42 protein-coding genes and 1 pseudogene are annotated in these 51801 nt (G+C 60.8%); 9 read left to right on the top strand and 34 right to left on the bottom strand.

Annotation, left to right across the window (positions count from 1 at the left end):
* Nucleotides 1–67 precede the first annotated feature (67 nt).
* From EJA71_RS04745 to EJA71_RS04640, 22 genes are all read right to left on the bottom strand, one after another.
* Complete coding sequence (locus EJA71_RS04745; protein WP_158954747.1) at nucleotides 68–505, bottom strand: excinuclease; 438 nt, start codon at nucleotides 503–505, stop codon at nucleotides 68–70.
* Between the two features lie 157 nt (nucleotides 506–662).
* Nucleotides 663–1106 (bottom strand): excinuclease, encoded by a 444-nt coding sequence (locus EJA71_RS04740; protein ID WP_158954745.1) that lies wholly within the window; start codon nucleotides 1104–1106, stop codon nucleotides 663–665.
* 20 nt (nucleotides 1107–1126) lie between these two features.
* Nucleotides 1127–2362, bottom strand: a complete 1236-nt coding sequence (locus EJA71_RS04735; RefSeq protein WP_158954743.1) for a beta-ketoacyl-ACP synthase — start codon at nucleotides 2360–2362, stop codon at nucleotides 1127–1129.
* Nucleotides 2362–3090 carry a 3-oxoacyl-ACP reductase FabG gene (gene fabG / locus EJA71_RS04730; protein ID WP_158954741.1) on the bottom strand — a complete coding sequence of 243 codons (729 nt, stop codon included), beginning with the start codon at nucleotides 3088–3090 and terminating at the stop codon, nucleotides 2362–2364. The genes EJA71_RS04735 and fabG overlap by 1 nt, the downstream gene beginning before the upstream one ends.
* Nucleotides 3083–3547, bottom strand: a complete 465-nt coding sequence (locus EJA71_RS04725) for a hotdog family protein (RefSeq protein ID WP_158954739.1) — start codon at nucleotides 3545–3547, stop codon at nucleotides 3083–3085. The genes fabG and EJA71_RS04725 overlap by 8 nt, the downstream gene beginning before the upstream one ends.
* Complete coding sequence (locus tag EJA71_RS04720; protein WP_158954737.1) at nucleotides 3544–4740, bottom strand: beta-ketoacyl-[acyl-carrier-protein] synthase family protein; 1197 nt, start codon at nucleotides 4738–4740, stop codon at nucleotides 3544–3546. Before EJA71_RS04720 ends, EJA71_RS04725 begins: the two co-directional genes overlap by 4 nt.
* A complete protein-coding gene (locus EJA71_RS04715; RefSeq protein WP_371925621.1) occupies nucleotides 4737–5195 on the bottom strand; it encodes a hypothetical protein in 459 nt (152 codons plus the stop codon). The genes EJA71_RS04720 and EJA71_RS04715 overlap by 4 nt, the downstream gene beginning before the upstream one ends.
* A gap of 137 nt (nucleotides 5196–5332) precedes the next feature.
* Entirely contained in the window at nucleotides 5333–6058 is a 726-nt protein-coding gene (locus EJA71_RS04710) for a class I SAM-dependent methyltransferase (protein ID WP_158954733.1), read from the bottom strand.
* Nucleotides 6055–7302 (bottom strand): NAD(P)/FAD-dependent oxidoreductase, encoded by a 1248-nt coding sequence (locus EJA71_RS04705; RefSeq protein ID WP_158954731.1) that lies wholly within the window; start codon nucleotides 7300–7302, stop codon nucleotides 6055–6057. The genes EJA71_RS04710 and EJA71_RS04705 overlap by 4 nt, the downstream gene beginning before the upstream one ends.
* Complete coding sequence (locus tag EJA71_RS04700; RefSeq protein WP_158954729.1) at nucleotides 7289–8452, bottom strand: sodium:proton antiporter; 1164 nt, start codon at nucleotides 8450–8452, stop codon at nucleotides 7289–7291. The genes EJA71_RS04705 and EJA71_RS04700 overlap by 14 nt, the downstream gene beginning before the upstream one ends.
* On the bottom strand, nucleotides 8449–10788 hold the full coding sequence (locus EJA71_RS04695; protein WP_158954727.1) for an MMPL family transporter: 2340 nt from the start codon (nucleotides 10786–10788) through the stop codon (nucleotides 8449–8451). Before EJA71_RS04695 ends, EJA71_RS04700 begins: the two co-directional genes overlap by 4 nt.
* Nucleotides 10772–11374, bottom strand: a complete 603-nt coding sequence (locus tag EJA71_RS04690; RefSeq protein WP_158954725.1) for an outer membrane lipoprotein carrier protein LolA — start codon at nucleotides 11372–11374, stop codon at nucleotides 10772–10774. Before EJA71_RS04690 ends, EJA71_RS04695 begins: the two co-directional genes overlap by 17 nt.
* Nucleotides 11371–11796 (bottom strand): thioesterase family protein, encoded by a 426-nt coding sequence (locus EJA71_RS04685; protein WP_108224348.1) that lies wholly within the window; start codon nucleotides 11794–11796, stop codon nucleotides 11371–11373. Before EJA71_RS04685 ends, EJA71_RS04690 begins: the two co-directional genes overlap by 4 nt.
* Nucleotides 11789–13333 (bottom strand): histidine ammonia-lyase, encoded by a 1545-nt coding sequence (gene hutH, locus EJA71_RS04680; protein ID WP_158954723.1) that lies wholly within the window; start codon nucleotides 13331–13333, stop codon nucleotides 11789–11791. The genes EJA71_RS04685 and hutH overlap by 8 nt, the downstream gene beginning before the upstream one ends.
* On the bottom strand, nucleotides 13314–14261 hold the full coding sequence (locus EJA71_RS04675) for a glycosyl transferase (protein ID WP_158954721.1): 948 nt from the start codon (nucleotides 14259–14261) through the stop codon (nucleotides 13314–13316). The genes hutH and EJA71_RS04675 overlap by 20 nt, the downstream gene beginning before the upstream one ends.
* Nucleotides 14258–14992, bottom strand: coding sequence for a glycosyltransferase family 2 protein (locus EJA71_RS04670; protein WP_158954718.1), 735 nt, complete (start codon nucleotides 14990–14992; stop codon nucleotides 14258–14260). The genes EJA71_RS04675 and EJA71_RS04670 overlap by 4 nt, the downstream gene beginning before the upstream one ends.
* Nucleotides 14985–16664 (bottom strand): acyl-CoA synthetase family protein, encoded by a 1680-nt coding sequence (locus EJA71_RS04665; protein WP_158954716.1) that lies wholly within the window; start codon nucleotides 16662–16664, stop codon nucleotides 14985–14987. Before EJA71_RS04665 ends, EJA71_RS04670 begins: the two co-directional genes overlap by 8 nt.
* Nucleotides 16661–17206, bottom strand: a complete 546-nt coding sequence (locus EJA71_RS04660; RefSeq protein WP_158954714.1) for a hypothetical protein — start codon at nucleotides 17204–17206, stop codon at nucleotides 16661–16663. Before EJA71_RS04660 ends, EJA71_RS04665 begins: the two co-directional genes overlap by 4 nt.
* Nucleotides 17203–17457, bottom strand: a complete 255-nt coding sequence (locus EJA71_RS04655) for an acyl carrier protein (protein ID WP_064388843.1) — start codon at nucleotides 17455–17457, stop codon at nucleotides 17203–17205. The genes EJA71_RS04660 and EJA71_RS04655 overlap by 4 nt, the downstream gene beginning before the upstream one ends.
* A gap of 9 nt (nucleotides 17458–17466) precedes the next feature.
* Nucleotides 17467–17742 (bottom strand): phosphopantetheine-binding protein, encoded by a 276-nt coding sequence (locus EJA71_RS04650; protein WP_158954711.1) that lies wholly within the window; start codon nucleotides 17740–17742, stop codon nucleotides 17467–17469.
* Nucleotides 17720–18532 (bottom strand): 1-acyl-sn-glycerol-3-phosphate acyltransferase, encoded by an 813-nt coding sequence (locus tag EJA71_RS04645; RefSeq protein WP_158954709.1) that lies wholly within the window; start codon nucleotides 18530–18532, stop codon nucleotides 17720–17722. The genes EJA71_RS04650 and EJA71_RS04645 overlap by 23 nt, the downstream gene beginning before the upstream one ends.
* Nucleotides 18508–19233 (bottom strand): beta-ketoacyl synthase chain length factor, encoded by a 726-nt coding sequence (locus tag EJA71_RS04640; RefSeq protein WP_158954707.1) that lies wholly within the window; start codon nucleotides 19231–19233, stop codon nucleotides 18508–18510. Before EJA71_RS04640 ends, EJA71_RS04645 begins: the two co-directional genes overlap by 25 nt.
* 356 nt (nucleotides 19234–19589) lie before the next feature.
* On the opposite strand from EJA71_RS04640, the gene EJA71_RS04635 reads away from it, so the two are divergent.
* On the top strand, nucleotides 19590–20360 hold the full coding sequence (locus EJA71_RS04635) for a ParA family protein (RefSeq protein WP_158954705.1): 771 nt from the start codon (nucleotides 19590–19592) through the stop codon (nucleotides 20358–20360).
* Between the two features lie 128 nt (nucleotides 20361–20488).
* On the opposite strand, the gene trxC is transcribed toward EJA71_RS04635, so the two are convergent.
* The 6 genes and pseudogenes from trxC to EJA71_RS27725 form a co-directional block, all read right to left on the bottom strand.
* Nucleotides 20489–20923, bottom strand: coding sequence for a thioredoxin TrxC (gene trxC / locus EJA71_RS04630; protein WP_158954703.1), 435 nt, complete (start codon nucleotides 20921–20923; stop codon nucleotides 20489–20491).
* An 80-nt stretch (nucleotides 20924–21003) separates the two neighbouring features.
* Nucleotides 21004–22467 (bottom strand): protein adenylyltransferase SelO, encoded by a 1464-nt coding sequence (selO, locus tag EJA71_RS04625; protein ID WP_158954701.1) that lies wholly within the window; start codon nucleotides 22465–22467, stop codon nucleotides 21004–21006.
* Between the two features lie 48 nt (nucleotides 22468–22515).
* Nucleotides 22516–25869 (bottom strand): mechanosensitive channel MscK, encoded by a 3354-nt coding sequence (gene mscK, locus EJA71_RS04620; RefSeq protein ID WP_158954699.1) that lies wholly within the window; start codon nucleotides 25867–25869, stop codon nucleotides 22516–22518.
* 34 nt (nucleotides 25870–25903) lie between these two features.
* Entirely contained in the window at nucleotides 25904–27646 is a 1743-nt protein-coding gene (locus EJA71_RS04615; protein WP_158954697.1) for a potassium/proton antiporter, read from the bottom strand.
* Nucleotides 27647–27897: 251 nt separating this feature from the next.
* Nucleotides 27898–28761, bottom strand: a complete 864-nt coding sequence (locus EJA71_RS27730) for a methyl-accepting chemotaxis protein (RefSeq protein WP_371925622.1) — start codon at nucleotides 28759–28761, stop codon at nucleotides 27898–27900.
* Nucleotides 28753–29508, bottom strand: a pseudogene (locus EJA71_RS27725) (MCP four helix bundle domain-containing protein); the annotation flags it as partial. The pseudogene EJA71_RS27725 and the gene EJA71_RS27730, both read right to left, overlap by 9 nt.
* A gap of 292 nt (nucleotides 29509–29800) precedes the next feature.
* On the opposite strand from EJA71_RS27725, the gene EJA71_RS04605 reads away from it, so the two are divergent.
* From EJA71_RS04605 to EJA71_RS04595, 3 genes are all read left to right on the top strand, one after another.
* Nucleotides 29801–30031: a hypothetical protein gene (locus EJA71_RS04605; protein WP_008077586.1), complete on the top strand. Its 231-nt coding sequence runs from the start codon at nucleotides 29801–29803 to the stop codon at nucleotides 30029–30031.
* Nucleotides 30028–30330 carry a cell division protein ZapA gene (locus EJA71_RS04600; protein ID WP_158954693.1) on the top strand — a complete coding sequence of 101 codons (303 nt, stop codon included), beginning with the start codon at nucleotides 30028–30030 and terminating at the stop codon, nucleotides 30328–30330. The genes EJA71_RS04605 and EJA71_RS04600 overlap by 4 nt, the downstream gene beginning before the upstream one ends.
* A gap of 99 nt (nucleotides 30331–30429) precedes the next feature.
* On the top strand, nucleotides 30430–32367 hold the full coding sequence (locus EJA71_RS04595) for a methyl-accepting chemotaxis protein (protein WP_158954691.1): 1938 nt from the start codon (nucleotides 30430–30432) through the stop codon (nucleotides 32365–32367).
* 142 nt (nucleotides 32368–32509) lie between these two features.
* Here EJA71_RS04595 and EJA71_RS04590 read toward each other — a convergent pair whose 3' ends face one another.
* Both EJA71_RS04590 and putA read right to left on the bottom strand, forming a co-directional pair.
* Nucleotides 32510–34312 (bottom strand): acyl-CoA dehydrogenase, encoded by a 1803-nt coding sequence (locus tag EJA71_RS04590; protein ID WP_158954689.1) that lies wholly within the window; start codon nucleotides 34310–34312, stop codon nucleotides 32510–32512.
* A 259-nt stretch (nucleotides 34313–34571) separates the two neighbouring features.
* Nucleotides 34572–38525, bottom strand: a complete 3954-nt coding sequence (putA, locus tag EJA71_RS04585) for a trifunctional transcriptional regulator/proline dehydrogenase/L-glutamate gamma-semialdehyde dehydrogenase (RefSeq protein ID WP_158954687.1) — start codon at nucleotides 38523–38525, stop codon at nucleotides 34572–34574.
* Between the two features lie 458 nt (nucleotides 38526–38983).
* Here putA and putP point away from each other — a divergent pair, with 458 nt between their 5' ends.
* The 5 genes from putP (at nucleotide 38984) to EJA71_RS04560 (ending at nucleotide 45199) form a co-directional block, all read left to right on the top strand.
* Nucleotides 38984–40468, top strand: coding sequence for a sodium/proline symporter PutP (putP, locus tag EJA71_RS04580; protein WP_158954685.1), 1485 nt, complete (start codon nucleotides 38984–38986; stop codon nucleotides 40466–40468).
* 351 nt (nucleotides 40469–40819) lie between these two features.
* Nucleotides 40820–42835: a type VI secretion system tip protein VgrG gene (locus tag EJA71_RS04575; protein ID WP_158954683.1), complete on the top strand. Its 2016-nt coding sequence runs from the start codon at nucleotides 40820–40822 to the stop codon at nucleotides 42833–42835.
* A complete protein-coding gene (locus tag EJA71_RS04570; protein ID WP_158954681.1) occupies nucleotides 42825–43529 on the top strand; it encodes a DUF4123 domain-containing protein in 705 nt (234 codons plus the stop codon). Before EJA71_RS04575 ends, EJA71_RS04570 begins: the two co-directional genes overlap by 11 nt.
* Nucleotides 43530–43864: 335 nt before the next feature.
* Entirely contained in the window at nucleotides 43865–44185 is a 321-nt protein-coding gene (locus EJA71_RS04565; protein ID WP_158954679.1) for a hypothetical protein, read from the top strand.
* Nucleotides 44186–44359: 174 nt separating this feature from the next.
* Nucleotides 44360–45199 (top strand): 23S rRNA (adenine(2030)-N(6))-methyltransferase RlmJ, encoded by an 840-nt coding sequence (locus tag EJA71_RS04560; protein ID WP_158954677.1) that lies wholly within the window; start codon nucleotides 44360–44362, stop codon nucleotides 45197–45199.
* Between the two features lie 164 nt (nucleotides 45200–45363).
* Here the strand turns inward: EJA71_RS04560 and msrA are convergent, their stop codons facing one another.
* From msrA to EJA71_RS04540, 4 genes are all read right to left on the bottom strand, one after another.
* Complete coding sequence (gene msrA, locus EJA71_RS04555; RefSeq protein ID WP_158954675.1) at nucleotides 45364–46029, bottom strand: peptide-methionine (S)-S-oxide reductase MsrA; 666 nt, start codon at nucleotides 46027–46029, stop codon at nucleotides 45364–45366.
* Nucleotides 46030–46213: 184 nt separating this feature from the next.
* A complete protein-coding gene (locus EJA71_RS04550; RefSeq protein ID WP_158954673.1) occupies nucleotides 46214–48910 on the bottom strand; it encodes a bifunctional diguanylate cyclase/phosphodiesterase in 2697 nt (898 codons plus the stop codon).
* Nucleotides 48911–49150: 240 nt separating this feature from the next.
* On the bottom strand, nucleotides 49151–50548 hold the full coding sequence (locus tag EJA71_RS04545) for an alkaline phosphatase D family protein (RefSeq protein ID WP_158954671.1): 1398 nt from the start codon (nucleotides 50546–50548) through the stop codon (nucleotides 49151–49153).
* Nucleotides 50549–50828: 280 nt separating this feature from the next.
* Nucleotides 50829–51801, bottom strand: a 973-nt coding sequence (locus EJA71_RS04540; RefSeq protein ID WP_178113652.1) for a 2-oxo acid dehydrogenase subunit E2, incomplete at its 5' end; no start/stop codon positions are given.

Below are 51801 nucleotides of genomic sequence, written 5' to 3'. Positions count from 1 at the left end.
CCTTCGGCAGTTCCTACATTGATCCCTGTAGGAGCTGCCGAAGGCTGCGATCTTTTGATCTTGGCCGTTATGGCAACCGCACCAGATCCCCCTTCAACGCCACCCGCGTGACAAAAATCCCCGCCCGACACTCATACGTATTCAAATCCTTGCGCACATGCTGGTCGTAAAAACTGACGAGATTGACCACCGCATTCGCCCCGACCCGCTTGGCATCGGCCTGCAACTTGATCAGATTCGATTGCAGCACCCATTCGCAGGAGTCGTGATCGCTCTTGTTGAAACCATTGGTGCTCAGGTCACTGACCACACCACGGCGCAACAACTGCTGAGTCCCCTGCGGCCCGTTGCCGACCAGATAAAACTTCACACTGCCATCCAGCCGACCTGCGCGGATGGCATCCGACAGCACGGTTTCGAACGGCATATACATGAGATTAGTGGCATGGCTGGCGCTCGGAAGAAGAGCAAAAAACATGGCGGCAATCAGGGCTTTCACTTGCATGGTCATCTCCTTGACGGTGAAAGAGAACCGCGAGTGGTCGAGCGACAAGCTCGCAGTTCTGCCAGGCGGTTGATGGCCGGCTTCAGCGAGTGTAGATGCTGCTTGATCAGCGCAAATGAAAAGGGCGCCAAAAGGCGCCCTTTGTCGTATCTGACGGTTACTGAACCTTCGCCAGATCACCCTTCAACGCAACACCGGCCATGATCGCGCCGGCGTGGCATTCGTAGGTCTGCGCATCCTTGCGCTCGTTGCTCTTGTAGAAGCTGACGATGTTGGTCACGGCATTGGCGCCGGCGCTTTTCGCGGCCTGGTGCAGGCTGATGATGGCCGACTGGGCGACCCATTCGCAGGCCTCTGTGTCGGACTTGTTGAAGGCGTTGGTCTTCTTGTTGGTCACGGCGCCGGGGCTGACCACGGTGACCTTGCCGGCCGGGGTGTTGCCGGCCAGGTAGAACTTCACGCTGCCGTCGATTTTGCCGGAGCGGGTGGCTTCGGCGACGGCTTTGTCGAGGGGCAGGTAGACCGCCGTGTCACGGGCTTGGCTGACCGCTGGCAGGGCGCAGAGCAGCAGGGTGGCGACAGCGAGTTTTTTGCAGTGCATGGAGGTCTCCTTGACCTGGATTAATTCGGTTGCGGCCAGCGGCGGAAGATCAACGAGGTGTTGACGCCACCGAAAGCAAAATTGTTGTTCATCACGTAGTCGTGGTGCATCTGGCGGAATTCGCCGCGCAGGTAATCGAGTTTGCCGCAGTGCGGGTCGACCTCGTCGAGGTTGAACGTGTGCACGTATTGGTCGCGATTCATCATCTCGATGCTGAACCACGACTCCAGCGCCCCGCAGGCGCCCAGCGTGTGGCCGAGAAAGCTCTTCTGCGAACTGATCGGCATGCGTTCACCGAACAGGCTGCTGGTCGCCAGTGTTTCGGCAATATCGCCCTGTTCTGTAGCGGTGCCGTGGCCGTTGACATAGCCGATGGCATCCGGTGTCAGTCCGGCGTCTTCCAGCGCGAGTTCCATGGCGCGGCGCATGGTCACCTGCTCCGGGCGGGTGGTGTGCTGGCCGTCGGCGTTGCTGCCGAAACCGACGAGCTCGGCGTGGATGTGCGCGCCGCGCGCGAGGGCATGTTCCAGCTCCTCAAGGACCAGCATGCCGCCGCCTTCACCAATGACCAGACCGTCGCGGCCCTTGTCGTAAGGGCGTGGGCTGGTTTGCGGCGCATCGTTTTTCAGGCTGGTGGCGTACAGCGCGTCGAAGACCATGGCTTCGGTCGGGCAGAGTTCTTCGGCGCCGCCGGCGAGCATCAGCGGCAGGCGACCGAACTTGATCGCCTCGTAGGCATAACCGATGCCCTGACTGCCGCTGGTGCAGGCGCTGGACGTCGGGATCAACCGCCCGGTGAGGCCGAAGAAGATGCTGATATTAGCGGCAGTGGTGTGCGGCATCATGCGCACGTAGGAGTTGGCGTTCAGCCCCTCGGCCACCGAATTGAGCAGCATGTTGCCGAACGCCTTGATCTCGTCGGTGCTGCCGGTGGACGAGCCGCAGGCCACGCCCATGCGGCCATCCTTGATCGCCGGGTCGCCGAGCAGACCGGCGTCAGCGAGAGCCTGTTCCGCCGCACCCACGGCAAGACGCGAGACCCGGCCCATGCTGCGCAGTTGTTTGCGCGTCCAGTGCGCCGGCACGACGAAATCATCGATAGGGCCAGCCAGACGCGTGTTGAGTTCGCTGAAGCGATCCCACTCATCCATCCGGCGAATGCCGCTGCGGTTGGCCGCGAAGTTGCCGGCGATGGTCTGCCAGTCGCTGCCCAGCGAGGTGATGCCGGCCATGCCGGTGACGACGACGCGCTTCATCAGCACAAGCCTCCGTTGACCGCCAGAACCTGGCGGGTGATGTACGAGGCTTCCGCCGACATCAGGAAATTCACCGCACCGGCCACCTCTTCAGGGGTGCCCATGCGTTGCGCGGGGATCATTTTCATCAGTTCTTCCACCGGCACGTTTTCGTCGAGCATCGCCGTGTCGATCAGGCCCGGCGCGACGCAGTTCACGGTGATTTTGCGCTTGCCCAGTTCAATCGCCAATGCCTTCGCGGCGCCGATCACGCCGGCTTTCGAGGCGCTGTAGTTGACCTGACCACGGTTGCCGATCAGCCCTGACACCGAAGTGATGCAAACAATGCGACCAGCGGCGCGGCGGCGGATCATCGGCATCATCACCGGGTGCAGGACGTTGTAGAAACCATCGAGGTTGGTGCGCAACACCACGTCCCAATCGTCGTCGCTCAGGGCGGGGAATGCGCCGTCACGAGTCAGCCCGGCATTCAACACCACGCCGTAATAGGCACCGTGGGTTTCGACGTCGGCTTCGAGAATGGCTTTGCAGGTTTCGCGCTCGGCGACATCGAATTGCAGAATCCGCGCCTTGCGGCCCAGTGCTTCGATTTCGGTCTGCACGGCTCGTGCTTCGGCCATGCCATTGCGGCAATGCAGGACGATATCGTGCCCGGCCTGCGCCAGCCGCAGAGCAATTGCGCGGCCAATGCCACGGCTGGAGCCGGTGACCAATACGAATTCAGTCATCGTTCGACTCCTGTGTCTGTTGCAGATATTGAGTGGCTTCGGGCGGGCGGAACACGTTCAGTCGCGCGCTGGCGTGAATGCCCTCGCCGTTGATATGGCATTCGAACACGCCCATGCCGTTGTCGTCTTCCAGTGAACGCAGGCCATGAATGGTCAGGTTGCTACCGGCGGGGAAGGCGTCGACATTGCACTCGAACTTGCGTGTGCCGAGCAGAAAACCCAGCGCGACGGGATTGCCTTGCTGCCGCGCATGACAACCGGCGAACGCGGCGACGCTTTGCGCCATCAGCTCGATACCGATCAAGGCGGGCAGGCTGCCGTCGGGCAGGTTGAACAGGCCATCAGGCTTGACCGTCAGGCGAGTGAAAATCTGCTCCTCGTCAAAACTGAGGATGCTGTCGATCAGAATCATGTCGCCCGCATGGGGCAGCAGTTCGGCGAGCGGCCAGGTCGTCATGGGGCGTCTCCGATAATCAGGCTGACGTTGTTGCCGCCGAAGGCAAACGAGTTGCTCATCAGGTAGCGGGGTGCAATGGACGTCAGGCGTGCGTGCGTGGTCACCCATTTCAGAGGCGGCAGCGCCGGGTCGGCCTGACCGTCCCAGACGTGCGGCGGCAAAGCATGAGCGGGGTTGTCGGCGCTGAGGCTCAGCCAGCAGAACGCGGCTTCCAGCGCGCCGGCAGCGCCGAGGGTGTGGCCGGTCATCGGTTTGGTCGACGAACACGCCACGCCTGCGGGGAACAACGCTGCGACCGCGAGGCTTTCCATGGCGTCGTTGTGTTGGGTGGCGGTGCCGTGCAGGTTCAGATAGTCGATTTGTGCAGCGTGCAACTGGGCACGGCTCAAGGCTTTCTGCATCGCTTGCAAGGCGCCGCGACCGCTCGGTTCAGGCGCGGAAATATGGTGCGCGTCGGAGCTGGCCCCGGCGCCGAGCAAAGCGATGGCCGGGCCGTCGCCCGGTTGTTTGCTCATCACGAACAGCACCGCTGCTTCGCCGATATTGATGCCGTTGCGATTGGCCGAAAACGGATTGCAGCGCTCGTCCGACACCGCTTCCAACGACGAAAAACCGTTCAGGGTCAGCTTGCACAGACTGTCGACACCACCGCACAGCACCGCATCGCACAGGCCCAGATCCAACAGGCGTTGAGCGCTCATCAAGGCCCGGGCGCTCGAGGTGCAAGCGGTGGAAATCACATAGGCCGGGCCGCTGAGTTGCAGCCAGTCGGCGAGAAAATTGGCCGGGGCGCCGAGTTCTTGTTGGCGGTAATCGTATTCAGTCGGGAATTGCTGTTCACGAATGTAGTGCGCCAGACCACGACTGGCTTCGTCGATGCCCGAGGTGCTGGTGCCGAGCACCACTCCGATGCGCTCGCGACCGTAAGTCTGGATCGCTTGATCGATGTCATCGCGAATTTGCAGCGCCGCTTCCAGCAACAGCTGATTGTTGCGGCTGCTTTGCTCGGCAAGCACTGGCGGGATTGGCGCCAGTTCACCGTGTACGCCGGCCACGGGCAACTCACGCTGCGGGATCCAGCCCGACTCGCGGCGCATGCCCGAGCAGTCGCCGGCGAACAGCTTGCGGGCCACTTCAGACTTGTCGCGGCCCAGCGCACAGATCACGCCGAGGGCATTCAGGTAAGCGGTCATGGCGTCGATTCACCGAGCGGAGAAACGCGATAGTGCGGGCCTTGGGGCAGATTCACTTCGAAGCTCAACGGTTGTGCATATCGGATGTCCCAGCGCGCCTCAAGGGAGCGTTGTCCGGCCTGTTGTTGCGCGCTGGGGTAGTTGCGCAGCAGTTCGCCGGACGGGGTCAGGGCGAACAACAGCGCGGCGAACAGTTCCCGGGCTTCCGGGTTCGGCGGCAGCAGACCATCGGCCTGCCAATGCCCATCGATCAATTGCTGACGCGCCTGGGGAATGCCCAGCGGGTCCATCATCGACCAACGGATGCCCGGGCCTTCGCGCTGGATCACCAGCAGCCAGTCCTGACGTTGCCCGGCCTGGTCGCGCTCAATGTGCAGTTGCAGCGGCAGGGGCAATGTCGGGTTGGCCACTGGCAACGGCGCTTGGCTGGCGCAGGCGCTTACCAAAAGCATCATGCTGACCACAAAAAGACGCCACACCGCAGACACTGTAGGAGTGAGCCTGCTCGCGATAGCGGTCGCACATTCAAAATTCAGGTTGGCTGACCCACCGCTATCGCGAGCAGGCTCACTCCTACAAGGATTTGTGTACATCAGGAAACCTCTGCCAACGGCTTGCGTGCCACAACATTGACCAACGTCTCCTCACGCTGCCCAAACGGCTTCGGCTTGCGTAACCCAAACCGCTCCAGCAAACCAAAATCCTGCGACCGGCTCCACCACAGATACGGGTACGAAACGTTCTGCTCGGCAAACTCGAAACCCTGCCCGCGAATCATCTCAAGATACTGCGCGGCACTCTTCTGCACGTGCATCGGATGGCGGAACAGCCAGCGAATCACCCAGGTATCAATGTAGGCCTCGGTGGATTCGGCGAACAGTAGATAGCCGCCCGGTTTCAGCACGCGATAGAACTCGGCCAGGGCTTTTTCCTGCTCGACCAGATGATGAAAGGTCTGATGACAGAACAGCAGGTCGACGCTGGCGTCCGGCACATTGAGCGTCGCGCAATCGCTGCCGATCAGTTCAACATCGAGACCCAGACGCGCCGCTTCTTCGCCGCTCAATTCAAGGCTGTGCGGGTCGGCGTCAACGCCGATCAACCGCTGTGGTGCGAAAGTCTGGCGCAGATGGGCGAACGACTTGCCTTGGCCGCAACCGGCATCGAGCAACACCGGGTTCTGTGGCAGCGACTCATTGAACAGCCCACGCAGATCGTTGATCGCCACGCGCAATACGTGATGCTGCCAGGTGTGGCTGCGCAGGAACCAGAAACCGAAGCGGGTTTCCTCGACGTAGCTGTCGCTCAAGTAATTCATGTGGCGTCCTTTGCACAGAGTTCGGAGATCATTTTCAAACGGCGCCGCGCTTCGCTGACGAACGGATTGCGTTCATCCCAGGCATAACCGGCGAGGATCGAGCAGATCATTCGACGAATATCGGCCTGGCTGTCTTCGTAGAAAATCACGTCCTGAAAAGTGCCGGCATACCAGCCCTCGACGTAGCAGCGGAAGGTGTCGACGCCGCGCTTCAGCGGCTCGGCGAATTCGCTTTGCCAGTCGACCGTTTCGCCCTGCAACTGCCGGTGCAGCACGGCAGCGGCCATGCTCGCCGAGCGCATGGCGATGGTTACGCCGGAAGAGAACACCGGGTCGAGAAATTCCGCTGCGTTGCCGAGCAAGGCGAAGCCCGGTCCGTGCAAGGTTTTCACGTTGGCCGCGTAGCCGCCGAGGGTGCGCGCCGGCGTATCCCACACGGCATTGTTCAGCACGCCGGCGAGGCTTGGCGTCTCGGTGATGAAGCTGCGCAGGCAGGCGTCGAGGTCGGCATCGCGACCGACGAAGTGTTCGGCGGCAGCGACCACGCCGACCGAGCAACGACCGTTGCTGAACGGGATCGTCCAGAACCAGACATCGCGATGCTGCGGGTGGGTGGTGACGAGGATTTTTTCGCGGTCGAACCCCGGGTTGTCGATGTGATCTTCGACGTGGGTGAACACCGCTTGGCGCACCGGGAAATTCGACGGTGCCTCCAGATCAAGCAAGCGCGACAGCACGCGGCCGTAGCCGCTGGCATCAAGGACGAAATCCGCTTCGACGCGGTATTCGCTGCCGTCCTCGCGACGCACATCCAGCTGTGGTTTTGCCCGGTCGAAATCGACGCTGACGATGGCATCGCCATAGCGAATCTCCACGCCCTGCAGCGCCGCTTGATCGGCCAGCAGTTTGTCGAAATCGGCGCGCTGCACCTGGAACGTGGTCGGCTTGCCATCGGTAAAGGTGTCGCTGAAGTCGAACGCGCTGTAGCGCTCGCCCCAGGCGAAAGCTGCACCAGTCTTGCGCTGGAATCCAGCGGCGTTGACGGCGTCGAGCATGCCGGCTTCTTCGACAAAATCCAGGCAATGGCTCAACAGACTTTCCCCGATGGAAAAGCGTGGAAAGTGCTGGCGTTCGATCACCAGCACATCGAGGCCCTTGCGCTTGAGCAACGCAGCAGCGATTGCGCCGGAGGGGCCTGCGCCGATGATCACGACCTGACGGGATTCCATTTCAACGATTGGCACGCGAGCTCCGGGGCAAAGGGTTTTTCAGATTCATGGGCGCGCTGTACAGGCCGATCAGGGCCGGTAGCAGCGTCGCGATCAGGCCCATCAGCATCAGCGCGAAATACAGCGCCGGAGTGATGAGCTGTTGTTGCAGCAGCAAATTGAGAAAGACGATTTCGCTCAGGCCACGGATGTTCAGCAGCACGCTTTCACGCCAGCGGCTGGCGCCTTCAAAGGAGGCGCCGGCCCAACCGAGGCCGAGCCAGTTGCCGAGCAGTTTACTGGCAATCGGCAACAGCAGCAGCGCCGCCCATTGCACCGCGCCGAGGCTGGCCAGAGCACTGTGCACATCGATCTGCACGATGCCGAACGTGAGGATCAGCGGGATCGCGACCCACGTCTGCAGACGGCTCATCCAGCGTGCCGGCAACGGCAGCACCAACGGCACTTTCAACGCGGCCATGCACAGCAGATAGCCGATGCCGAAGATCAGCGCATTGAGTCTGTAATGCTCGGCCATCACCAACAGTGCGAAGAAGCCGAGGCTGTAGGTCAGCGGGCGGCGCACGCGCAACAGGTGCAGCAACAACGGCACACACGCAAGCCCCAGCGGCAGCAACAGGCTGCTCAGGTGCAGACTGCCTTGGGCGAGGCCGAACAGTGTCCAGCAGCTCAGGTCGATGAGGATCGCGGTTTGCACCAGACGCCGGGTGGCGGCGGGCGGGTAATCAATGTGGCGCAGATACAGGTACAGCACCGGGATCGCGGTAATCGCAAAGACCAGGCCGATCGCCAAAGAGCTGAGCCACGATTGCGCAGGCAACAGCCAGGAAGCCGCCGCCAGACCGCAGACGAAGGGCACGATGAAACTCGGTAGGGCGATTTTCACACTCTGGCGATCCAGTTTCAGATCGATCACATCACTGAGGATATGCCCGAGCAGCAGGGCGAAACTCAGGCTGTAGAGGTTTTTCAGCCAGTCTGGAGCGATCAGTTGAGCGCCGCTGAGCTGCCAGCCCGGCTCGATCCAGAAATACATCAACAGCGGCAAGCCGAAGCTCGCGAGCAATAGCTGGCTGACAATCGGAATGAGACCGAAATGCCGACCGACGCGGGTGGCCGCGGCGAACAACGCCAGGGCCAATAGCCAAAATCCAACGACCATCATGCTGCAGGCTCCGCAACACTGGCGCTGTGTACGTGGCGCCCGGCCCACGGTGCGAGGATGAAGCTGAACGCCAGACCGAGGCTCACCGACAAACCGAAATTGCTGACGGCCGGCGTGCTCGACACCGCCAGCAGACCGAACGACAACCACGTCGTCACGGCGGCCAGCAACGTGCCGAGCAGGCTCACCGCTGCACCGCCGACTTGCTCGCGCATGAGGATCGCGTAATCAACGCTGATCGCTGTTACCAACAGCAGCCCGAACAGGCTGAACAGGGTCAGCGGCTGACCGAGCCAGCCGAGGCTGGCCAGGCTGCACAGCGCTGCCAGCAAAGGCAGAGCGACGATGCGCAAGGCGCCGCCGAGGCCAAACGGCAGGATCAGCACCAGCACGATCAACACGCAAGAAGCGAGCTTCAGTTCGGCAGCGCTGACCTGTGTAGCGGCGAACACTTGATTCAACTCACCGAGACGATCGACCAGCATCACCCCCGGCAAATCCAGCACCTGAATCCGCAACAGGGCAGGGTTGTTCAAGCCTTGCAGACTGGTTATCGCCGCTACACCGTCCTCGGTCGGGCCGAGCCAAAGCATGCGATACGGTTCGCCGAGCGGGCCGGCGAGCGCAGTGTCGATGTCTTCGGCCGGCACGGTCTGCAACTGTTGCAACTCGGTTTGCAGCGCGGCGAGCGGCACGCCAAGGTCCAGCAGCGGCTGCCAGTATTGCGGCAACTTGTTCAGCGCCGCGCGCACCTCTTCTTGCCGGCTCGGCGGGCTGACCAGTTGATCGAGGGCCAGATAGCCTTGCAGCTTGTCGAGATTGACCAGTTGTTCCAGGCGCTCGCTCAGCGCGGCCTGGCGTTCCAGCAACTGCTGCTGATCGGCACCGCGTACGAGGAAAAATTGACTGGTGGGCTGATAGCCGGTGATCCGCGCGATGGTTTGCGCTTCATCGGTCAGCTGTTGCGGCGCACCGACCCACTGACGGATGTCGTTCTTGCTTTGCAGTTGCACCAGTCCGCCGACGCAGAAGGCGATCAGCAGCGCCAGAAGAACCGGAGTGCGTACGTATTCAAGAAGTTTTTCGCGCAGATTGATCAGGCGCTCGGCCAGATGCAGCGGCCATTGTGCAGGACGCAGTTCGACATTTTTCAGCAGTGCCGGCAGCAGGCACACCGCTGACAGATAAGCGCCGAGCAACCCGGCGGCAGAGAACACCGCGATTTGCGTCAGCGCCGGGAACGGCGTCCACGCCAGCGCCAGATAGCCGATGGCGCTGGTGATCAGGCTCAGGGTCAGGCCGGGCAAGGTCAGACGCAAGGCCGGCCAGCTGCGCCACGGCTTCAGGCTCCAGCTCTTCGACAGATAGTGCAGCGGGTAATCCACCGCCACGCCGATCAGGCTGGAACCGAGCACCAGGGTCATCACATGCATGTGGCCAAACAGCGCCACGCAGGCCACCGCGCCGAACAGCATGCCGACCAGCACCGGCACGAACGCCAGCAGCACGCGCCAGCGACGAAACGCCAACAGCAGCAACAACAGAATGCCGACAGTGGCACCGCCGCCGACCCAGGTCATCTCGCGTGTCGCTTGTTGCTGACCATTGGCCGCGTACAGCAGGCCACTGGCGGCAAGCAATTGCACGTCGGCTTTCGCTGCTTGTTCGCGGCTTTGCTTGAGCAGATCGGCCACTTGCAGCGGCAGGTTCATGTCGAAGGCATTGCCGGTGGTGCGCGCACGCAGCATGACCCAACTCTTGCCGTCAGCATCGGCAACCAGTGCGCCGCTGCCAATGTCGAGTTGCACCGAACCGTGTTGTGGCTGGCTGTTCTGGATGCGTGCGGTCAGGCCCAGCCAATCGTCCTGATTCGGCACCAGACTGAATCCGGTGAACGGGTCGAACAGCGCCTGCACCCGCTGATGGATGAACACATCGGGGTGTTCGGTGAGCAGTTGCTGATCGTCCGCCGACAACATCGCCAGACGCCCCAGCAGCAGTTGCCTGCGCAGGGCCGGCAGATCCGCTTGCAGGTTCCACTGCACTTTTTCGAACAGACCGCTGGCCTGCCATTGCTCGCCCAGGGTCTGCGCCATGGCCACCGCTTGCTGGCGATCGGCGTGGCCGACCAGCACCAGCATTTCGCGATTGAGCGGTTCCTGCATGCGCTGTTCGGCACGCAGTTCGAGAGCGTCCGGATTGGTGCCGGGCACCAGTTCCATCAGATTCGCCGACAGCGGCGCGCCATCGCGCCACTGCCAACCCGCCAGCGCAACGACGGCCAGCAGCAGGGTCAGAAACAGCCAGGGCAGCCTGCGTTCACTCGGCAAAGTCATGTTGCTCCGCGTCGCTCAACGGTTGCCCGGCGGTGCTGTCCTGCATGCGCAGCACGGTGCTGTCGCCCTGGGTTTCCAGCAGTTCGATGGTTTGCACCAGCGTGCCGCCGTCGATGTTGATCTGGTTAAACACTTGCTTGAGCAACACCGAGCGCGGTGTCAGCGTGAGTTTCCACTGCTGCGCGTCGCCGCTCAGGGCCAGTTCGAAATCCCGTTGCAGGCCGCTGCTGTCACCTTGCAGCACGGCGAGGAACAAGCGGTTCTGCTCGGCCCCGGCGCTCTTGTTTGGCAGCAGTTGCCAGCCATCGCCGTCACGGCGGGCGATGCCTTTGGCGCTGATGCGGTAGTCCTGTTGCAGCGGAGTTTTCAACAGCCACAGCAGGCCGTGATTTTTCGCCAGGACGAAACGGCCCTTGCTGATCAGCGGTTGTGGCAGGGCGCGCAGGTGTTTTTCCTGGATGAACTGGCCGTGGATCACCTCCGGTTTCGCCAGTTGCTCGCTGAGCTGTTGCAGGTCAAAGGCATTGGCCAGTGTCGACATCGCCAGCAGCGCCAGCGCGCTCAGGCCTTTAGCAAAAACATTCATCGCAGCATCCTTTCCACGGCATCGGTGAAGACTTTCGGCGAAGCGAGTTGCATCTCGCGGCTGCTCACTTCGACGGCGACCTGCACCGAGCTGGCGCGGGTCAACCGCTCGCCGGTCTGCAGGTCAGTGATCAGGTAGTTGATCTTCAGACGGTTTTCCCACTCGACCAGACTGGCGCGCACATTCAGGCGCTGACCAAACACCGCGCCGCGTACGTAACGCAGTTGCAGGTCGATGATCGGCCAGGCGAACCCGGACTCGACCATGTGCGTGTAGTTGTGGCCGATCTTATCGAGCAGCGCGCACCGCGCCACTTCGAGGTATTTGACGTAATGGCCGTGCCAGACCACGTGCATGGTGTCGACGTCAAAAAACGGCACGAGGATTTCGGTGTCGGCGTGAAGTACTCCGGCGCTACGCATGCAGCCTCCAGTGTTGCGCGGCGATGCGTTGCAGGCACAGGCGCAATTCGCCTTCCAGCGCGCGGTCTTCGATGACCGGCGGGAAGTCTTTGGCCAACTCTTCGTGCATCGCTGCCAGCGACGGTGGCAACGGCCGTGCATCTTCGGCCTGGGCGCGCAGCCACACGCCTTGATTGGCGGCGAGCAGGGTGGCGGCGGCGACCTGTTCGGTCAGTTCCAGCACACGGATCGCATCGCGGGCGGCGATGGTGCCCATGCTGACTTTGTCCTGGTTATGGCACTCGGTAGAGCGCGAAAACACGCTGGCCGGCATGGTGTTTTTCAGCGCTTCGGCGGTCCAGGCACTGGTGCCGATCTGCACGGCTTTGAAGCCGTGGTTGATCATCGCGCGATCCGCTGGCGCGCCGGACAAGTTGCTCGGCAGACCGTGGTTGTAGCGCTCGTCGACCAGCAAAGCGAGCTGGCGATCCAACAGGTCGGCGACGTTGGCCACCAGATTTTTCAGGCTGTCCATGGCGAACGCGATGTGGCCGCCGTAGAAGTGCCCGCCGTGCAAAACGCGCTCGGCTTCGGCGTCGATGATCGGGTTGTCGTTGGCGCTGTTCAGTTCGGTTTCGATGAACGAACGCAGCCAGTTCAAACTGTCGGCCAACACGCCGAGTACGTGTGGGGCGCAGCGCAGCGAGTAACGATCCTGCAAGCGGTGCAGCGGTGCGGTTGGCGCATCGATCGCCATATCCTTGCGCAGCCACGCAGCGACCTGCATTTGCCCCGGATGCGGTTTGGCGGCGAACAGGCGTTCGTCGAAATGCTCGGGATTGCCCTGCAACGCGACGACATTGAGCGCGGTGATGCGCGTGGCCAGTTGCAGCAGGTAATCGGCGCGAGCGAAAGCGAGGCATGCCAAGCCAGTCATCACGGCCGTGCCGTTCATCAGCGCCAGCGCTTCTTTCGGGCGCAACACCAACGGAGTCCAGCCGAGTTCGCGGTGCACATCGGCAGCCTGGCGACGTTCGCCACGGAACATCACTTCCCGTTCGCCAGACAAGGTCGCAGCGACGTAGGACAACGGCGTCAGATCGCCGCTGGCGCCGACCGAACCTTCTTCAGGAATCAGCGGCAGAATGTCGTATTCGAGGAACGCGTGCAGCCGCTCAAGCAGTTCGACGCGGACCCCGGAGACGCCGTGGCACAACGACTGCAAACGCGCCGCCAGCACTGCACGGGTCGCTTGCGCGTCGAGCAGTTTGCCGAGGCCGCAACCGTGGAAGGTGTAGAGATGACGCGGCAACGCTTCGACGTGATGCAGCGGCACTGCGACCACGCAGGAATCGCCGTAACCGGTGGTCACGCCGTAGATCACGCCTTCCTTGTCCAGCAGCGAATCAAGGAACCGCGCGCCCTTGGCGATGCGCTCGCGGTAGTCGGCGTCGCTCTGCAACTGCACGGGCGCCTGACGGTTGGCCAGGGCCAGCACGTCTTCGATGCGCAAAGGGCGTTCGCCGAAGGTTACCGGCTCATGAGTTGGCGTCGTCATCGGTCTTCCAGAAAGGGTAAAAGTTGAACCATTGTTGCGGCGCTTCGAGGCAATAGTGACTCAGGCGCTGCGCATAGCGGGTGGCCCACTGATGAATGACCTGCTCGCGCTCGCTGCGCTTCCACACCACGGCGTCGGCGAAGGGTTCGAGGGTCAGGCGATAGTGGCCGTCCGGTTGTTTCAGGCACATCAGCAGATTGACCGGGCATTTCAGCAGGCCGGCCAGCAGCCACGGGCCCTGCGGGAACGGCGCCGGGTGGCCGAGGAAGTCGACGGTCACGCTACGTCCGCCGTGCAGTGGCACGCGGTCGCCGGCAATCGCCAGCCACTCACCGCGTTCCAGGCGTTCGTGCAGTTGCAGCATGATTACCGGGTCGAGTTCGCTGACCTGGATCAGGCGCAGATTGGTCGCCCCGGCTTCACCGAGCAGGCGGTTGAATTGCTCGGCGTGCTTGGTGTGCACCAGCACGTTCATGGTGACCTTTTCGCCGATCTCCGCCAGTGCGCGGCACACTTCGAGATTGCCCAGGTGCGCGCCGACCAGCAGTTGTCCGCGTGTGCCGCGCAATTGATTGCGCAGCAGCGCCGGGTCGATGATTTCGATCTGTTCGATGTTCAGCTTGCCGTTCCACACGTCGAGTTTGTCGAGCATCGAGTCGGCGAAGGCCATGAACTGGCCGAACACCCGCCAATGCGTCGGGCGCAAATCCTCGCGCTGATTCCAGTCGGCCAAGCGCTGCTGGTATTGCCAGGCACTGCGCCGTGCGGTGCGACCGAACAGGAAAAAGTACAGCACGATGCCGTACAGCAACGGGCTGAGCAGGCGCCGGCCCAACACCTTGGCGGCGAACGCGGTGAATTTCATCAGCAGGAAACTGCCGCGCTCTTCGCGGTCAGCCCAGTGCTTCTTGTCGACTTCGTCAGTCATGCGCGCCACCGTCGCCAGAGGATCAGTGGAAAGCGCAGCAACATGCCGAAGAACAGCCGCGTGTGCATGCTCGAAATCAGCGCGTTGTCGTGGAACAGGCGGAAGTGCGACACGCCGTCCAGCGGGTAGTGCACGCTGGTTTGCAGCCAGCGCATCGGCTGATTGCGCCACGACAGGCGCACGAGAATGTCCGAGTCGAAATCCATGCGTTTGCCGATTTTTGCCGAATCAATCACCGCCAGCGTCGAGGCCAGTGGATAAACGCGAAACCCGCACATCGAGTCGCGGATCTGCAGTGACAGCGTGTTGATCCACACCATCACGTGAGTCAGGTAGCGCGCGTACAACCGGCCCTTGGGCACGCTTTCATCGAACAGCGGATAACCGCAGATCAGCGCCTCGGGATGGGCTCGGGATTCTTCAACGAAACGGGCGACGTCGTGAAGGTCGTGCTGACCATCGGCGTCGACCTGCAACGCATGGCTGAAGCCCAGTCGTGAGGCCTCACGCAGACCGGTCATCACTGCGCCGCCCTTGCCCTGATTGGCGGTGAGGCGCACCAGATACACGTCGTCGCGAGTGGCCAACGCATCGAGCACCTTGGCGCAGGATTGGCTGCTGGCATCGTCCACCAGAATGCACGGCAGCTTCTGCGCAAGCAGGGCGTCGACCACGGTGCCAATCGCGGTTTCGTGGTTATAAACCGGGATCACGGCGCAGGGGTTATGCATGGGCAGCTCCCAGCAGAATCCGCCCACTGGAGCAGGTCGCCGTGTCATTGCGATAAGCGAAATACAGTTTGCTGCGCTCGGGATCAAAGCGCAGGTGCAGCTGGATTTCATCGCCGGGGCGCACCAGTTGCTGGAATTTCAGCACTTCCATACCGGCGAACGCGCCCGTCAGGTTCAGCAGTTGCCGGCCAAGATTCAGCGCCCATTCCACTTGCACGACACCTGGCAGCACCGGGGCCTTGGGGAAGTGGCCGCTGAAATAGGCCAGATCCGCTGGCACGCTCAGTTGCAGGCTCCATTCACCGTCAGTTTCGCTTTGATTCAGCACCTCTGGGGCTTTCGGTCGCGGGGCAAGCAGCAATGCTTCGACGTCGGCTTGAGGCAGTTTGCCTTGGCTGTTCAGCGGCAATTGCCGCAGCAAACGCCAGCGCCGAGGCAGCGCCAGCGCTTCGCAATGTTGGCTCAGATGCTTGCGCAGGCTTTCCGTCAGGCTGCGCCGGCCGTGTTCGCGCAAGGCAAAAAGACCGGACTCGCTGAGCACCAGCAAAGCGCCGAGGGACGCACGGTTTTCCTGCACCACACCCAGACGCGCTTCGGCGACCCAGTCATGGGCGACCAGGGCTTGTTCGAGCATCGGTAGGGATATGCGTTTCTCTTCGAGTTTGACGATCCGGTCCAGGCGCCCGAGCAGTTCGAAGCGACCATCGGCGCCAATCCGCGCGGCGTCGGCGGTGTGTTCAATGTGCCCGGCGGGCAGGTAGGGCGAGGCGACCAGCAGCGCGCCGTCGTTGTCCTGACTCAGCTCGACACCGACAAACGGTTGCCACAGCGGCTGGCCCTGACGCCAGGCGATACCGCCGGTTTCCGAGCTGCCGAGAATTTCTGTTGGCCATTGTCCCAAGCGTTGCTGCAGGCTTTGCGCGGCTTCATCAGGCAGCGCACCACCGGAGGAAAACACCCGGCGCACGTCGCTCAGGGCCGGCCAGTTGAGGTTATCGCCCATACGCTTGAGCAGCGCCGGGCTGGCGACCCAGGCGAAGGCTGGATATTCGCGACTGGCACGCTGCAAGTCTTCGGGGAACGCCAGTTGATTGCGTACAAACGGGCGCCCGGCGCACAGCGGCCACAACACACGAAACAGCAGACCGTAGATATGTTGGGTGGCGACGCTGCCGATGATGCACGCTTCACCAAGATCCGCGCCCCATAGCAGCTCCAGCGCTTCGACCTCGTTGGCCATTTGGCGCAGGGTCTTGTCGATACGCTTGGGTTCGCCGCTGGAGCCGGAGGTGCACAGGCTCAGGCAGCACTGGTCGAGATCCAGTTCGGCAGCGGGCAATGCCGGCTGATAAAGGTCTTGGAGGTGCGCATCATCGGGGTGATCGGTCAGCCACAGATCGACTTCAGCCGACCAGCGCTGGCGCGTCTGTGCCTGCAAATTGGCCGGCAGCAACACGCTGGCACCTGCGCGCCAGGCACCGAGCAGCGCGACGGCCAGTTCGGCGGCATCTTCCAGGTGCACGGCCAGGCGCTTCACGCCCTGCGCTTGCAGGCCGGCGGCGACGCTCAACGCCTGCTCGCACAGTTGCGCGTGATCGAGTGCCGGCGCAGCGCAGATCGCTCGTGCCGGCACGGCCTTGAGCAATAGCTGCTCAAGTTTTATCCAGTTCATGTACGGCCTCTTACCCGTTGTCGTATCAGCCATTCAATGGCAAACATCAGGCCGATCAATCCATAGGAGATCAGGCCGGTGTACAACATCCACCAATTCAGCGGCGCCCACAGGGTGAGGAGGGCGGCGCACAAACCGTTGCAGAAGAAAAACACGCTCCAGGCCACGGTGACCTTGCGTGTGTAACGAATCGCGATGTCCGGCAGCTCTGGCTCACGCAGGCGCGCCATTCGCTCGACCATCGGCGGGCCGTATTTCAGGCTCAAGCCGAACAGCACCAGCATGAAGCCGCTGATCAGCACCGGATACCAGCGCAGCAACAGCGGGCTGTCGAACAGCGCCAGCAGCAGGCAAAACACGATGGCCACGCAGGCCATCCACAGGCTGCCGGGTTTGCGCTCGCCGGTCAGGGCCCGCGCGAGCCACAGGCTGCCGAGCAGCAGGCCGAACTGCCACGGAGCAAAATGCTCCATGCCGAAATACACCGCAAAGGGGTACAGCAGACCGGCCAGCAGCAGGCCGAGGCCGATCAATCGGCTCATGCGGCCGGTTGAACCAGACGGTAGACCGCCTCGACCACGTCACCGACCGTGCGCACTGATTTGAATTCTTCAGCGGCAATTTTCTTGCCGGTCTGACGCTTGATGTGGTCGATCAGATCGACCGCGTCGATGCTGTCGATTTCCAGATCCTGATACAGATTGGAATCCAGGCTCACACGGGCCGGATCCAGTTCGAACAGCTCGACCAGGGCATCGCGCAGGGTGTTGAAAATGTCGTCACGAGTTTGCATGGTCCGGTCTCAAGCTGCCTGTTTTGCCGTGACGAACGCCGCAAGGCTGGCCACGTTGGTGAAATGGTTGCGGGTGTCTTTGGCGTCGGCGTCGATCTTGATGCCGTACTTTTTCTGGATCGCCAGACCCAGTTCCAGCGCGTCGACGGAATCCAGGCCCAGGCCTTCGCCGAACAGCGTCTGCTCGTCGCCGATGTCGTCGACGCTGATGTCTTCGAGGCCAAGGGCATCGATGATCAGCAGTTTGATGTCATGCAGCAGGCTATGAGTGTTCAGATCGCTCATCTTCGGCGAGCTCCTTAATAAAGTAAGAGTGCAAATAATCGTTGAGCTTGCGCGAGGCTTGCGGTGCAGGCCCCTGCGCGGCGAAGGCTTGTGGGTCTATATCGGCCCCGACGCGAAAACTGAAGTGCACACGGCGAGACGGGATGCGATACCACGGCTCGGCTTTGGTCAGCGTGGTCGGGCTGACCTTGATCACCACCGGGGTGAGGATTTTCGCACCACGCAGGGCAATCGCCGCCGCCCCCCGATGAAAGGCCGGTGCCTGACCCGGCTGGGTGCGGGTGCCCTCGGGGAAAATGATCAGGGTCTGGCCGCTTTGCAGCGACTCGGCGGCGGCATCGAGCATGTCCATGCTGCCGTCGTTGCTGATGTACTCGGTGCTGCGCAAGGGGCCACGGGTGAAGGGGTTTTCCCACAGGCTTTTCTTCACCACACAATTGGCCTGGCGCACCAGACCGATGAGGAACACCACGTCGATCAGCGACGGGTGATTGGCGATGATCATCTGCCCGGGGCGACCAAGGCGTTCAGCGCCCTGAATGTCGTAGGTCAGCACGCCGGTGCGGGCCATGAACCGCACGAAAAACCAGAACAGCCGACTGACGGTCTGGCGCGCACGCTGGCGATGCTTGAGCGCGTCACCGGGCAGGCAGCCAAGCAGCGGAAACACCAGCACGCGCAGGCACAGCCCGCCGAGCCCGAACAGGGCGAAGCTTGCGGCGGTGGCCAGCAGGCGCCAGTGATAGGCGTCGCGGTTCTTCTCGGTCACGGGTTGCGTTGCCAGGTCCATACACGATTTTTCCAGGCATGTTGGCAAAGGGTTTGCTGACCGAGCAGGGTTCGCAGCAGATTGAGCGCGTGGGGCCAGTGCGGTTTGGACAGTGCTTCTGAGGGGCTGTTCAGGGTCAGCCGCCAGTCGGTACCGGGGGTGAGCAGGAGGCCTACGGCGTACGGAAACGGCACGTCATCGATCCACTTCGAGTACGCGACGGGCGGCTGTTCTTCGGTGATCACCAACAGCACGGCGGGGGCGCCCTCATTCAACAGGGCAGCGGCTTCGAGCATGCCGTGTTCGAGGCCATCGCCCGCCGCAGCGAGGGCGGTCATTTCGCTGGTTTCGCCGCGCATGATCGACCACAGGCCGATGATCGCGTTGTGCACCGAGAGGCTGAACTGGGTCGGCGACAGCGGTTGCTCGGTCGCCAGATCGCTGAGGATCTCGTAAGTGCGCGGGGTTTCACCATGACGCGAAACGAACACCAGCGGCAGATTGTCCCGTCCGTCGGCCAGAGGCCAGCCAACGCTGAACGCCATGCGGGCCAGTCGGCTGAGGCGGCGACGCTGCATGGCCGGCAAAAACGACACATCGGGCGCGGCATCACTGCTCTGAAGCACGACCGGTTGTCGGCTCCAGGCCTGCCAGGCGTCCACGCTGTCGAGCCCGGGGGCCCACGCGCGCCATTGGGCGATGTTGAAGTTGATCACGGACATTCATCCCGCCCCTGCGGGCTTATATTGACGCGTTGAATCACCAGAACCGCGACGGGCGTGGCGTGGCGCTTGGCGCCGAGTGGCGCGCATTATCCCGGTGCGACGAGTGTGTAGCAAATGCTGGTTACATTTTGTGCAGCGAAATGTACCGAGTGGTTCGCGGTAAAACTGTCACTTGGCCATTATCCAGATTGTCACCGGCTTGTCTGTCGGGCATGTCGGCGATCAATGGCAGTTTCTACGCCGGGTATGCGGGGATATTTGCACCTGACTTTGTAGTCCGTGTCCGTGAAGGTAGCGAAGCGAGGGCGCGCGCATCTACACTCGGTCATTCTTTGATACACGGAGGTTTGGTCATGCGGCGCGTGGTGTTCAATCAGAAAGGTGGCGTAGGCAAATCCAGCATTGCCTGCAATCTGGCGGCGGTCAGCGCCAGCGAGGGGTATCGCACATTGTTGGTCGACCTCGATGCGCAGGCCAATTCCACTCAGTATCTGACCGGGCTCACGGGCGATGACATTCCGATGGGCATTGCCGACTTCTTCAAGCAAACCCTGTCTTCAGGGCCATTCTCGAAGAAGAATCAGGCCGACATCTACGAAACCCCGTTCGACAACCTGCACATCATCACGGCGACCGCCGAACTGGCCGACCTGCAGCCCAAGCTTGAGGCCAAGCACAAGATCAACAAGCTGCGTAAGTTGCTGGATGAACTGTCCGAGGATTATGACCGGATCTACCTGGATACGCCGCCGGCGCTGAATTTCTATGCGGTATCGGCGCTGATTGCCGCCGATCGCGTGCTGATTCCTTTTGATTGCGACAGTTTTTCACGGCAGGCCCTGTACGGGCTCATCGCGGAAATCGAAGAGTTGAAAGAGGATCACAACGAAGGTCTGGAAGTTGAAGGCATCGTGGTCAACCAGTTCCAGGCCCGGGCGAGCCTGCCGCAGCAGATTCTCGATGAATTGATTGCCGAAGGATTGCCGGTGCTGCCGGTATACCTGAACAGTTCGGTGCGGATGCGCGAATCGCACCAGGCCAGCATGCCGCTGATCCACCTCGATCCGCGGCACAAGCTGACGCAGCAATTCGTCGAATTGCATAACCTGATCGAAGGGCACTGATCTTTCAAACAATCCACAATCCCTGTGGGAGCTGGCTTGCCAGCGATGAGGGCAGCAGACTCAGCATCTTTCGTGACTGATCGATCGCAATCGCTGGCAAGCCAGCTCCCACAGGTTTCTGCGCTGTTTCAGATCCCCTGGCTACGCAGCCACGCCATCAACTGCGGCAGCGGAAACGCGCCACTCTGCCGCGCCACCTCTTTGCCGTTCTTGAACAGAATCAGACTCGGAATCGAGCGAATCCCCAACTGCGCCGACAACTGCTGATTAGCCTCGCTATCCAGTTTGGCCAAGCGACACTTGCCCTCCAGTTGCCCCGCCGCCTGCTCGAACACCGGCGCAAACGACTTGCACGGCCCACACCACTCCGCCCAGACATCCACCAGCAACGGCAGATCGCCCTTGATCTGGCTGGCGTAATCGCCTTGCTTGAGTTCGAAGGGTTTGCTCAACAGCACGGCAGATTTGCAGCGGCCGCACTTGGGCTGGTCCGCAAGGCGCTCGGCGGGAATGCGGTTGAGGCCATTGCAGGAGGGGCAGGGGATGAGGAGTGGATTCGTCATGTTCGGCTCGTTGGTGTTCGGCGGTTCGTACGGCTTATCTGGAGCCGTACGAACTGTTTATCAAGATGGGAATTCGGCACTCAGGAAGAACAACTGATCTCCAAATGCTTGCCCCACTCCGGAGGCCGCTCGGCATAACCTTCCATCCCCGGCTGCTGTTCAAACGGTTTGCTCAACACCGCGTGCAGCCGGCGTACCTCTGAGTAATCCCCTTCCTCCGCCGCGTCGATAGCCTTTTGCGCCAGATAATTGCGCAGGATGTACAGCGGGTTGACTGCGTGCATCCGCGCGCGGCGCTGTTCTTGATCAGGAGCGCCATCGCGGGCAACGCGGGCGACGTAGCGCTCGCCCCAGGCATCGAAGCCTTTGATATCGACGAAGTCGTCGCGCAATCGCGCGACAGCCTCCCGAGGTGATTCCTCGCCGAGACGACGGAAGAACAGCGTGTAGTCGACGCCGCTGTTCTGCATCAGTTGCAGCAGATCCTCCAGCAGTTTCTGGTCGTCGTCTTCGGCCGTGGTGAAACCGAAGCGGCGGCGCATCAGGTCGAGGTAATGCGCCTGAAACAGCGGCAAATACAAGCCGAGGGTTTCGCGCAGGGCTTCGACGCTGATGAACGGTGTCAGTGCCTGCGCCAGCGCGCTGAGGTTCCACTGGCCCACCGGCACCTGATTGCTGAACGAGTAGCGGCCTTGATCATCCGAGTGGTTGCAGATGAAGTTGGCGTCGAAATCATCGAGGAAGGCGAACGGGCCGAAGTCGAAGGTGATGCCAAGGATCGACATGTTGTCGGTATTCATCACGCCGTGGCAGAAGCCGTAGGCCTGCCATTTGGCGATCAGTTCGGCGTTGCGCTCGACGATCTCGCGGAACATCGCCAGGTACGGTTCCGGCTGCTCCAGACATTCCGGGAAATGCATCGCCAGCACGTGTTCGCCGAGTTCTTTCTGCTGCTCGGGACGCTTGGTGTAGTAGAAATATTCGAAGTGGCCGAAGCGGATGTGGCTTGGCGCCAGACGCAGCACCATCGCTGCACGTTCCTGCTTTTCGCGCCAGACCGGCGTGTCGGAGCCGATCACGCAGGCTGCGCGCGAGGACGGAATGTTCAGCGCGTATAAGGCTTCGGAGGCGAGGAACTCGCGGATCGACGAACGCAGCACGGCGCGACCGTCACCCATGCGCGAAAACGGCGTCTGCCCGGCGCCCTTGAGGTGCAAGTCCCAATGCTCGCCGGCCGCGTTGTAGACCTCGCCCAGCAGCAAGCCGCGACCATCACCCAATTGCGGCGTGTAGCCGCCGAACTGATGCCCGGAATAAACCATCGCTCGCGGTTCGGCATCGGCCCACAGCTTGTGGCCGCCAAACAATTCGGCAAATTCTTGAGTTTCAGCGGTGGCCGGGTCGAGATCCAGCAAGGCCAGGGCCGCCGGGCTGGCGACGACCAGACGCGGGTTGTCGATCGGCTCGGGCAGCACGTGGGCTGAGAACGCGTCGCCCAGGCGGGCGAAGCGATTGTCGAAGGTCAGTTCGTCGAGGGCTTTCAAGGGCCGGCTCCAGCAGAATGTCCGAGCATTCTGCTGGGATTAGACCGGTTAGTCGAGTTTGGCTGGCGGCGGCTCTTGCAGCGGCTTCTGATCGTCGGCGAGCGGTACGATGGTTTTGGTTTCCGGCTCGATCGGCACCATCTTGTATTCCTGGCCGTGAAGGTTCTTCAGGTAAACCTCCATCTGGCGGAACGAGATATTGATGTGCTGCTTCTTGAACTCGCGGTTGATGAAGCGGTTGACCTCATCGAGCACCGGGTTGCGGTCGCCGAGGTCGCGCACGTGCATGCGCAACTCGTGATCCAGCGTGCTTTCGCCGAAGTTGAGGAAGTACACGTGCGGCTCGGGTTCCTTGAGCACGCGCGGGTTCTCGCGGGCAGCCTTGAGCAGCAGTTCTTTTACCAGATCCAGATCGGAGCCGTAGTCGACGCCGAGTTTCAGCGTCACGCGGGTGATGGTGTCGGTCAGCGACCAGTTGATCAGTTGCCCGGTGATGAACGTCTTGTTCGGGACAATGATGTCCTTGCGGTCGAAGTCGGTGATGGTCGTGGCGCGAATGCGGATCTTGCTCACCGTGCCCGACAGGTTGCCGATGGTTATGGTGTCACCGATCCGCACCGGACGTTCGAAGAGGATCATGATGCCGGAAATGAAGTTGGCGAAGATCTCCTGCATACCGAAGCCGAGGCCGACCGACAGCGCCGCCACCAGCCATTGCAACTTGTCCCAGCTCACGCCGAGGGTCGACAGGGTCGAGACGAAACCGACGCCGGCGATCACATACGACAGCAACGTCGTGGTCGCATAGGCACTGCCCTGCGCCAGATTGAGCTTCGACAGCACGAACACTTCCAGCAGGCCGGGCAAGTTGCGCGCGAGGGCGAAGGTGATGCCGATGATGATCAGCGCGCCGAGCATGTCGCCGATGCTGATCGGCACCATGCTCATGTTGGCGCCGGTGCCGCTGGTGTATTCGTACAGGGTGATGTTGTCGAGGTACGAGAACACCGAAATCAGATCCGACCAGACCCAGTACAGCGCCGCGATGAAGCCGCCGAGCAGGGCCAGACGGATCAGGCGCAGGGACTGTTCGTTGACCTTCTCGATGTCCAGCGTCGGCTCTTCGATCACCGCTTCGCCGTCGCCGGCCTCTTTCGCCGCCTGCCGTTTGGCCAGGGCGCGCTGGTAAGCCAGACGCCGTGCGGCAACACTCAGACCGCGGACGAAGGTGGCTTCGATCACCAGCCAGAACATCAGCAGGTACAGGGTGTTGATCAAGCGGTCGCTGAGTTTCAGCGCGGTGTAGTAGTAGCCGAAGCACACCGCGACAAACAGGGCGATCGGCAGCAACGTGAACATCACACCGACGGCTTTGCGGAACAGCGAGGTGTTTTCGTGGGCCGGGCTGCTGATCAGCAAACGGCTGAGCAGCCATGCCATCAAGGCGTAGCAGGTCAGCACCACTGGCATGCCGAGCACGTCATCGGCCAGCGCCGCCGGTTGCAGTTCGGCGACGGCGACGATGGTCACCAAGGCCATCACTACTAGACCGAGTCGGCGGATCCAGCCTTGGAGGAATTCGACTTGGGGCTTTTCCCAACGGAAGTGCAGTTCGGCCACGCCGCCCGGCGCCAGAATCCGGTAAGCGGTGTAGAACACCAGCCACGCCTGAGCCATTTGCAGCAGCGCTGCGCCCATGTTGGCGTTCTGCCCACGGGCGTCGATCTGCAAGGCTAGGCCACAAAGGGCCAGACCCAGCGCCACCGGCATTGCCAGCAGGATGTTGATCAGGATCGCCTGCGGTGTGTGCCATTGGCTGTCGCGTTTGAAGTGACCAATGTCCTGGTGAACCTTGTTCAGGCGCGCGTAGAGATTCTTGCGCCGCCACAGCAGTGCGCCGATCAACAGCGCCAACGGCAGGAACAGCAGCGGTCGCTGGATCAGGCCATCGGTCAGCTCGCTCAGGCTGGAGGCCCACGGCAGCGTATCGATCTGACGCTTCAGGCGCTCCGGCACGCTGCGCATCCACTCGATATCCAGCGGCTTGTTGCTGGGAATCCAGAACATCTGCTCATCGAGGGTGGCGCGCAGGCTCTGTGCGGTGCTCAGCAGTTGTTTTTGGTTGAGTTGCAGGGTGATCGATTCGTTGAGCACCGCGCTCAGTTCGCGGTTCAGCCGCTCGAGCAGATCGGCGCGGGTGTTGGCCAGATCGAGCAGGCTTTTGCGCAGTTGCGGGGTGACTTGTTCCGGCGGCTGGGTGGCGAGCAGGTTGTCGACGTAGGTGGTCGGACTGCTGAGCAATTCGCGTTGCTGGCTGACTTCGAACTGATAGAGGCGAATGTCGGCAATCTGATCGGCCAGGTCGCGGTCGACCTTCAAGCGTGGCAGGGCCTGTTTCTGTTTATAGAGAATTTTCGACAGCAGCAGGCTGCCCTTGAGCACGTTGATCTGCTCGTCGAGGGCCGAGTCGCTTTGGGTCAAGCTGTCGAGTTGCTGTTTGGTCTGCAGGTTCTGCTGGGTGACTTCGTTGAGGCGGTCGGTGCTTTTCAGCAGGTAGTCGGAGAGCTTGAGGTTGGCCGTGCTTTCGCTGGCGAGCAGACTGCTGCCACCGGCCTTCTGCGCTTCGATGGATTGCTGGGTCACGGTTTCCTGCGACTGCGCCAGACGCTTCTGGTTGATCAGCGTTTGCAGTTCCTGGATCTCACGGTCGAGGCGGTCGGATTTCTCCGTGAGCAAGTCATGCTGCGCGTTGCCGAGATCCTGCAGCTGGCTGTTGCCGGCCAATTCCTGGCGGCGCAGCGGGATTAGCGCGTTCAATGCGGCGAGTTCGGCGTTCAACTGATCGCGCTGCTCGGCGGTGACCGTTTTGCCCGCGTCCTTGCCGGACTTGAGAATGTTGGTGATCTGCTGAATGCGTGTCTGGCTGGCGGAGATTTCCGCTTGAGCGCGCTCAGGACGGGTCTGCGCGGTGATGATCAGGCTGTTGGCGTCGGCCAGGGCTTTTTGCAGATCACTTTGCTGAGTGGAGCGGTCAGTGAGGATCTGCTCCAGTTGCGGGATCGATTCCTTGGGGAAACGCTGCGCCACCGGCACGATTGCCGTGGCCTTGAGACGGCTCAGTTCGCGGGCGTTTTCGATGGTCTGCTTGGGTGCGGTCGCCAGTTGCTGCTTGAGATCGATCAGCTTCTGTTCGTAATCACGCTGATTGTTCAGCTGATTGAGGGTGTTCTGCAGGACGGTTTGCAGGGTCTTTTTGTCGGCATCCGGCAGTTTGCTGTCGGCAAGTTTGTCCAGATTGGCCTGCACGGCTTCACTGGACGGCGGTTCGGCGGCATAAATCGGGCCGACAGTAAGACTCAGGCCCAGCAGGGCCGCGGCGAAAAAGGAGCGCAGGGTAGGCATAGAGACCGGTCGAGCAAGTGATAGTGGACGCAGTTTAGAGGAAGAGCCCGGGGCCCGGGCGACTTCCTTCGGGGAATCTGACGCCCACTTTGCCGATCTTGTTCCCGTCCATGACCGCGACGGTCCAATGGGTGTTGTTCCACTCCACCTGGTCACCCACGATCGGCGCACCACCGACCTTGTGGGCAATGAACGCGCCCAGAGTCATGTCCGGATCAATGCCTTCGGCGGGTAGGCCATACAGCGCTGCAACCGCTTTAAGCTGGGCGTCTCCTTCGAGGACGAAATCGCCAAAGAAGCGCAGATCGAGGCCGCGTTGCGGGGCTTGGCTGAACAGTTTTCCGAGGGCGCCGAGGTTGTGTTCATGGCCGATAACACACAGTAAATCATCGACTTCCAGCACCGTACTACCCGACGGATGGAGCAGTTGCTGGCCACGAAACAGTGCTGCGATACGTGTGCCTTCGGGCATTTTCAGCTCGCGCAGGGGCGAACCGATGCACCATTTCTCCGCGCCGAGCTTGTAAACGAACAGCTCCCACTCGCTGGTGACATGGACTTCCAGCGCCGCCCGGGAAATCGGTGCCGGCTCTGGCGGCACCGTCACTTTCAGCAGTTTGGCGACCCACGGCAGGCTCGTACCTTGCACCAGCAGCGACACCAGCACGATGAAGAAGGCGAGATTGAAGTACAGCTGCGCGTTCGGCAGCCCGGCCATCAGCGGGAACACCGCCAGAATGATCGGCACCGCGCCGCGCAAGCCGACCCAGGAAATAAAGGCTTTTTCGCGACCATGGAACGCCTTGAACGGCAGCAGGCCGACCATCACCGACAGCGGCCGCGCGAAGAGGATCATCCACAGCGCCAGACCGAGAGCGGGCAGGGCGATCGGCAGCAAATCGTGCGGCGTCACCAGCAGCCCGAGCACGAGGAACATGCCGATCTGCGCCAGCCACGCCATGCCGTCGAGCATGTGCAGAATGCCGTGGCGGCTGCGTACCGGGCGGTTGCCGATGACCAGACCGCACAGATAAACGGCGAGGAAGCCACTGCCGTGCAAAGCGTTGGTCAAGGCGAATACCACCAGACCGCCGGCGATCACCAGAATCGGATACAGGCCCGCAGCGAGGTTGATGCGGTTGACCAGTTGCAGCATCAGCCAGCCGCCGCCGAGGCCGATCACGCCACCGATGCCGAACTCGCGGATCAGGTGGGTCAGCAGGCTCCAGTGCAAACCGGTCTCACCGCTGGCGAGCATGTCGATGAGGGTCACGGTGAGAAACACCGCCATCGGGTCGTTGCTGCCGGATTCGATTTCCAGGCTGGCGGTGACCCGTTCGTTCAGGCCTTTGCCGCCCAACAGCGAGAACACCGCCGCGGCGTCGGTCGAGCCGACGATGGCGCCGATCAGCAGGCCTTGAATCAGATTCAGATCGAACAGCCACGCTGCCGCCATGCCGGTCAGCCCGGTGGTGATCAGCACGCCGACCGTCGCCAGCGACAGCGCCGGCCACAAGGCCACGCGGAAACTCGAGACCCGCGTGCGCAAGCCGCCGTCGAGGAGGATCACCGCCAGTGCGAGGTTACCGACCAGATAAGCCGTCGGGTAGTTATCGAAAATGATCCCGCCGCCATCGACCCCGGCGGCCATGCCGACCGCAAGAATGATGACCAGAATCGGAATGCCGAGACGGGAAGAAAGAGAACTGACGAGAATACTTGCGCCTACCAGCAACGCGCCGATCAAGAACAGGCTGTTGATGGTCGTCGCATTCAAAGGCAGTACTCCAGAAGCATAAAGACGGGCACAAACTGACCATGCAGTCTGCGTGCCAGCGATTCTAACCTGTTGAAATGTGATGCTGTCAAAAAGCTTTTTTCAAGATCAAAGGATCGCAGCCTGCGGCGGCTCCTACAGGGTGCTGATCGTTCCCACGCTCTGCATTACCACGCAAACCGTGGGAACGATCCAACAGGGTGCACATCAATCCCATGTAGGAGCTGCCGAAGGCTGCGATCTTTTGTTTTTTAGAGGCTAAATCGCCCAACCATGTTGTTCAGGTCCAGCGCCAGGCGCGACAGCTCGTTGCTCGCCGCACTGGTCTGATTCGCCCCGGTCGCCGATTGCACCGACAGGTCACGAATGTTCACCAGGTTGCGATCCACTTCCCGCGCCACTTGCGCCTGCTCTTCAGCGGCGCTGGCGATCACCAGGTTGCGCTCGTTGATCTCGACGATGGCGGTGTTGATGGTGTCCAGCGACATGCCGGCGCCACGGGCGATGTTCAGCGTCGACTCGGCGCGCTCGGTGCTGTTGCGCATCGAATCCACGGCGTGTTCGGTGCCGCTCTGAATGCTGCCGATCATTCGCTCGATTTCGCTGGTCGACTGCTGGGTACGGTGCGCGAGGGCGCGAACCTCGTCGGCCACCACGGCAAAACCACGACCGGCCTCACCGGCGCGTGCCGCTTCAATGGCAGCGTTCAGTGCCAACAGGTTGGTTTGATCCGCCAGACCGCGAATCACGTCCAGCACTTTGCCGATGTCACGGGATTCATTGGCCAGATCACCAATCAACGACGCCGTGCTCTGCACATCAGCGCTCATGCGTTCGATGGCGCTGACCGTTTCCTGCACCAGATCACGACCGTCGCCCGCCGAAGTGGTGGCGTTCTTCGACGCTTCCGACGTGCTCACGGCGTTGCGCGCGACTTCTTCGACAGCGCTGGTCATTTCATTGACCGCTGTGGCTGCTTGCTCGATTTCGTTGTTCTGCTGCGTCAGGCCGCGAGCGCTCTCGTCGGTGACACTGTTCAGCTCTTCAGCGGCGGAAGCCAGTTGCGTGGCCGAACCGGAAATACGCTGCAAGGTGTCGCGCAGTTTCGCTTGCATCTTGGCCATGGCCGCCAGCAGGCGTCCGGCTTCGTCCGAGCCATCGACATGGATCGGCTGGGTCAGGTTGCCTTCAGCGATGGTTTCCGCAGCGTCCAGTGCTTTGGAAATTGGCTGAGTGATGCTGACCGTCAGCAGCCAGGCGAACAGAAAGGTCAGGCCGGTAGCGATGACCAGAAGGGTCACCACCAGATTGAACGACAGCGAATATTGTTCCGACGCGCCTTGATCAGTCTCGGCAATCTGTTGGGTGTTGATCTCCAGCAAACGCGCCAGCGCCGTGTTCACCGCTTCGGAGTTGGCCAGCAAATCGCTGTTGAGCATCTGCCGCAACTCGTCGACCTGATTGTTGCGCGACAGGGTTTTCATGCGGTCTTCAAGCTGACGGTATTGCGCCAGCAACTGCACGTACTGCTCGTAAGCTGCGCGTTCCTGCGGGCCGTCGATCAGGGGTTCGTAGGCGCGTTGGGCGTCGGCGATCTGCCGGTTGCGCATGTCGAACAGGTCCATGGTTTTCTGCTGCACGTCCGCTTCGCGGTTGATCAGCAAGCGATAGGACAGTACGCGCAGACGTAGAGTCAGTTGGGTGAACTCATCGAGGGCTTTGATCGACGGCACGCTGGCGGTGGCGATGTCTTCGCCGGCCGCACGGATTTTGCTCATCTGGTTCAAGGCGAAGACGCCGAGAATCAACATCAGGCCGCCGATCAGGGCGAAACCGGTGAACGCCCGAGGGGCGATATTCATATTGCGAAGGGACATGGACTGGATACCGAGAAGGGCCGCGTCCATGCGGGCTGAAACTGCTGTTGGATGACTTATCGGTCGGGCCAATGAACTCTTTAGTTCATGTGCGCATTTGTCGCAGCGGCCGTCCGGCGACGAAGTGCAGGAACAAGATCGGCAAATCACAGTCTTTTAAACTCGCGAGAACGGTCGCCCACCAGGAAAATCAAGGCCTTGCGCCGGTTTAACCCTGGCATCTGTGGTGACTTTTCTTTATCGTACGCGCCCTTTGAAAAACGCCTGGAAGATCAAAATGTTGGAAGCATCCCTCAGCCAATTGGAACAGCTCGTCAGCGACCTGGTGCAGCAAAACCAGACCCTCGCACAAACCAACCAGAACCTGTCCACGGAACTGGCTCAGGCCAAGGATGAAAACGAAAGCCTGCAACTGAACCTGATGGAGCAGGAAGAAAAGCACGGCGCCACCGCTGCACGCATTCAAGCCCTGGTTGATCGCGTCAATGCAGGTCCGGTCAGCGCATGAACCACCAGACAGCAGGGGTAAAAGTCATCTCCATTCTCGGGGAGGACTATTCGATCAAGGCACCGGCCGGGGAAGAACAGACCCTGCTGGACGCGGCACTGATGCTCAAAGCCGCGTTGGCCGACACCAAACGCAAATACCCGACGCTGATCGGTGACCGCTTGCTGGTGCTGGCCGCGATGAATCTGTGCTCGCAGCAGATCGAAATGAAGAAGCTGCATCAGGAAGAACTCGACCGTTACCAAGAGCAAGTCAGCGCCACGGTCGACACCATCGCCAAGACCATCAATCAGGGTTGATGGGGTTGCGCACAACCAAAGAATAGATTGTCGATCGGGTTGTATACAATCGGCACGGCTGTTGCATTGCTTCCGCCACTTATTCTTTGGGGGTGCTCCATGCAGTTGTGGCGACGCAGTATTCAATGGCAGCTGATTCTCAGCATGGGCACCGCCCTGCTGGTCAGCATTCTGATCGTGGTTGGCATTTATACCCTGGTGGTCAACCGCCTCGCCCAGAGCTATCTGGTCGAACAAGCCCTGCCGTCGAGCATCGAAGCGACGCGCAACGACATCGAACGCATCCTCGTCCAGCCGCTTACCGCCGCCAAAGACATTGCCAGCAACACCATGGTCCGCGACTGGCTGGCCTCGGGAGAGGACGGCAGCAAAACGGCTGGCTTCGCGCAGTATCTGGAAGGCATCCGCGCCGAACACAAAGCGTTTACTGCGTTGATCATCGGCACTGAATCCAATCATTACATCACCGAAAAAGGCCTGGATCGCACCCTCAGCCGTTCCAAACCGGCCGATGCCTGGTTCTATTCTTTCCTCGACAGCAATCAGCCGCGCACCCTGAACATCGACAACGACGGGGCCACCGGAGAGTTGGCATTGTTCATCGACCTGAAGGTCGAGCAGGCCGGCAAAGTGGTCGGCGTGGCGGGGCTCGGGCTGAGCATGAAAGAGCTGTCGGAGCTGATCCACAACTTCAGCTTTGGTGAGCGCGGCAAGGTCTATCTGGTGCGTTCCGACGGTTTGATTCAGGTGCATCCCGAGGCGCAATTCAGTGGTAAACGCACGCTTACGGAGCAGATAGGTGCCTCAGCTGCACAGACTGTCCTCGGTCAAAAAAATGCCGTCAGCAGCAACTTCCAGCGGGACGGAGAAGACTTTCTCGCCTTCAGCCTGCCTTTGCGCGATTTAGGCTGGACCCTGGTGGCCGAAGTACCGCAGTCGCAGATCTACGCCGAAGCGCGCAAAGCGATGTGGATGAGCGGCGGCATCGGTCTGGCCGTGGCGCTGGTGTGCCTCGCCTTGGTGGTGTGGCTGGCACAAGGTCTGGTGCGACCGATTCGCCAAGTAACAGCGGCGCTGGTAGCAATCGGTAGCGGTGGTGGAGATTTGACCCACCGGTTAGATTCCAGCCGCGCCGATGAGTTGGGCGACCTCGCTCGCGGCTTCAACCGTTTCCTCGACAGTCAGCGCGGGATGATCGGCGAAGTGTTGACCACCAGCGAACGTCTGCGCACCGCCGTGGGGCAAGTGGCGAAAGTGGTGGAGAACACCGCCGAGCGTTCCGGCCGTCAGCAGGAAATGACCGACATGGTCGCCACGGCCGTCCACGAGATGGGCCTGACCGTGCAGGAAATCGCGCAGAACGCCGGCAACGCCGCACTCGCCTCGCAAACCGCGCGGGATGAAGCGATGCAGGCGCGGGAAGTGGTCGGTGGCTCGATTCGGCATATTGAAAGCATGTCCGATGAAATTGGCGTGGCGGCGGGCGCGGTGGGTGAGTTGGCGCATCAAGTGGCGTCGATCGACTCGGTGTTGGCGGTGATTCGCGGGGTGTCCGAGCAGACCAACCTGTTGGCGCTCAACGCTGCTATTGAAGCGGCACGGGCTGGTGACATGGGCCGAGGTTTCGCCGTCGTCGCGGATGAAGTGCGCACGTTGGCGCGCCGCACCCAGGCATCCACTGACGAGATTCAACAGATGATCGGCAGCCTCAAGCAAGGCGCGGAAAACGCCGTGTCGTCGATGCGCACCGGTCAGGCTGCGACGGGCACCGGGGTTGAGTCGAGTCAGCGCACCGGGGCGTCGTTGACGGCGATTACCGGGCAGGTTGAACGTATCAGCGACATGAACCACCAAGTGGCGACAGCGACGGAAGAGCAGTCGGCGGTGACCGAAGAGATCAACCGCAATGTGCAGGGCATTTCCGATCTGGCGCGGGCAACGGCGGGGGAGGTTCGGGCGTGTCGGGAGGATTGTCAGATGTTGCAGAAGTTGGCGGATGATTTGGCGCGGCAGATGGGTGGGTTCAAGTTGAGTTGATGTGTCGTCAGTTCGGGCCCCTTCGCGGGCAAGCCCGCTCCCACAGGTATTGCGGCGGTTCATATGATGTGTGAACACCACCGAACCCTGTGGGAGCGGGCTTGCCCGCGAAGACGGCATCAGCCACTACGCATGATTCGGATCAGAACCACGCATCCTGCATCGCCAGGCACGTATCATCCCGCGCCTCCAGCAACGCCAGTTCATGGTGGCAACCCGGCACTTCCCACGTCAGGAAATACCGCGCCGCCTGCAACTTGCCTTTATAGAAATCAGCATCCGCCGCATTGCCCTTGGCCAACCCTTCCTCGGCGCGAATCGCCTGTTCCAGCCAGCGCCAGCCGATCGCCGTGTGCCCGAACACTTTCAGGTACAACGCCGAATTCGCCAGGCTGCTGTTGACCTTGCCTTGCCCCAGATCGGTCAGCAAACCAATGGTCACCGTTTGCAGGCGTGCCACCAGTTGCTCTAGCGGCTCACGCAACGCCGTCAGCGATTCGTACGCCGTTGCGCGCTCAGCGGTGTTGGCGATCAGACGAATCAGTTGCTTGAGCCCCGCGCCACCGTTCTGCGCCAGTTTGCGCCCGAGCAAGTCCAGCGACTGAATGCCGTGAGTGCCTTCGTGGATCGGGTTCAAGCGGTTGTCGCGGTAGTACTGTTCCACCGGGTATTCGCGGGTGTAACCGTGACCACCAAGAATCTGGATCGCCAGTTCGTTGGCTTTCAGGCAGAACTCCGAGGGCCAGGATTTGACGATGGGGGTCAGCAGATCCAGCAACTCGTGGGCTTGTTTGCGCTCGGCTTCGGTTTCCAGTGTGGTGGTGTCATCGAACAGCCGCGCCGCATACAAGCCGAGGTCAAAAGCACCTTCGACGTAGGATTTTTGCGTCAGCAGCATGCGTCTGACGTCCGCGTGCTGAATGATCGCCACTGGCGCGGTGCTGGGGTCTTTGCTGTCGGGTACGCGACCCTGCGGACGCTCGCGAGCGTACTCCAGCGAATACAGGTAGGCGGCATAACCAAGCATTACCGCGCCCATGCCGACGCCGATCCGCGCCTCGTTCATCATCTGGAACATGTAGCTCAAGCCATGATGCGGCTTGCCTACCAGATAGCCGACACACTCGCCATTATCGCCGAAGTTCAGCGCTGTGGAGGTGGTGCCGCGCCAGCCCATCTTGTGGAACAGCCCGGCCAGCAGCACGTCATTGCGCTCACCGAGGCTGCCGTCATCGTTGACCAGAAACTTCGGCACGATGAACAGCGAAATGCCTTTCACTCCTGGCGGCGCGTCCGGCAGTTTGGCCAAGACCATGTGCACGATGTTTTCCGAGAGCGGGTGATCGCCGCCGGAGATGAAGATCTTGTTGCCCTTGAGGCGATAGGTGCCGTCGGACGCTGGCTCGGCGCGTGTACGAATATCCGACAGCGACGAACCGGCATGCGGCTCGGTCAGCGCCATGGTGCCGAAGAAGCGTCCGTCGATCATTGGCTGCAAAAAGCGTTGCTTCTGCTCGTCAGTACCAAAGCTTTCAATCAGGTTCGCCGCGCCCATGGTCAGGAACGGGTACGAAGTCGAGGCCGCATTGGCCGATTGGAAATGCGCAAAACAGGCTTGCGACAGCAGCGTAGGAAGTTGCATGCCGCCGTCTTCGAAACTTCTCGCGGCGTTGAGGAATCCGGCCTCAAGAAAGGCATCCACCGCCGGTTTCACTTCGGGAATCAGAAGCGCCTTACCGTCTTCATAGCGCGGCTCGTTCTCGTCGCCCTTGCGGTTGTGCGGGGCGAAGTACTTTTCGGCGATGTTGCGCGCGGTGCCGATGGCGGCGTCGAAGGTCTCGCGGTTGTGTTCGGCAAAGCGCTCACGCCGGGTCAGGCCCTCGGCATCAAGGACTTCATACAGCTCGAAAGCCAGATTGCGGGAACTGAGCAGCGTCTCGGACATGGCGGCCTACCTGAAATTGGGGTTGGGCCGAGTCTAAGGCGTGCTGATACAGGCTGAACAGGAAGATTGATGGGCGTGATGTTAGAGCCGCGCGCCGACTTAACAAACACCCCAAAACACTGTGGGAGCTGGCTTGCCAGCGATGGCGGCAGATCAGTCAATATTAATGGTGACTGACACATCGCTATCGCTGGCAAGCCAGCTCCCACAGGGATTGTTGCTATGCCGGGCATCTATGCAGGTGCCCGGTTTATCGGTATTAGCCGATCGTCATCAGGCTGGCATTACCACCCGCCGCCGCAGTGTTAACGCTCAACGCCCGCTCAATCACCAGACGCTCCAGCGCAATGTTGGTCTCGCCCTGGGACAAGCCCTGAACCCCAACAATCGCACCGGCACGCTTGGCAATCTGCTGGCAAACGCCGCGCAACTGGTCGGAGTGGCCGTGATGCAGAACCGCATCAAATACCACGTCGTCCTTGTTCCAGTCGGCAACCAGTTTGATCCGCGCCTGAATTTCCTTCGGCAAGCGTGCGAACAATGCCTTGCTGATGTCGGACTCTGGCCACACTGCCGAACCGCCTACGGCCAATACCGCAGCCAGTTGGGTCAGCAGATCACCTTCAACTTCCGCCAGGCACAGCACATGCTCACGCGGCAGGATCGCGTAGCTGTTTTTCTCACCGGTCGGGCCGGCCAGCACGCGGGTGATGCCGCTTTGCGATTGCGCCGCGTACTGCACGCACAGCGTGCTCAGGTCAGCGTATTTGTTGCTTTCAGCCCAGGCTTTCAGGGCGTTCAGCGGCTTGCTCATGGCGTCGCGCAAACGAACGTCCGGGGCGATAACGGCATCACCACGAGCGAAGGATTGTTCGATGGCATCGGTAGGACGTGTCGCCAGCAAACGGTACAGGTACAGCGGGCCACCGGCTTTCGGGCCAGTACCCGACAGGCCTTCGCCGCCGAACGGCTGCACGCCGACCACGGCACCGACGATGTTGCGGTTGACGTAGACGTTACCGGCGTTGACGTTGTCGATCACCTTGGCGATGGTCTCGTCAATGCGGGTGTGCACGCCCAGCGTCAGGCCATAACCGGAAGCATTGATCTGGCCGATCAGTTGGTCGATCTCTTTGCGCTTGTAGCGCACCACGTGCAGCACCGGGCCGAAGATCTCGCGTTGCAGCTCGTCGAAGCTTTCCAGCTCGATCAGGGTCGGCATGACGAAGGTGCCGCGTTTGACTTCTTCGGTATCGGCGATAGCCACTTGATACACGGTGCGACCTTTGTCGCGCATGCCCTGGATGTGCTTGTCGATGCCAGCCTTGGCCTCGGCGTCGATCACCGGGCCGATGTCCACGGACAGGCGCTCCGGGTTGCCGAGACGGCTTTCGGCCATGGCACCTTTGAGCATTTCGATGACGCGATCAGCGGAATCTTCCTGCAGGCACAGTACCCGCAGCGCCGAGCAACGCTGACCCGCGCTGTCGAAGGCCGACGACACCACGTCGATCACGACTTGTTCGGTCAATGCCGAGGAGTCGACGATCATTGCGTTCTGGCCACCGGTTTCGGCGATCAGCGGAATCGGACGGCCCTGGCTGTCGAGACGGCCAGCGATGTTGCGTTGCAGCAGGCGCGCGACTTCGGTGGAACCGGTGAACATCACGCCTTTGACGCGCTCATCACCGACCAGACCAGCGCCGACGGTTTCACCGCGACCCGGCAGCAATTGCAGCACGCCTTCCGGGATCCCGGCTTCGAGCAGCAAGCGCACGGCCTGAGCGGCGACCAGCGGAGTTTGCTCAGCCGGTTTGGCCAATACCGGGTTACCGGCAGCCAGTGCGGCGGCGACTTGGCCGCTGAAGATTGCCAGCGGGAAGTTCCACGGGCTGATGCACACCACCGGACCCAGAGGGCGGTGGGCGTCGTTGCTGAAATCGTTGCGCGCCTGCACCGCGTAATAACGCAGGAAGTCGACCGCTTCGCGGACTTCGGCGATGGCGTTGGCGTAGGTCTTGCCGGCTTCACGAGCCAACAGGCCCATCAGCGGCTGGATCTCGCCTTCCATCAAGTCAGCGGCACGTTCCAGAATCGCCGCACGTTCGGCCGGCGGGGTGGCCTGCCAGATCGGTGCAGCGTTCAGTGCGCATTGAATCGCGTTGTCGACGTCTTCGACGGTGGCTTCCTGCACGTGACCGACCACATCACGGTGATCCGACGGGTTCAGAACGGCTGCCGGTGTTTCGTTGCTGGAGGCGCAACCGAGCATCGGCGCGGCTTTCCAGTCGGTGTGCGCGGTGGCGAGCAAGGCGCAGGACAGCGAAGCCAGACGATGTTCGTTGGCCATGTCGATGCCGCTAGAGTTGGCGCGCTCAGCACCGTACAGGTCACGCGGCAACGGAATACGCGGGTGCGGCAGGCCGAAACCCCCTTCCACGGTTGCCATCTGCTCGATCTGCGCCACTGGATCGGCCACCAGTTCCTGAATCGAAATCGACTGGTCGGCGATACGGTTAACGAACGAAGTGTTCGCGCCGTTTTCCAGCAAGCGACGCACGAGGTACGCCAGCAGGGTTTCGTGAGTACCGACCGGAGCGTACACACGGCACGGACGGTTCAGCTTACCCTCGGAAACTTTGCCTACAACCTGCTCGTAGAGCGGTTCGCCCATGCCGTGCAGGCACTGGAATTCGTACTGCCCCGGGTAATAGTTCTGACCGGCAATGTGGTAAATGGCCGACAGGGTATGGGCGTTGTGCGTGGCGAACTGCGGGTAGATGACTTCCGGCACCGACAGCAGTTTGCGTGCGCAAGCGATGTAGGAAACGTCGGTGTACACCTTGCGGGTGTAGACCGGATAGCCTTCCAGGCCTTCGACCTGGGCGCGCTTGATTTCGCTGTCCCAGTACGCGCCTTTCACCAGACGGATCATCAGGCGATGACGGCTGCGACGGGCCAGATCGATCACGTAGTCGATCACATACGGGCAACGCTTCTGGTAAGCCTGGATAACGAAACCGATGCCGTTCCAGCCAGTCAGTTGCGGCTCGAAGCACAGGCGCTCCAGCAGATCCAGCGACAGTTCGAGACGGTCGGCTTCTTCGGCGTCGATGTTCAGGCCGATATCGTATTGCTTAGCCAGCAGGGTCAGCGACAGCAGGCGCGGGTACAACTCGTCCATCACACGCTCGTACTGCGCGCGGCTGTAACGCGGGTGCAGTGCCGAGAGCTTGATGGAGATGCCCGGGCCTTCATAAATCCCACGACCGTGGGAGGCTTTGCCGATCGAGTGGATGGCTTGTTCGTACGACGCCAGGTACTTCTGCGCGTCGTGCTCGGTCAGCGCTGCTTCACCGAGCATGTCGTAGGAATAACGGAAACCCTTGGCTTCGAACTTGCTCGCGTTGGCCAGGGCTTCGGCGATGGTTTCGCCGGTGACGAACTGCTCGCCCATCAGGCGCATAGCCATGTCGACGCCCTTGCGAATCATCGGCTCGCCGCTCTTGCCGATGATGCGGCTCAAGGACGACGTCAGGCCGGCTTCGTTGTGCGTCGAGACCAGTTTGCCGGTCAGCAGCAGGCCCCAAGTGGCCGCGTTGACGAACAGCGACGGGCTGTTGCCCAAGTGCGGGTGCCAGTTGCCGGTGCTGATCTTGTCGCGGATCAGCGCATCGCGAGTGCCCTTGTCCGGGATACGCAGCAGCGCTTCGGCCAGGCACATCAGCGCCACGCCTTCCTGGGACGACAGGGAAAATTCCTGCAGCAGACCCTGAACAATGCCTGCACGACCGCCGGCACTTTTCTGGTTGCGCAGTTTTTCCGCGATGGAAGCGGCGAGCTTGTTGGTGGCTTCGGCCATCGGTGCTGGCAGGCGAGCCTGCTCGATCAGCATCGGCACGACTTCCGGCTCCGGGCGACGGTAAGCGGCGGTGATCGAGGCGCGCAGAACGGATTGCGGCAGGATGCTTTCAGCGAATTCGAGGAAGCATTGGTGGGCGTGATCGGTGTGGACTTCGCCCGCCTCATCGGCGTCCTTGGCGGTCAAACCGTTCAGCTCGGTCAGGGTTGCACCACCCTCGAGTTTTTCCAGGTAATTGAAAATTGCCTGCTTGATCAGCCAGTGCGGCGTGCGATCAATCGAGGTTGCGGCAGCCTTCAGGCGCTCGCGGGTCGGGTCATCGAGTTTGACCCCAAGGGTGGTGGTAGCCATATTTTTATCCTCATGGTTGCCACAGTTGCGTGGCATCAGCTGGCCGCAAGATTAGCCGTGCGCTGAACGAGGTGCAACCGGGTGCAACCCTTTTTTTGTCGGAATAATAGGCAGCTCGTCAGGAATTATTTTCTGGTACGAGAGTGCTGCTCCTGCTTGGTGCTTTTGCTTCTAGCAAAGGGCCATGACTGCCACAAAAGGGAGCAAAAACGCGGTGATTGTCGATAAATCCGACTAGGTGCAACTAATTCTCACGAAACTGGTTGCACCTTATTTGATTTGTTGCATAGCATTCGCGCCCAAGGTGCAACCGGAAATAATCCGGCGCACCGGCTGATGGCTTTCCTGGGGAAACATCAGTCCTAAATGCGCGGGATTCCGGATCGTCTGCCAAACGTCGTCGTTTGCGAGCGGTTCACCACCGCCGCTACATAAAAACAAAGCCAGGGCGTAACTCAATGAGCGTAAGCAATCCAACCCTGATCACGTTCGTGATCTACATCGCAGCAATGGTGCTGATCGGCTTGATGGCCTATCGCTCCACCAACAACCTTTCTGACTATATTCTCGGTGGTCGCAGCCTCGGCAGCGTCGTCACCGCGCTGTCTGCCGGTGCCTCCGACATGAGCGGCTGGTTGTTGATGGGCCTGCCGGGCGCCATCTACATGTCCGGTCTGTCCGAAAGCTGGATCGCCATCGGTCTGGTCATCGGTGCCTACCTGAACTGGCTGTTCGTTGCCGGCCGTCTGCGCGTGCAGACCGAGCACAACGGCGACGCCCTGACTTTGCCGGACTATTTCGCCAGCCGTTTTGAAGACAAAAGCGGTCTGCTGCGGATCATTTCGGCGATCGTGATTCTGGTGTTCTTCACCATCTACTGCGCTTCCGGCATCGTGGCCGGTGCCCGTCTGTTCGAAAGCACCTTCGGCATGTCCTACGAGACCGCGCTGTGGGCCGGTGCTGCGGCGACGATTGCCTACACCTTTATCGGTGGTTTCCTGGCCGTGAGCTGGACCGACACCGTACAAGCGACACTGATGATTTTCGCGCTGATCCTCACGCCGATCATCGTCCTGCTGGCTACCGGCGGCGTCGACACCACGTTCCTCGCCATCGAAGCACAAGATCCAAGCAACTTCGACATGCTTAAAGGCACCACTTTCATCGGCATCATCTCGCTGATGGGCTGGGGTCTGGGCTACTTCGGTCAGCCGCACATCCTCGCGCGTTTCATGGCGGCGGACTCGGTGAAGTCGATTGCCAAGGCACGTCGCATCTCCATGACCTGGATGATCCTGTGCCTGGGCGGCACCGTGGCAGTGGGCTTCTTCGGTATCGCTTACTTCTCGGCGCACCCGGAAGTGGCGGGTGCAGTCACCGAGAACCCTGAGCGTGTGTTCATCGAACTGGCCAAGATTCTCTTCAACCCATGGGTTGCCGGTGTCCTGCTGTCGGCCATTCTGGCTGCCGTCATGAGCACCCTGAGCTGCCAGTTGCTGGTGTGCTCGAGCGCCCTGACCGAAGACTTCTACAAAACCTTCCTGCGTAAATCCGCTTCCCAGGTCGAACTGGTGTGGGTTGGCCGCGCGATGGTTCTGCTGGTTGCCCTGATCGCCATTGGCCTGGCCGCCAACCCGGAAAACCGCGTGCTGGGCCTGGTGTCCTACGCCTGGGCTGGTTTCGGTGCTGCGTTCGGTCCGGTTGTACTGATCTCGGTTATCTGGAAAGACATGACCCGCAACGGCGCACTGGCCGGCATCATCGTCGGTGCAGTCACCGTGGTGGTCTGGAAGCATTTCGAACTGCTGGGTCTGTACGAAATCATCCCGGGCTTCATCTTCGCCAGCCTGGCGATCTACTTTGTCAGCAAGGCGGGCGAACCGACTCGCGGCATGGTCGAACGCTTCGAAGCAGCGGAAAAAGATTTCAATCTGAACAAGTAATGCGCTGAGCTTCGGCTCACACGAAAACGGCCCGTTTCCTACAAGGAGGCGGGCCGTTTTTTTGTGCCTGTGATTTCTTGCGGACACTGGAGAAACCTGTGGGAGCTGGCTTGCCAGCGATGGCGGTGCATCAGTCAATGAATAAGTTGAATGTGCCGACCTCATCGCTGGCAAGCCAGCTCCCACAGGGTTTTGTGGTGTTTGTTCGGATTTGTCTGTAGTCGAAGGCGCCGGTTTTTGCAGGGTTTTTCGACAATAGAAGTAGGGCAAATCTGATTTTTCCATCACCCACTCATCAGCGCTTGCCCCTCATGCAGAATCGCCCGCCCTCACACTGCAGAGAGACATCGGATGTTCGCGCCTGCCAATCAACCGCGTTTCACGTTGACCCTCGAAGGCGCCCAGCATGACCTCAAAGTCCTTGAGTTCACGGGCAAGGAAGCCATCAGCCAACCGTTTCGTTTCGAGCTGGAACTGGTCAGTGAGCGTCCTGATCTGGATCTCGAAAGCCTGCTGCATTGTCAGGCGTTTCTGAGTTTCGACGCCGACGGTTCCGGCGTTCACGGTCAGATTTATCAGGTCGGGCAGGGCGATTCCGGGAAACGTCTGACGCGTTATCACCTCAGCCTTGTCCCGCGTCTGACGTACCTCGCGCACCGCATCAATCAGCGGATTTTCCAGCATTTGACGGTTCCACAGATTGTTGCGCAGGTGCTCAAGGATCACTCCATCCTGCGCGATGCTTTTGAATTCCGTCTCGGCAGTGAATACCCACCACGTGAATATTGCGTGCAGTACGCCGAGAGTGATCTGGCGTTCATTCAGCGGCTGTGTGCCGAGGTCGGCATTCATTACCACTTCCAGCACAGCCCCGAAGCACATGTATTGGTGTTCGGCGATGATCAGACGGTGTTTCCTCGCCTCGCCGAGCCGACGTTGTATTTGCCGGGCAGCGGCATGGCCGGTGGCGCGCCGGCGATCAAGCGTTTCAATGTTCGCGTGGAAACCCGCACCAGCGTGGTGACCCGGCGTGACTACAACTTCATCAAGCCGCGACTGCAATTGGAAAGCCGTGTCGACGGCGAGCAGCGCCCGGTGCTGGAGGACTATCACTTCCCCGGCCAATTCAACGATCGTGAAACCGGCAAGCACCTCGCGCACAGAGCGCTTGAGCGACATGTCGCCGATTACCGTCAGGCAGAAGGCATCAGCGACGAATCCGCACTGGTTTGCGGACATTTCCTGCAATTGATCGACCATCCGCGTAACGACTGGAACGACCTGTGGCTGCTGACCACGGTCGAACACCACGGCCGACAGCCGCAAGTGCTGGAGGAATCGGTCACCAGTGATGGGGAAGGATTCCAGGGTTACCGTAATACCTTTCGCGCCACTCCGTGGGCGGTGTTCTTTCGTCCGGCGCTGGGGCGGGAAAAACCGCGCATGCTCGGTTATCAGCCAGCGGTCGTCACCGGCCCGAACGATTCCGAAATCCACTGCGACGAGTATGGCCGGGTCAAGGTGCAACTGGCCTGGGATCGCGACGGTGAGTTGAACGAACATTCCAGTTGCTGGCTGCGCGTCGCCAGCGGTTGGGCCCATGATCGTTACGGCAGCGTGTTGATTCCACGGGTCGGCATGGAAGTGCTGGTCGGTTTCATCGATGCCGATGCCGACAAACCTTTAGTCATGGGTTGCCTGCCCAACGCCGCGACACCGGTGCCGCTGGATCTGCCGGCGGACAAGACCCGCAGCATTTTCCGCAGTCAGAGCAGCCCCGGCGGTGGCGGCTACAACGAGTTGCGCATCGAGGACAAGAAAGGCGCCGAGGAAATCTACCTGCGCGCCCAGCGCAACTGGACGCAGCATGTGTTGAACGACCAACAGGTGCAGGTCGACAACCAGCGCAGCATCGTCGTTACCGGCACCGCGCGACATGAATTGAAAGCCGATGAACAACGCATCACCCATGGTCAGCGGCAGACCGAAGTGAAGCAGGATGATCATCTGACGGTGGCCGGCGATCAGCATATTCGCGTGAGCAGCCAGGCGCTCAACGCCAGTGCGCAAATCCATCTCAGTGCCGGCCAGCAAGTGGTGATCGATGGCGGCGCGAGTGCAACGATTCAGGCCGGCGGGCAGTGGATCAACATCGGTCCGGGCGGGATTTTCAGCAGCGTGCCGATTGTCGTCGGTGGTGCGCCGATGGCCGCGATGAGTGCGGCGCCGGTGGTGCCGGGGTTGCCGGAGAAGCTGGCCGCTGCGCCGGCGGCCATGCTCACCGCCGCACAAATCATGAGTCTTAAAAGCGACGCGCCGTTCTGCGAAGAGTGTGAGCGTTGCAAGGACGGTGTTTGTGCAGCCTGATGTTCTCGACCCCCGCGTGTGGCTGGCGCAGGAACCGCTGAAACCGACAGAGCAACTGTTCGCGATCTTCAGTAATGCCAGCGACGCCAACCCTGTGCTGGGCTCGCCGAGTCCGATCTGGGCGGAGACGATCTACGCCGAGTGGGATGCGGTGATGCCCTTTGTGGGAATTGTCGCTGCCGACAGTGAGTTTCTCGATTGGGTGGCGACCAGCGAGTCGCGGGACTGGGGTTGGCTGGCGGTCTCTACGGCAACGCTTGAAGAGGTGGTGGCGCACTTTCGCAGCCTGACTCAAGTGCTGATGCCGGACGGTAAAACGGTGTTTTTTCGCTTCTGGGACGGGCGGTTTATGTTGCCGATTATGCAGTCCGATGAAGTGGATGCGGCGCAGATATTCCCGGTGATTGCGCGTTGCTTGATCAATGGTCAGGCCTTGCAAATCGGTGGAAGGGCGCAGGTATCTGCGCGGACATTCCCTTGGTGGCAAGTACCGGAATCGCTGCTGGCGCAGCAGGGCGATGAGGTTCGAACGGCCAATGCGATGCAGTGGTTGAGCGAAGAAGCACCGGGTGTGTTCGAGGCGTTCCCCGAGGCGGTTTTGCGCTGCAAGGTCAGGCGGTTTTTTCAGGAGGCAATGTCGGAAGAATCCTCGCATTCGGTATTGTTGGCGTTTTTGCTGGCAGAGTCAGAGTGAGTTTTCGGGGCGAAGGTCTCGGACGATTCCTTCGAGTTGCGGCGGTTTTCATGAACTGGTGGGCGATGGGTTGCAGGGATAGTCTTTTGGTTGTCACTGCGAGAGTGGAGGCGGGTGTAGGAACCCTGACAAATTCACCGTGCATCAACGACGACGTTTGATTACGGCACTTAAATTCGTGCCCGTAATATCTTTCGCGGCGGCTGTGCGCGGGAACGCTTCGGCGTAGCTGAGTTTGGTGGGTTTCTCAGTTTCCTACTCTCGCGTACGGCTGCCACCCAAACCTGTAGGAAGGTCATTGGCAGGCTCATTTAACCTATTGAGGTGCAATTGATATGGCGACGCTTAAACCCGATCCACCTTACGAAAAAATCATTCCCCATCCCGACAACCGCTTCATGGCCCTGACCGGCAATTGCAGCGACATGCCCACCCTGTTCGTCGACACCCACGTGCCCCTCGACATCCTTATGGACGCCGCCAACTACCGCATCCGCGCCGTGGTCCAGGTCCTGGAAAACATGTGCATGCGCGGCTCGGTCGAATGCGACTCCATCATCCTCAGCGACTTCGCCATGCTCTGCGCAATCCCCCTGCGCGACGGCTGTGATGTGCTCGATGTCATCGGCAAACGCCTGAGCAGCATGCCCGCCTGAAAAAGCAAAAGATCGCAGCCTGCGGCAGCTCCTACATGGGGCACGCGCTGCCGATAGATGATCGTTCCCACGCAGAGCGAGGGAACGATCAGTGCACGGGAAAGCCGCTCGGCTGCGAACCCCTGACTTGCCGCGCGGTAAAAGGTAAACTTTGCGCCCTTCGCAGGAGCAGCCATGAATTATCGTCACGCCTTCCATGCCGGCAATCACGCCGATGTGTTCAAACACCTGACCTTGACCCGCCTCATCGCCCTGATGTCGCGCAAGGAGCAGCCGTTTGCCTATCTCGACACGCACGCCGGCATCGGTCTGTATGACTTGCAGGGCGATCAGGCCAATCGCACCGGCGAGTACCTGGAAGGCATCGCGCGCTTGTGGGATCAGCCGGACTTGCCGGTGCTGACCGCCGACTACATGAAGGTGCTGCACGAGATGAACCCGGATGGCCAGTTGCGCTATTACCCGGGCTCGCCGGAGCTGGCGCGGCGTCTGACCCGGCCGCAGGATCGGGTGATGCTCAACGAGAAGCACCCGGAAGACGGCGTCCTGCTCAAGGACAACATGGCCGGTGATCGTCGGGTCAAGGTGCATCTGGGCGAGGGCTGGCACGTCGCCCGGGCGATGTTGCCGGTGCAGGAGAAGCGTGCGGTGATGTTGATCGACCCGCCGTTCGAACAGCTCGACGAGATGCAGCGTTGCGCGGCGTCGTTAAAAGAGGCGATTGGCCGGATGCGCCAGACCGTGGCGGCGATCTGGTATCCGGTGAAGGATCAGCGCGCGTTGCGGCGTTTCTATCAGGATTTGGCTGGCACGGGCGCGCCGAAGTTGCTGCGCGTGGAACTGCTGGTGCATCCGCTGGATACGCCGAACAGCCTGAACGGTTCGGGCATGGCGATTGCCAATCCGCCGTGGGGGCTGGAGGAAGAGTTGCGCGAGTTGCTGCCGTGGTTGTCGAAGAAGCTTGGGCAGACCCAGGGCGGCTGGCAGATGGACTGGTTGATTGCAGAGAGCTGATCAACGGCAAGATCAAAAGATCGCAGCCTGCGGCAGCTCCTACAGTGATCGTTCCCACGCTCTGCGTGGGAATGCCTCAATGGACGCTCTGCGTCTGCAGTTGGGACGCGGAGCGTCCCGGGCTGCATTCCCACGCAGAGCGTGGGAACGATCGGCCGGTGGGGTCAGTTACTCGCCAGACTCGGTGGCATGCACACGCCGGTGCCGCCAATCCCGCAGTAACCCTCAGGATTCTTCGCCAGGTACTGCTGGTGATACGCCTCGGCGAAGTACACGGTCGGTGCCTGTTCAATGACGGTGCTGATTTCACCCAGGCCTGCCTTCGACAGTTCAGCCTGATAGGTCGCTTTGCTCTTCAGCGCCGCGTCCAGATGCTCTGGCGAAGTCGCGTAGATCACCGAGCGGTACTGTGTGCCGATGTCATTGCCTTGGCGCATGCCCTGCGTCGGGTTGTGCAGTTCCCAGAACATCGCCAGCAGCTCTTCGTAGCTGACTTTGGCCTTGTCATACACCACCAGCACCACTTCAGCGTGGCCGGTCAGGCCCGAGCAGACTTCTTCGTAGGTCGGGTTCGGCGTGTAGCCGCCGGCGTAACCCACGACCGTGCTGACCACACCTTCACGCTGCCAGAAGCGGCGCTCGGCGCCCCAAAAGCAACCCAGTCCGAAGATCGCAAAATCAACGTCCTGGAAAAACGGGCCAAGCAATGGGGTTTCTTCGAAGACGAAGTGCTTTTCAGGCAGGGTCATCGCAGTTTCGCGGCCGGGCAGAGCTTGTTCTTTAGTCGGGAGCACGTTTTTGTTCACCAGAATTTCCGAGCGCAGAACCATGATCGTTCCTCTCAGTCAGGGTGGATGTAAAAAGTCAGACCGCCAGTGTGCCCAATGATGCCCGACTTCGCACTATCCAATGTAGGAGCTGCCGCAGGCTGCGATCTTTTGATCTTGTCTTTAAAAAACAGGATCAAAAGATCGCAGCCTTCGGCAGCTCCTACATGAGAGGGCGGCGGGGGGGTCAGAGGCAGAGCGGGCCGCGCGGGTAGCGCTTCAGCGCCTGGATCAGCTCGCCGCCGGGGATCGGCCGGTCGAACAGGTAGCCTTGGCCAACGTCGCAACGATGACGGCGCAGAAACGCCAGTTGCTCGGCGGTCTCGATGCCTTCGGCCACGACCTTGAGTTTCAGGTTGTGCGCCATGGCGATCACTGCGGAGGTGATTTCCATGTCGTCCTGGTTGTCGGGGATTTCGTGGATGAAGCTGCGATCGATCTTGATGATGTCGATCGGGAATTTCTTCAGATAGCTGAGCGACGAATAGCCGGTGCCGAAGTCGTCCATGGCCAGCGTCAGCCCGAGACGCTTGAGCTGATCGAGCTGCAAGTGGGTGTCTTCCGTGGCTTCCAGCAGCAGGCCTTCGGTCAGTTCCAGTTCGAGCAGGTGGGCCGGCAGCGCTTCTTCCTTGAGGATGTTGGCGATGGAAGCCACCAGATCAGGGTCGGAGAACTGTTTTGGCGACAGGTTGATCGCCACTTGCAGATTGCCCATACCGGCGGCGGTGAGCGATTTGCTCATGCGGCAGGCCTGACGCGCAATCCACTTGCCGATCGGAATGATCAGGCCGGTTTCTTCGGCCACGCTGATGAACTGGTCCGGGCGGATCATGCCGCGTTCCGGGTGGTTCCAGCGCAACAGCGCTTCCATCCCCAGCAAGCGACCGCTGCGCAGGCACAGCTTCGGCTGATAGAACACGTCCAGCTCGTTTTGGGTCAGGGCGCGGCGCAGGTTGTTCTCGACGAACAGCTTGTAGCTGGCCTCGGCGTTCAGCGCCTCGGTGAAGACTTGTACCTGATGTTTGCCGTTGGCCTTGGCTTTGTGCAGCGCCAAACCGGCGTTACGCATCAGGGTCTGCGGATCACGACCGTGCAGCGGCGCGCAGGCCAGGCCCACGGAGCCGGTGACGCTGATCAACTGGTTGTCGACGAACATCGGCTTGTCGAGGGTCGCCAGCAATTGGTTGGCGATTTTCTGACCAGTCGCAAGATCGGTCTCGTCAAGCAGCACGGCAAATTCGTTACTGGCGAAACGCGCGAGGCTGCCACTCGGGCTCAAGCTGTTGCGCAGACGCCGGGCCAGGCTGATCAGCAGTTTGTCGCCGGTCTGGTGGCCGAGGCTGTCGTTGATCCGCTTGAAGTTGTCGATGTCGACCAGCAGCAGGCTGATCGGGGTATCGCTATCCCGGGCGAAGCGTTCGTCCAGATTGCGGATAAACGCCGGGCGGTTGCCGAGGTTGGTCAAGTTGTCGGTGTAGGCCAGACGCTCGATGCGCTGCTGCGCCAGTTTGGTCTGGGTGATGTCTTCGTAGATGCCGATGTAATGCGTCAGCTCACGGTTGTCGCCATACACCTTGGAAATCGACAACTGGCCCCAGTACGGTTCGAGGTTCTTGCGGCGGCTCTTGAATTCGCCCTGCCAGCTGTTGCTCTTCGCCAGCGCCGAGGGCGCGTCGAACAGCAGTTCGCTGAGGTTTTCCAGAGCCGGCAGCTCGGACAAACGCTGACCGTGGACTTCCTCGGTGGTGTATTGGGTGATCGCGGTGAAGCTCGGATTGACGTACTCGACCACGCCGTCGCAGTTGACCAGCAAAAACGCGTTAGCGCTTTGCTCGACCGCGCGCTGGAACAGGTGCAGGGCGCTGGTGGCGGTGCGGCGGTTGTGATTGTTGATGACTTGTGCGAACTGGTCGGCCAGCTCACCGGCAAAGGCGATTTCATCGGACTGCCAGGCACGGGTGACGCCGGTCTGCTCAAGACACAGCACGCCGACCACCTGGCCGTCGACGCGAATACTGGCGTCGAGCATGGCGTTGACGTCGCGCGGGCGCAGGGCTTCGGCCATCTCGCGGGTGCGTGGGTCGCGCATCGCGTTGTGCGCATCGATGGCACGGCTGCTGTGCAGCGCTTCCATGTAATCGGGGAAAGTGCTGACGTCGATAACGTCCGGCAGTATGTATTCCTGGGTCGCGCGGTGATACGCCGAAATCGGCAGCAGTTGCTGGCCCTCGAGGTTCCACAGGCTGGCGCAGTCGATTTCGTAGATATCGCAGGCACAGCGGGTGATCAGCTCGGCCGCTTCCTGCAACGAATTGTGTGTGCTGTAGCGCTGACGGGCGAGCAGCAGAATCAGGTCTTGCTGGGCGCGCACGCGCTCTAGGTGCTGCAGTTGTTCCTGCTGGGCGCGCTGGTTCAGTTCGAGGGCGATTTGCAGGCGCGAGTTCTGGGTTTCCAGATCGACCGAGGGCGGCAGCGGCACGTCGGCGAACACGTCATCGACCGCCAGCAGATAGCCGCGCAGCAGATGCCGATTGTGTTGTTTGTAGGCTTCGCCGAGTTCGAGGATGCTCAAGGCGCCGGCCGGGGTGTGCAGGGTGTAACGCACCAGATAATGCGGGCTGACGGTCAGTTGTTGCTGGATCGCGTCGTGCAGTTGATACCGCGCTTCCGGTTCCATCAGGCTGGCGTAGGGTGAACCGACCAGCGCGCACAGCTCGACGGCCGGTTGGCCAAACTGGCGTTCGCAGTTGGGATCGAGAAAGAGCATCGCCCAACTGGCTTCATTCAAGCGCTCGAAACGCAGCATGCCGAGCCGCGAGGGCACAGGCAACTGCGTCACTACCTCGGCCGCCATACGGCTGGCGGCATCGGGTTGGCTCTTCATGAAGGGAACTCGCTTGGAAATATGCTGAACGCGCCGGGCTCTCGCCCTCTTAAACGTTGCCTGCGGCAAGGTTGCATCATTGCGGCACTGACTGACAAGAGAGATGAAGGCCAAGTGCTATAAGAATATGTCGGCTGCAGTGAACATTTCTCCAGCTAACGGCGAAAAGTAATGCCGCGAGCGTGGGAAAGTGCCGTTCCAGAGCGGTTGTGCAACGGAGCGGCTTTTTCCCGAAGTGGATTAGCGTAAAGGGATGGTGATTGATTGCAGCTGTTTGCCATCGCGGTCATGGTAATTGACCCGAATCTGCCCGGCCTCGACCAGCAGATAAGCGAAGTTGTCCTGGCTGACGACCTCGCTGGTCAATTGATGCGCATAGACGCCCGCCGCAGTGCGCACCAGCGGCTGATCAAGGATGAACGTCGACGCCCTGGCGTACGGCAACAGTTTGCTGTTGCACAACGGTGAAGAAACGATGGTGTGTACTTCGAAGTCTGGGTCTTCGCTGTGGCGCAGACGCGCGGTCAGCGAGCCATGCACATCGCCAGACACGAACAGCACATTCTTGATCCGGTGCGTGCGAATGGTTTCCAGCAGACGCAGACGCTGTTCCGGAAAGGCTTTCCACGCGTCATCGCCATGCAGTTTGCGATCCGGGTAGAACATCACGCTGGTGACCACGAATTTGACCCGCGCTGGACTGTTGATCAGCCACTTGAGTAACGCCTGTTCCTGCTCTTCATCGAGAATGCGCCGGTCATCCGCCGACAAGTTGCGCCGAGAACGACTGTCCGTCACAAACCATTCGATATCGCCGTCGCTGAATTGATACCAATAGTGGGCAAGTTTCGAACGGTCTATTGCGTTATTGTTTGTTAGTTCATGTGCCGGGCTGTGACTGGCCTGATACAACTCGTAGGCCGCCATGGCGTTGCGGTATAACGCTGCGTCGGACTTGGCGGCCTTGGCTGGCCAGTTATCTTCTATTTCATGATCGTCAAGAATCATGTAAGTCGAAGTTCCCGACATCAGTTTTTGAATGCCGGGCTGGGAGAACGCTGTGCGGTATTTGCTGAGTATGTCTTTGTATTCACGATCCGGTGCAATCACATTCAAGTCATCAACATAGATTTGATCGCCGGTCATCAATACTGCGCTGACCGGCGGTTGTGCACCTTCTATCAACTGATTGATGGAGGTGAAAATCCGGTCACCCAGGCGCGGCAGCGAGGCAATGCCGGCGGTCATGCGCAAATAGCGGCAGGAGCCGACAATGTAGGCGCGGGGCTGCATGGCTTTGCTCGAGCGCGTACGCAGGCGGTAGACCTCACGCGGCCATTGCAGGGGCAATTCGGCAACGCTGTCCGGGGTATGCACCGGATTCATAGGGCTGAACCAGCCAGCCTGGTATTCGTATTCAGTGTCGGCACTCAAGTTGTCGAGTACAAGAACTTCGGACATGTCTCGTAATTCGCTCAGTCGAGCAAATATGCCTCTCGACCATTGTTGTGTTCCGTACGGGCGATAGCGCACGGCGCCAAATACCGTTGCATTCTGTTGGTTGTCTCCGCGAATAAAAATACGTGCATGGTTAGTTGTGGTGTGGCCAATAATCGGGCCGACAGTCGGTTTTAACATATCGAATCCATTCGAATGGGAGTTGAATAAGTTTGTAGGCGCCCGCCAATAAGTTAGTTGGCGGTGCTGTGTAAAGATTAGTTGTGCGATGAATAAAAATATCGGGGTGAATTGGACTAGAGTCGTGGCCGATATCAGCGCGACGTGTGGGATAAATCTCTAATCAGTTTTCTTCGGGCAAAAAAAAGCCCCGTCAAACTGACGGGGTTGAGGTACGAGCGTGTGGCGCTCGAAAACGTGAAACACAAGCGGCCCGCCGTTGCCGGAGGGCCGCCTGGGATTACAGCAGGATGGTGCGGATGTCCGCCAGCAGGCTGCCCAGACGCTGGGTGAAGCGTGCGGCAGCGGCGCCATTGATCACACGGTGATCGTAGGACAGCGACAGCGGCAACATCAGTTTCGGCTGGAAGGATTTGCCGTCCCAGACTGGCTGGATGGTTGCCTTGGAAACACCGAGGATCGCCACTTCCGGCGCGTTGACGATCGGCGTGAAGCCGGTGCCGCCAATGTGGCCGAGGCTGGAAATGGTGAAGCAGGCGCCTTGCATGTCGTCAGCAGTCAGCTTCTTGTCGCGGGCTTTGGCGGCCAGCGCAGCGGCTTCGGCTGCCAGTTGCAACAGGCTCTTCTGGTCGACGTTCTTGATGACCGGTACCAACAGGCCATCCGGGGTGTCGACGGCGAAGCCGATGTTGACGTACTTCTTGCGGATGATCGCTTTGCCGCTTGGCGCCAGCGAACTGTTGAAGTCCGGCAGCTCCTTGAGCATGTGCGCGCACGACTTGAGCAGCAGCGGCAGGATGGTCAGCTTGACGCCGGCCTTCTCTGCAACGGCTTTCTGCGCCACGCGGAACGCTTCCAGCTCGGTGATATCAGCCGAATCGAACTGAGTCACGTGCGGAATGTTCAGCCAGCTGCGGTGCAGGCTCGACGCGCCGATCTGCATCAGGCGAGTCATCGGCACTTCTTCGATTTCGCCGAAACGGCTGAAATCGACGACCGGAATCGGCGGGATGCCCGCGCCACCGGTTGCGCCAGCAGCAGCGGCCGGTGCTTCCTTGGCCTTCTGCATCATCGCTTTGACGTAAGTCTGCACGTCTTCTTTCAGGATGCGACCGTGCGGGCCGCTGGCGCCGACAGCGTTCAGCTCGACGCCGAACTCACGGGCCAGTTGACGCACGGCTGGGCCGGCGTGAACTTTGGCGCCCGGTTTCGCTGGCGTAGCAGCCGGTGCGGCGGCTGGAGCGGCAGCAGGC

Origin of the sequence: Pseudomonas sp. PB106 (assembly GCF_009764645.1) — a bacterium.
Taxonomy (GTDB): domain Bacteria; phylum Pseudomonadota; class Gammaproteobacteria; order Pseudomonadales; family Pseudomonadaceae; genus Aquipseudomonas.
This window is presented reverse-complemented; position numbering and strand designations above follow the sequence as displayed.

Excerpts from the sequence above, each read along its gene's own strand:
- EJA71_RS04745 (WP_158954747.1), bottom strand. The coding sequence starts at position 505 with ATGCAAGTGAAAGCCCTGATTGCCGCCATGTTTTTTGCTCTTCTTCCG.
- EJA71_RS04720 (WP_158954737.1), bottom strand. The coding sequence starts at position 4,740 with ATGACCGCTTACCTGAATGCCCTCGGCGTGATCTGTGCGCTGGGCCGC.
- putP (WP_158954685.1), top strand. The coding sequence starts at position 38,984 with ATGAGCGTAAGCAATCCAACCCTGATCACGTTCGTGATCTACATCGCA.
- EJA71_RS04695 (WP_158954727.1), bottom strand. The coding sequence starts at position 10,788 with ATGACTTTGCCGAGTGAACGCAGGCTGCCCTGGCTGTTTCTGACCCTG.
- putA (WP_158954687.1), bottom strand. The coding sequence starts at position 38,525 with ATGGCTACCACCACCCTTGGGGTCAAACTCGATGACCCGACCCGCGAG.
- EJA71_RS04690 (WP_158954725.1), bottom strand. The coding sequence starts at position 11,374 with ATGAATGTTTTTGCTAAAGGCCTGAGCGCGCTGGCGCTGCTGGCGATG.
- EJA71_RS04670 (WP_158954718.1), bottom strand. The coding sequence starts at position 14,992 with ATGCATAACCCCTGCGCCGTGATCCCGGTTTATAACCACGAAACCGCG.
- EJA71_RS04645 (WP_158954709.1), bottom strand. The coding sequence starts at position 18,532 with ATGGACCTGGCAACGCAACCCGTGACCGAGAAGAACCGCGACGCCTAT.
- EJA71_RS04560 (WP_158954677.1), top strand. The coding sequence starts at position 44,360 with ATGAATTATCGTCACGCCTTCCATGCCGGCAATCACGCCGATGTGTTC.
- EJA71_RS04650 (WP_158954711.1), bottom strand. The coding sequence starts at position 17,742 with ATGAGCGATCTGAACACTCATAGCCTGCTGCATGACATCAAACTGCTG.
- EJA71_RS04725 (WP_158954739.1), bottom strand. The coding sequence starts at position 3,547 with ATGACGACCTGGCCGCTCGCCGAACTGCTGCCCCATGCGGGCGACATG.
- EJA71_RS04590 (WP_158954689.1), bottom strand. The coding sequence starts at position 34,312 with ATGTCCGAGACGCTGCTCAGTTCCCGCAATCTGGCTTTCGAGCTGTAT.
- EJA71_RS04735 (WP_158954743.1), bottom strand. The coding sequence starts at position 2,362 with ATGAAGCGCGTCGTCGTCACCGGCATGGCCGGCATCACCTCGCTGGGC.
- EJA71_RS04545 (WP_158954671.1), bottom strand. The coding sequence starts at position 50,548 with ATGTTAAAACCGACTGTCGGCCCGATTATTGGCCACACCACAACTAAC.
- EJA71_RS04575 (WP_158954683.1), top strand. The coding sequence starts at position 40,820 with ATGTTCGCGCCTGCCAATCAACCGCGTTTCACGTTGACCCTCGAAGGC.
- mscK (WP_158954699.1), bottom strand. The coding sequence starts at position 25,869 with ATGCCTACCCTGCGCTCCTTTTTCGCCGCGGCCCTGCTGGGCCTGAGT.
- fabG (WP_158954741.1), bottom strand. The coding sequence starts at position 3,090 with ATGACTGAATTCGTATTGGTCACCGGCTCCAGCCGTGGCATTGGCCGC.
- msrA (WP_158954675.1), bottom strand. The coding sequence starts at position 46,029 with ATGGTTCTGCGCTCGGAAATTCTGGTGAACAAAAACGTGCTCCCGACT.
- EJA71_RS04600 (WP_158954693.1), top strand. The coding sequence starts at position 30,028 with ATGAACCACCAGACAGCAGGGGTAAAAGTCATCTCCATTCTCGGGGAG.
- EJA71_RS04635 (WP_158954705.1), top strand. The coding sequence starts at position 19,590 with ATGCGGCGCGTGGTGTTCAATCAGAAAGGTGGCGTAGGCAAATCCAGC.
- EJA71_RS04655 (WP_064388843.1), bottom strand. The coding sequence starts at position 17,457 with ATGCAAACTCGTGACGACATTTTCAACACCCTGCGCGATGCCCTGGTC.
- EJA71_RS04660 (WP_158954714.1), bottom strand. The coding sequence starts at position 17,206 with ATGAGCCGATTGATCGGCCTCGGCCTGCTGCTGGCCGGTCTGCTGTAC.
- EJA71_RS27730 (WP_371925622.1), bottom strand. The coding sequence starts at position 28,761 with ATGCAAGCGAAACTGCGCGACACCTTGCAGCGTATTTCCGGTTCGGCC.
- EJA71_RS04595 (WP_158954691.1), top strand. The coding sequence starts at position 30,430 with ATGCAGTTGTGGCGACGCAGTATTCAATGGCAGCTGATTCTCAGCATG.
- EJA71_RS04675 (WP_158954721.1), bottom strand. The coding sequence starts at position 14,261 with ATGACTGACGAAGTCGACAAGAAGCACTGGGCTGACCGCGAAGAGCGC.
- EJA71_RS04740 (WP_158954745.1), bottom strand. The coding sequence starts at position 1,106 with ATGCACTGCAAAAAACTCGCTGTCGCCACCCTGCTGCTCTGCGCCCTG.
- trxC (WP_158954703.1), bottom strand. The coding sequence starts at position 20,923 with ATGACGAATCCACTCCTCATCCCCTGCCCCTCCTGCAATGGCCTCAAC.
- EJA71_RS04685 (WP_108224348.1), bottom strand. The coding sequence starts at position 11,796 with ATGCGTAGCGCCGGAGTACTTCACGCCGACACCGAAATCCTCGTGCCG.
- EJA71_RS04605 (WP_008077586.1), top strand. The coding sequence starts at position 29,801 with ATGTTGGAAGCATCCCTCAGCCAATTGGAACAGCTCGTCAGCGACCTG.
- EJA71_RS04640 (WP_158954707.1), bottom strand. The coding sequence starts at position 19,233 with ATGTCCGTGATCAACTTCAACATCGCCCAATGGCGCGCGTGGGCCCCC.
- EJA71_RS04700 (WP_158954729.1), bottom strand. The coding sequence starts at position 8,452 with ATGATGGTCGTTGGATTTTGGCTATTGGCCCTGGCGTTGTTCGCCGCG.
- EJA71_RS04565 (WP_158954679.1), top strand. The coding sequence starts at position 43,865 with ATGGCGACGCTTAAACCCGATCCACCTTACGAAAAAATCATTCCCCAT.
- EJA71_RS04710 (WP_158954733.1), bottom strand. The coding sequence starts at position 6,058 with ATGAATTACTTGAGCGACAGCTACGTCGAGGAAACCCGCTTCGGTTTC.
- hutH (WP_158954723.1), bottom strand. The coding sequence starts at position 13,333 with ATGACGACGCCAACTCATGAGCCGGTAACCTTCGGCGAACGCCCTTTG.
- EJA71_RS04665 (WP_158954716.1), bottom strand. The coding sequence starts at position 16,664 with ATGAACTGGATAAAACTTGAGCAGCTATTGCTCAAGGCCGTGCCGGCA.
- EJA71_RS04715 (WP_371925621.1), bottom strand. The coding sequence starts at position 5,195 with ATGATGCTTTTGGTAAGCGCCTGCGCCAGCCAAGCGCCGTTGCCAGTG.
- EJA71_RS04550 (WP_158954673.1), bottom strand. The coding sequence starts at position 48,910 with ATGAAGAGCCAACCCGATGCCGCCAGCCGTATGGCGGCCGAGGTAGTG.